The sequence below is a fragment of the Comamonas halotolerans genome (genome assembly GCF_030162935.1).
GTDB lineage: Bacteria > Pseudomonadota > Gammaproteobacteria > Burkholderiales > Burkholderiaceae_C > Comamonas > Comamonas halotolerans.
Map to the genome: position 1 here is coordinate 1 of NZ_JASAUZ010000002.1, position 54,991 is coordinate 54,991.

Annotated in this window: 61 protein-coding genes, 2 tRNA genes and 3 pseudogenes (1 of these 66 cut by a window edge); 24 read left to right on the top strand and 42 right to left on the bottom strand. The window is 53.8% G+C overall.

Annotation, left to right across the window (positions count from 1 at the left end; all coding sequences use genetic code 11):
- Positions 1-107: 107 nt before the first annotated feature.
- On the bottom strand, positions 108-848 hold the full coding sequence (locus QEP11_RS03430; protein WP_284335210.1) for an LPD38 domain-containing protein: 741 nt from the start codon (positions 846-848) through the stop codon (positions 108-110).
- 706 nt (positions 849-1,554) lie between these two features.
- Here QEP11_RS03430 and QEP11_RS03435 point away from each other — a divergent pair.
- The 3 genes from QEP11_RS03435 to QEP11_RS03445 all read left to right on the top strand — a co-directional run bounded on the left by QEP11_RS03435 (position 1,555) and on the right by QEP11_RS03445 (position 3,223).
- On the top strand, positions 1,555-1,863 hold the full coding sequence (locus tag QEP11_RS03435; protein WP_284335211.1) for a transposase: 309 nt from the start codon (positions 1,555-1,557) through the stop codon (positions 1,861-1,863).
- Entirely contained in the window at positions 1,860-2,681 is an 822-nt protein-coding gene (locus QEP11_RS03440; protein WP_284335212.1) for an IS3 family transposase, read from the top strand. Before QEP11_RS03435 ends, QEP11_RS03440 begins: the two co-directional genes overlap by 4 nt.
- A gap of 371 nt (positions 2,682-3,052) precedes the next feature.
- Complete coding sequence (locus tag QEP11_RS03445; RefSeq protein WP_284335213.1) at positions 3,053-3,223, top strand: hypothetical protein; 171 nt, start codon at positions 3,053-3,055, stop codon at positions 3,221-3,223.
- A 126-nt stretch (positions 3,224-3,349) separates the two neighbouring features.
- On the opposite strand, the gene QEP11_RS03450 is transcribed toward QEP11_RS03445, so the two are convergent.
- Positions 3,350-3,601 (bottom strand): hypothetical protein, encoded by a 252-nt coding sequence (locus QEP11_RS03450; RefSeq protein WP_284335214.1) that lies wholly within the window; start codon positions 3,599-3,601, stop codon positions 3,350-3,352.
- Positions 3,602-4,082: 481 nt separating this feature from the next.
- Between QEP11_RS03450 and QEP11_RS03455 the strand changes: the two genes are divergently transcribed.
- The 3 genes from QEP11_RS03455 to QEP11_RS03465 all read left to right on the top strand — a co-directional run bounded on the left by QEP11_RS03455 (position 4,083) and on the right by QEP11_RS03465 (position 4,731).
- Positions 4,083-4,337 carry a hypothetical protein gene (locus tag QEP11_RS03455; protein ID WP_284335215.1) on the top strand — a complete coding sequence of 85 codons (255 nt, stop codon included), beginning with the start codon at positions 4,083-4,085 and terminating at the stop codon, positions 4,335-4,337.
- 62 nt (positions 4,338-4,399) lie between these two features.
- Positions 4,400-4,579, top strand: coding sequence for a hypothetical protein (locus tag QEP11_RS03460; protein WP_284335216.1), 180 nt, complete (start codon positions 4,400-4,402; stop codon positions 4,577-4,579).
- Positions 4,576-4,731, top strand: a complete 156-nt coding sequence (locus QEP11_RS03465; protein WP_284335217.1) for a hypothetical protein — start codon at positions 4,576-4,578, stop codon at positions 4,729-4,731. Before QEP11_RS03460 ends, QEP11_RS03465 begins: the two co-directional genes overlap by 4 nt.
- Before the next feature lie 256 nt (positions 4,732-4,987).
- On the opposite strand, the gene QEP11_RS03470 is transcribed toward QEP11_RS03465, so the two are convergent.
- The 4 genes from QEP11_RS03470 to QEP11_RS03485 form a co-directional block, all read right to left on the bottom strand.
- Complete coding sequence (locus QEP11_RS03470) at positions 4,988-5,764, bottom strand: SAM-dependent methyltransferase (protein WP_284335218.1); 777 nt, start codon at positions 5,762-5,764, stop codon at positions 4,988-4,990.
- Positions 5,765-6,220: 456 nt separating this feature from the next.
- Positions 6,221-6,772 carry a Spy/CpxP family protein refolding chaperone gene (locus QEP11_RS03475; RefSeq protein ID WP_284335219.1) on the bottom strand — a complete coding sequence of 184 codons (552 nt, stop codon included), beginning with the start codon at positions 6,770-6,772 and terminating at the stop codon, positions 6,221-6,223.
- 67 nt (positions 6,773-6,839) lie between these two features.
- On the bottom strand, positions 6,840-7,298 hold the full coding sequence (locus QEP11_RS03480; RefSeq protein ID WP_284335220.1) for a DUF421 domain-containing protein: 459 nt from the start codon (positions 7,296-7,298) through the stop codon (positions 6,840-6,842).
- 10 nt (positions 7,299-7,308) lie between these two features.
- Positions 7,309-7,890: a cysteine hydrolase family protein gene (locus QEP11_RS03485; RefSeq protein WP_284335221.1), complete on the bottom strand. Its 582-nt coding sequence runs from the start codon at positions 7,888-7,890 to the stop codon at positions 7,309-7,311.
- Between the two features lie 447 nt (positions 7,891-8,337).
- Here QEP11_RS03485 and QEP11_RS03490 point away from each other — a divergent pair, with 447 nt between their 5' ends.
- On the top strand, positions 8,338-8,688 hold the full coding sequence (locus QEP11_RS03490) for a hypothetical protein (protein ID WP_284335222.1): 351 nt from the start codon (positions 8,338-8,340) through the stop codon (positions 8,686-8,688).
- Positions 8,689-8,775: 87 nt separating this feature from the next.
- On the opposite strand, the pseudogene QEP11_RS03495 reads toward QEP11_RS03490, so the two are convergent.
- Positions 8,776-9,521: pseudogene (locus QEP11_RS03495) on the bottom strand (DDE-type integrase/transposase/recombinase); the annotation flags it as partial.
- A gap of 175 nt (positions 9,522-9,696) precedes the next feature.
- Between QEP11_RS03495 and QEP11_RS03500 the strand changes: the two are divergent.
- The gene (locus QEP11_RS03500) at positions 9,697-10,146 is read left to right on the top strand and encodes a tyrosine-type recombinase/integrase (protein ID WP_284335331.1); all 450 of its coding nucleotides are present in this window, start codon (positions 9,697-9,699) and stop codon (positions 10,144-10,146) included.
- On the opposite strand, the gene QEP11_RS03505 is transcribed toward QEP11_RS03500, so the two are convergent.
- The 5 genes from QEP11_RS03505 to tolB form a co-directional block, all read right to left on the bottom strand.
- Positions 10,105-10,180 (bottom strand) — tRNA-Lys (locus QEP11_RS03505). The two genes, QEP11_RS03500 and QEP11_RS03505, sit on opposite strands and share 42 nt — an antisense overlap.
- 81 nt (positions 10,181-10,261) lie before the next feature.
- Positions 10,262-11,086, bottom strand: a complete 825-nt coding sequence (locus QEP11_RS03510; protein ID WP_284335223.1) for a tRNA threonylcarbamoyladenosine dehydratase — start codon at positions 11,084-11,086, stop codon at positions 10,262-10,264.
- Positions 11,086-11,838 (bottom strand): tol-pal system protein YbgF, encoded by a 753-nt coding sequence (gene ybgF, locus QEP11_RS03515; RefSeq protein WP_413788669.1) that lies wholly within the window; start codon positions 11,836-11,838, stop codon positions 11,086-11,088. Before ybgF ends, QEP11_RS03510 begins: the two co-directional genes overlap by 1 nt.
- Positions 11,839-11,841: 3 nt before the next feature.
- Positions 11,842-12,363, bottom strand: a complete 522-nt coding sequence (pal, locus tag QEP11_RS03520) for a peptidoglycan-associated lipoprotein Pal (RefSeq protein ID WP_284335224.1) — start codon at positions 12,361-12,363, stop codon at positions 11,842-11,844.
- Between the two features lie 71 nt (positions 12,364-12,434).
- Positions 12,435-13,757 (bottom strand): Tol-Pal system beta propeller repeat protein TolB, encoded by a 1,323-nt coding sequence (gene tolB / locus QEP11_RS03525; protein ID WP_413788670.1) that lies wholly within the window; start codon positions 13,755-13,757, stop codon positions 12,435-12,437.
- A 164-nt stretch (positions 13,758-13,921) separates the two neighbouring features.
- Between tolB and msbA the strand changes: the two genes are divergently transcribed.
- Positions 13,922-15,670 (top strand): lipid A export permease/ATP-binding protein MsbA, encoded by a 1,749-nt coding sequence (msbA, locus tag QEP11_RS03530; RefSeq protein WP_284335226.1) that lies wholly within the window; start codon positions 13,922-13,924, stop codon positions 15,668-15,670.
- 165 nt (positions 15,671-15,835) lie between these two features.
- Here the strand turns inward: msbA and QEP11_RS03535 are convergent, their stop codons facing one another.
- The 6 genes from QEP11_RS03535 to mltG form a co-directional block, all read right to left on the bottom strand.
- The gene (locus QEP11_RS03535) at positions 15,836-16,513 is read right to left on the bottom strand and encodes an ankyrin repeat domain-containing protein (protein WP_284335227.1); all 678 of its coding nucleotides are present in this window, start codon (positions 16,511-16,513) and stop codon (positions 15,836-15,838) included.
- Positions 16,510-17,319: a TatD family hydrolase gene (locus tag QEP11_RS03540; RefSeq protein ID WP_284335228.1), complete on the bottom strand. Its 810-nt coding sequence runs from the start codon at positions 17,317-17,319 to the stop codon at positions 16,510-16,512. The genes QEP11_RS03535 and QEP11_RS03540 overlap by 4 nt, the downstream gene beginning before the upstream one ends.
- A 74-nt stretch (positions 17,320-17,393) precedes the next feature.
- Positions 17,394-17,747, bottom strand: coding sequence for a PilZ domain-containing protein (locus tag QEP11_RS03545; RefSeq protein WP_284335334.1), 354 nt, complete (start codon positions 17,745-17,747; stop codon positions 17,394-17,396).
- A 28-nt stretch (positions 17,748-17,775) separates the two neighbouring features.
- Positions 17,776-18,792, bottom strand: coding sequence for a DNA polymerase III subunit delta' (locus QEP11_RS03550; RefSeq protein WP_284335335.1), 1,017 nt, complete (start codon positions 18,790-18,792; stop codon positions 17,776-17,778).
- Positions 18,783-19,460: a dTMP kinase gene (gene tmk, locus QEP11_RS03555; RefSeq protein ID WP_284335229.1), complete on the bottom strand. Its 678-nt coding sequence runs from the start codon at positions 19,458-19,460 to the stop codon at positions 18,783-18,785. The genes QEP11_RS03550 and tmk overlap by 10 nt, the downstream gene beginning before the upstream one ends.
- 69 nt (positions 19,461-19,529) lie before the next feature.
- Positions 19,530-20,561, bottom strand: coding sequence for an endolytic transglycosylase MltG (gene mltG, locus QEP11_RS03560; RefSeq protein WP_284335230.1), 1,032 nt, complete (start codon positions 20,559-20,561; stop codon positions 19,530-19,532).
- Between the two features lie 9 nt (positions 20,562-20,570).
- Between mltG and ygfZ the strand changes: the two genes are divergently transcribed.
- The gene (ygfZ, locus tag QEP11_RS03565) at positions 20,571-21,476 is read left to right on the top strand and encodes a CAF17-like 4Fe-4S cluster assembly/insertion protein YgfZ (RefSeq protein ID WP_284335231.1); all 906 of its coding nucleotides are present in this window, start codon (positions 20,571-20,573) and stop codon (positions 21,474-21,476) included.
- 79 nt (positions 21,477-21,555) lie between these two features.
- Here the strand turns inward: ygfZ and QEP11_RS03570 are convergent, their stop codons facing one another.
- On the bottom strand, positions 21,556-22,653 hold the full coding sequence (locus tag QEP11_RS03570) for an NAD(P)-dependent alcohol dehydrogenase (RefSeq protein WP_284335232.1): 1,098 nt from the start codon (positions 22,651-22,653) through the stop codon (positions 21,556-21,558).
- A 319-nt stretch (positions 22,654-22,972) separates the two neighbouring features.
- On the opposite strand from QEP11_RS03570, the gene QEP11_RS03575 reads away from it, so the two are divergent.
- The 4 genes from QEP11_RS03575 to QEP11_RS03590 all read left to right on the top strand — a co-directional run bounded on the left by QEP11_RS03575 (position 22,973) and on the right by QEP11_RS03590 (position 26,335).
- Positions 22,973-23,049 (top strand) — tRNA-Pro (locus tag QEP11_RS03575).
- Positions 23,050-23,147: 98 nt separating this feature from the next.
- The gene (locus QEP11_RS03580; RefSeq protein ID WP_284335233.1) at positions 23,148-23,498 is read left to right on the top strand and encodes a single-stranded DNA-binding protein; all 351 of its coding nucleotides are present in this window, start codon (positions 23,148-23,150) and stop codon (positions 23,496-23,498) included.
- 119 nt (positions 23,499-23,617) lie between these two features.
- Positions 23,618-24,409: a MetQ/NlpA family ABC transporter substrate-binding protein gene (locus tag QEP11_RS03585; protein ID WP_284335234.1), complete on the top strand. Its 792-nt coding sequence runs from the start codon at positions 23,618-23,620 to the stop codon at positions 24,407-24,409.
- A 531-nt stretch (positions 24,410-24,940) separates the two neighbouring features.
- Positions 24,941-26,335, top strand: a complete 1,395-nt coding sequence (locus QEP11_RS03590; RefSeq protein ID WP_284335235.1) for an APC family permease — start codon at positions 24,941-24,943, stop codon at positions 26,333-26,335.
- 335 nt (positions 26,336-26,670) lie between these two features.
- Here QEP11_RS03590 and QEP11_RS03595 read toward each other — a convergent pair whose 3' ends face one another.
- The 6 genes and pseudogenes from QEP11_RS03595 to QEP11_RS03620 all read right to left on the bottom strand — a co-directional run bounded on the left by QEP11_RS03595 (position 26,671) and on the right by QEP11_RS03620 (position 31,616).
- Entirely contained in the window at positions 26,671-27,336 is a 666-nt protein-coding gene (locus QEP11_RS03595; RefSeq protein ID WP_284335236.1) for a methionine ABC transporter permease, read from the bottom strand.
- Positions 27,337-27,339: 3 nt separating this feature from the next.
- On the bottom strand, positions 27,340-28,386 hold the full coding sequence (locus QEP11_RS03600; RefSeq protein ID WP_284335237.1) for a methionine ABC transporter ATP-binding protein: 1,047 nt from the start codon (positions 28,384-28,386) through the stop codon (positions 27,340-27,342).
- 8 nt (positions 28,387-28,394) lie between these two features.
- Entirely contained in the window at positions 28,395-28,592 is a 198-nt protein-coding gene (locus QEP11_RS03605; protein WP_284335238.1) for a hypothetical protein, read from the bottom strand.
- 133 nt (positions 28,593-28,725) lie between these two features.
- The gene (locus QEP11_RS03610; protein ID WP_284335239.1) at positions 28,726-29,310 is read right to left on the bottom strand and encodes a hypothetical protein; all 585 of its coding nucleotides are present in this window, start codon (positions 29,308-29,310) and stop codon (positions 28,726-28,728) included.
- A gap of 60 nt (positions 29,311-29,370) precedes the next feature.
- Positions 29,371-30,475, bottom strand: a pseudogene (locus tag QEP11_RS03615) (alkene reductase).
- Positions 30,476-30,608: 133 nt separating this feature from the next.
- On the bottom strand, positions 30,609-31,616 hold the full coding sequence (locus tag QEP11_RS03620) for an ion transporter (RefSeq protein WP_284335240.1): 1,008 nt from the start codon (positions 31,614-31,616) through the stop codon (positions 30,609-30,611).
- 279 nt (positions 31,617-31,895) lie between these two features.
- Between QEP11_RS03620 and QEP11_RS03625 the strand changes: the two genes are divergently transcribed.
- On the top strand, positions 31,896-32,783 hold the full coding sequence (locus tag QEP11_RS03625) for an SPFH domain-containing protein (protein ID WP_284335241.1): 888 nt from the start codon (positions 31,896-31,898) through the stop codon (positions 32,781-32,783).
- Complete coding sequence (locus QEP11_RS03630; RefSeq protein ID WP_284335242.1) at positions 32,780-33,070, top strand: hypothetical protein; 291 nt, start codon at positions 32,780-32,782, stop codon at positions 33,068-33,070. Before QEP11_RS03625 ends, QEP11_RS03630 begins: the two co-directional genes overlap by 4 nt.
- 240 nt (positions 33,071-33,310) lie before the next feature.
- On the opposite strand, the gene QEP11_RS03635 is transcribed toward QEP11_RS03630, so the two are convergent.
- The 4 genes from QEP11_RS03635 to QEP11_RS03650 all read right to left on the bottom strand — a co-directional run bounded on the left by QEP11_RS03635 (position 33,311) and on the right by QEP11_RS03650 (position 37,329).
- Positions 33,311-33,856 carry a RidA family protein gene (locus tag QEP11_RS03635; protein ID WP_284335243.1) on the bottom strand — a complete coding sequence of 182 codons (546 nt, stop codon included), beginning with the start codon at positions 33,854-33,856 and terminating at the stop codon, positions 33,311-33,313.
- Between the two features lie 86 nt (positions 33,857-33,942).
- Positions 33,943-35,538 carry a flavin monoamine oxidase family protein gene (locus QEP11_RS03640; RefSeq protein WP_413788674.1) on the bottom strand — a complete coding sequence of 532 codons (1,596 nt, stop codon included), beginning with the start codon at positions 35,536-35,538 and terminating at the stop codon, positions 33,943-33,945.
- 127 nt (positions 35,539-35,665) lie between these two features.
- Positions 35,666-35,866, bottom strand: a complete 201-nt coding sequence (locus QEP11_RS03645; protein WP_284335246.1) for a hypothetical protein — start codon at positions 35,864-35,866, stop codon at positions 35,666-35,668.
- Positions 35,867-36,390: 524 nt separating this feature from the next.
- Entirely contained in the window at positions 36,391-37,329 is a 939-nt protein-coding gene (locus tag QEP11_RS03650; protein ID WP_284335247.1) for a LysR family transcriptional regulator, read from the bottom strand.
- Between the two features lie 80 nt (positions 37,330-37,409).
- Between QEP11_RS03650 and QEP11_RS03655 the strand changes: the two genes are divergently transcribed.
- The 4 genes from QEP11_RS03655 to QEP11_RS03670 are packed head-to-tail and all read left to right on the top strand — an operon-like array spanning position 37,410 to position 39,719.
- Positions 37,410-38,048, top strand: coding sequence for a DsbA family protein (locus tag QEP11_RS03655; RefSeq protein WP_284335248.1), 639 nt, complete (start codon positions 37,410-37,412; stop codon positions 38,046-38,048).
- Positions 38,049-38,099: 51 nt separating this feature from the next.
- Entirely contained in the window at positions 38,100-38,996 is an 897-nt protein-coding gene (locus QEP11_RS03660) for an MBL fold metallo-hydrolase (protein WP_284335336.1), read from the top strand.
- Positions 38,997-39,013: 17 nt separating this feature from the next.
- Positions 39,014-39,406, top strand: a complete 393-nt coding sequence (locus QEP11_RS03665; protein WP_284335249.1) for a nuclear transport factor 2 family protein — start codon at positions 39,014-39,016, stop codon at positions 39,404-39,406.
- A gap of 19 nt (positions 39,407-39,425) precedes the next feature.
- Positions 39,426-39,719 (top strand): hypothetical protein, encoded by a 294-nt coding sequence (locus QEP11_RS03670; protein ID WP_284335250.1) that lies wholly within the window; start codon positions 39,426-39,428, stop codon positions 39,717-39,719.
- A 136-nt stretch (positions 39,720-39,855) separates the two neighbouring features.
- On the opposite strand, the pseudogene QEP11_RS18985 reads toward QEP11_RS03670, so the two are convergent.
- From QEP11_RS18985 to QEP11_RS03710, 7 genes and pseudogenes are all read right to left on the bottom strand, one after another.
- Positions 39,856-40,130, bottom strand: a pseudogene (locus tag QEP11_RS18985) (Bug family tripartite tricarboxylate transporter substrate binding protein); the annotation flags it as partial.
- A 173-nt stretch (positions 40,131-40,303) separates the two neighbouring features.
- On the bottom strand, positions 40,304-40,729 hold the full coding sequence (locus tag QEP11_RS03685) for a hypothetical protein (protein ID WP_284335253.1): 426 nt from the start codon (positions 40,727-40,729) through the stop codon (positions 40,304-40,306).
- Between the two features lie 38 nt (positions 40,730-40,767).
- Positions 40,768-41,976 carry an MFS transporter gene (locus tag QEP11_RS03690; RefSeq protein ID WP_284335254.1) on the bottom strand — a complete coding sequence of 403 codons (1,209 nt, stop codon included), beginning with the start codon at positions 41,974-41,976 and terminating at the stop codon, positions 40,768-40,770.
- Positions 41,977-41,986: 10 nt separating this feature from the next.
- On the bottom strand, positions 41,987-44,428 hold the full coding sequence (locus tag QEP11_RS03695; RefSeq protein WP_284335255.1) for a TonB-dependent siderophore receptor: 2,442 nt from the start codon (positions 44,426-44,428) through the stop codon (positions 41,987-41,989).
- A gap of 86 nt (positions 44,429-44,514) precedes the next feature.
- Positions 44,515-45,591: a FecR family protein gene (locus QEP11_RS03700; RefSeq protein ID WP_284335256.1), complete on the bottom strand. Its 1,077-nt coding sequence runs from the start codon at positions 45,589-45,591 to the stop codon at positions 44,515-44,517.
- 106 nt (positions 45,592-45,697) lie between these two features.
- Complete coding sequence (locus tag QEP11_RS03705) at positions 45,698-46,255, bottom strand: RNA polymerase sigma factor (protein ID WP_284335257.1); 558 nt, start codon at positions 46,253-46,255, stop codon at positions 45,698-45,700.
- Between the two features lie 264 nt (positions 46,256-46,519).
- Positions 46,520-46,918, bottom strand: coding sequence for a formyltransferase family protein (locus tag QEP11_RS03710; RefSeq protein ID WP_284335258.1), 399 nt, complete (start codon positions 46,916-46,918; stop codon positions 46,520-46,522).
- Between QEP11_RS03710 and QEP11_RS03715 the strand changes: the two genes are divergently transcribed.
- The 3 genes from QEP11_RS03715 to QEP11_RS03725 all read left to right on the top strand — a co-directional run bounded on the left by QEP11_RS03715 (position 46,909) and on the right by QEP11_RS03725 (position 49,159).
- A complete protein-coding gene (locus QEP11_RS03715) occupies positions 46,909-47,127 on the top strand; it encodes a hypothetical protein (RefSeq protein WP_284335259.1) in 219 nt (72 codons plus the stop codon). The two genes, QEP11_RS03710 and QEP11_RS03715, sit on opposite strands and share 10 nt — an antisense overlap.
- A gap of 242 nt (positions 47,128-47,369) precedes the next feature.
- Positions 47,370-47,681, top strand: coding sequence for a hypothetical protein (locus tag QEP11_RS03720; protein ID WP_284335260.1), 312 nt, complete (start codon positions 47,370-47,372; stop codon positions 47,679-47,681).
- 689 nt (positions 47,682-48,370) lie between these two features.
- Positions 48,371-49,159 carry an alpha/beta fold hydrolase gene (locus QEP11_RS03725; RefSeq protein WP_284335261.1) on the top strand — a complete coding sequence of 263 codons (789 nt, stop codon included), beginning with the start codon at positions 48,371-48,373 and terminating at the stop codon, positions 49,157-49,159.
- A 419-nt stretch (positions 49,160-49,578) separates the two neighbouring features.
- On the opposite strand, the gene guaA is transcribed toward QEP11_RS03725, so the two are convergent.
- The 5 genes from guaA to guaB all read right to left on the bottom strand — a co-directional run bounded on the left by guaA (position 49,579) and on the right by guaB (position 54,204).
- A complete protein-coding gene (gene guaA / locus QEP11_RS03730; RefSeq protein WP_284335262.1) occupies positions 49,579-51,195 on the bottom strand; it encodes a glutamine-hydrolyzing GMP synthase in 1,617 nt (538 codons plus the stop codon).
- Between the two features lie 36 nt (positions 51,196-51,231).
- On the bottom strand, positions 51,232-51,666 hold the full coding sequence (locus QEP11_RS03735; RefSeq protein ID WP_284335263.1) for a type II toxin-antitoxin system VapC family toxin: 435 nt from the start codon (positions 51,664-51,666) through the stop codon (positions 51,232-51,234).
- Entirely contained in the window at positions 51,663-51,923 is a 261-nt protein-coding gene (locus QEP11_RS03740) for a type II toxin-antitoxin system Phd/YefM family antitoxin (protein ID WP_284335264.1), read from the bottom strand. The genes QEP11_RS03735 and QEP11_RS03740 overlap by 4 nt, the downstream gene beginning before the upstream one ends.
- Before the next feature lie 275 nt (positions 51,924-52,198).
- Positions 52,199-52,441, bottom strand: a complete 243-nt coding sequence (locus tag QEP11_RS03745; protein WP_349816743.1) for a DIP1984 family protein — start codon at positions 52,439-52,441, stop codon at positions 52,199-52,201.
- Positions 52,442-52,728: 287 nt separating this feature from the next.
- Positions 52,729-54,204 carry an IMP dehydrogenase gene (guaB, locus tag QEP11_RS03750; RefSeq protein ID WP_284335266.1) on the bottom strand — a complete coding sequence of 492 codons (1,476 nt, stop codon included), beginning with the start codon at positions 54,202-54,204 and terminating at the stop codon, positions 52,729-52,731.
- A gap of 96 nt (positions 54,205-54,300) precedes the next feature.
- Between guaB and QEP11_RS03755 the strand changes: the two genes are divergently transcribed.
- On the top strand, positions 54,301-54,858 hold the full coding sequence (locus QEP11_RS03755; RefSeq protein WP_284335267.1) for a DUF4124 domain-containing protein: 558 nt from the start codon (positions 54,301-54,303) through the stop codon (positions 54,856-54,858).
- A gap of 51 nt (positions 54,859-54,909) precedes the next feature.
- On the opposite strand, the gene QEP11_RS03760 is transcribed toward QEP11_RS03755, so the two are convergent.
- Positions 54,910-54,991 carry the 3' portion of an RnfH family protein gene (locus QEP11_RS03760; protein WP_284335268.1) on the bottom strand. 248 nt of this gene lie beyond the right edge of the window, so 82 of the gene's 330 nt are visible here — the last part of the coding sequence; its start codon lies off the right edge, out of view — the gene reads right to left on this strand; the stop codon is at positions 54,910-54,912.

The window sequence follows — 54,991 nt, forward strand, 5'->3', positions numbered from 1 at the left end:
GTCAGCCTCGATACGCTTGTCCAAGGCGTTCCATTGAGAAAGCTGTTGGGTTTCTTGTGCAACTGAGGCTCGGCATCTAATCCAGTCTCTGTCGCTCTCCATGATCTCTACCGCCTTAGCAGAATTTCCTGGAGCAGCGCATCTCTATAAGATGCATACGTCTGCTCCACCTGACGTGACTGCGCATACAACGCCCTGACATATCGATTGCTTCCTATGGGCAGACTCTCCAAAAAATTGCCCGCCAGGAACATATCTTTCATACGCATCTCAGGCCGTGCCCTCCGGTCCGCAGCAATGCGCAACGGGTAATCCGACACTGTCGTTGCGGCAGTTGCCATCCAGGAAAAGTACCCACGCAGAAGATGATCAATCTGCTTGGGGCTTAGCTCCATGTCCCCCCCCTTCACCAACTGTGCTGGATCTGACAAACCCAGCTGCCCCAGCAAGCGTGCAAATTCGGAAGTTCGTTCATTCAAGCGATCTTTTGGACGCAGCCGCTGATCAGCCTGGCTCTCGATGGCACGACCTGTGAATCTGTCCTTGTTGGCATAGATATCGAGCAGGGACTTGACCGCCTGAGGAATGGGATGCAGAGCAAATGTCTGGTTGACCATATGCGCAATGCGCTCCATGTACCGCTGCCTACCCATTTCCTCGCAGAACATAGCTTCCGCCGTACGCTCAGCCAGCCTACGAATGGCGCCCACCTCGAACGGTTTGGGAATGCGATAAGCCGTCTCCTCGATCTTGATCTTGAACCACCAATAGCTGTCACGGTCCCAATGTTCGCGGCGCTTCCAATCCTCGTCATCAGCATAAGCGGCCAGCAAACCAAGCGATGCCATGCTCACAGCCACGGTCGCAAATCGCCGGGGATCATCCTTGGCAGCGCGTCCAAGTTTGTACAGCCCTTGCAGGCGGGCGTTGAGGAAAGGTACCACCCCGCATCGAATAGATGCAAGAGTAAGGTCTAGCTCTTAACGGGCGCAGCGTCAGGCGCAGTCGATGGGCAGCACTCGATCGACTGCCTATGCCCTGGGTCTTTAATAACCTTGTCAGAGAACAGATTGATTGGGGTGGTCGCTGCGAGAGCTAGAAAAGTTTAGTGGGAAGCCCGCCCCGCCCCACATGGTCACAACGTCAATACGAGGATGGCAAAGCCAATTTCATTGATGCAATTGGCCAAGTCAATGTTGACGTCCACCTTCGCTTGGCATTTCATTGGTCGCCCTTTGGAATGCCCCGTGGCCACGGGACGTTAATCCCGCTGACTACTTATTACGCACCGTTGCTACGCGACTTACCGCCTACCTAGGATGGGCAACAAGCGTACGGCTTCGCGGGTCTCCTTAGGCTAAGGCAGCTCGGGTGCATTCACATCCTACAAGCGGGCAAGGCTTCAAGAGCGGCTTACCTTTACCGATTTGGAGTCGCGCCATGAGCATTTCCAGTGCTCTCCGCAAGTATCTCAGAACGACCGCCCCATTCAATCTGTGTATTGACCCAGTAAAAACCTGCACAGGTCCTAAACTGCAAGAAAGGACCTGACAGATGAGAGATCAAGAAGAAGTCAAACGCTGGACCGCCAAGCGTAAAAGTGCCTTGGTGCTGGAGATCATCCAAGGCAAAACCACAGTCGCTGAAGCAAGTCGAGCCCATGACCTGCTTCCTTCTGAGATCGAGAACTGGGTCGATGAAGGCAAGCGTGGCATGGAGAACGCCTTGCGTGCCAAGCCCGAAGATGTGCGTGAGCAGTACGAGCGCCAACTGCGAGAGCTGCAAGAAGCCTATGGCGAAGCAATGCTGGAGCTGCGTGCCAGAAAAAAGCTGCAAGCCTTGCTGGACGAGGAAGGCAAATGATTCTTCGTCTTCAGCAAGGCCTACTCGACGAGGGCATCCGTGCCAGTCTGAGCCAGCTATGTCGTTGGTTTGAAGTACCACGGCGCACGGTGTACTACCAACCCACAAAGGCTGCACCTAAAGTGGATGAGCAGCTTGTAGTGCCGATCAAGGCCATGATTGAGGAGAACCCATCGTTTGGCTATCGCACGGTGGCGTATTTGCTTGGTATGAACAAGAACACGGTGCAACGCATCTTCCAAATTAAAGGCTGGCAGGTTCGTAAGCGCCCCGTTGGCATGCGCCCTCGCATACAAGCCTTGCCTTCGGTAGCCAAGGGGCCGAATCAACGCTGGGCAACGGATCTGTGCAGAATTTGGACTGGCCGAGATGGCTGGGCATCCTTGGCACTGGTGATCGATTGCTACACACGAGAGCTGCTGGGCTGGCAGTTGTCTCGTACAGGTAAGGCCAGTACGGCTGCCAGTGCCCTTGAACAAGCCTTGATTGCCAGGTTTGGCACTTTGGGGAAGGTTACAGCGCCATTCTTGCTGCGATCAGATAACGGACTGGTCTTCACCAGCCGCTACTTTACGGCCCTGGTCAAAAGTTATGGGATGCAGCAAGAGTTCATTACGCCGCACTGTCCGCAGCAAAATGGCATGCTCGAACGTGTGATTCGCAGTCTCAAGGAGCAATGCGTGCACCGTCACCGCTTTGAGAGCCTGCAGCATGCCAGCCGAGTCATCGGAGACTGGATTGGCTTTTACAACTACCAGCGCCCACATCAAGCGCTGAACATGAAAACTCCCGCTGAGGCATTTGCATTAGCGGCTTGACCTGTGCAGAAATCGCTGGGTCAATACATCTGCTCTTGTGGCTCTCCGAAGGATGAATAGGCCGAAGGCCCTGCCCCTGTGCACCACAGCAGAAGCAAAAGCGGGATGACCAAACCCGATGCGCAACACCTGAAACGAGGTCACACTCAAGGCGGCTGGAACCGCTACACGTGGGAGATGTCAGTCGCTCCCCTGGGGCCACAACCAGGGGAAGCAAACCAAAGACCTGTCACAGAGGGTTCAGTTTGCCCTACATAGCACTTGAAAGCTTTCGTAACGCGGTTGCTACCCTACGCAATAGTTAAATAATGTCAAAAGATACTCATAAAGAATAAAATCGAAAAAAGTAGAACAAACACCAACAATAGCGAATGATGCTTAACCTCGACCAGTACAAAGCAGCAATAGCAGAGCTGCAGAAATTTTTAGATGCCCCGAATCCCCCACCCGTTGGAAGCATGGAAGCAGAGTGGTTCTCCCTACTTTTGGATGATGTCGAAGCCTATGAAGATGCTTTGAGCAAAGCATCGTTAGCGCAATAACCTTGACATGCAATCGTCACCAATAACTTATGACTGCCCGCCGAGGCGTTTTTTCCATGCTTCCCAAACAAAAACAGCTTCCATAAGGAGGCTGTTTTTGTTTGGGCAAGGAAGGCTGACAACAGGTCAGTTGCGTGGATCCCAGCGTCCATCGGGACGGCGATCAGGTCGATTAGGTCTATCGTCACGGTCACGTTCCCAACGACCCTGGTTGTTTTCGTACCTTCCATCTCGATCATTGTCATAACGTCCGCCTCGATCATGCTCGTAGCGCCCATCGCGGTCATGATCGCGATGACCATTCGGCGGAGGTGCAACACAAGCACTCAACGATGCGGCTAATGCAGCAACTGCTGCAACAGTGAAAAGCTTTCTCATGGTGACTCCTTGTTAGTGGACGCCTTCAGTCTATCTCTCGCTTCCAAGCCTAAGTGTCAACAAATCTTCCCCAGGCCCGTCAGAAATGGCGTTTCCTTTATGGAAGTTTTCATGAACGCTCGAATACGGATGTGCATATGGGCAACGACTAGCCCAACAGCCAACTCTGCGCACTGGAAAGTGCTCACATTGGTGCTCGAGTGACTGGGCAGCATGCAACTGAACATAACAACAGATCCATCCACTTATCAGAAATAGAACTCTGATATGCCAAACAATTCAGACTTCGCACGTAAGCAAAGCTTTTCATGCTGAGGGCCTTCAGATTACACAAACTTCTGAAATGACTACAACATTGCAAATGATTGTCAGCATAGGGGTGTAATGTATTGACTACATGGATTTAACTATCTATGGCGCAAGCTAATAGTCAGGCAAGTCGCTCGGACGTGTCTTTCTTTTAACTAAAGGAGTATGTGCCATGAACCAGCAATTCAACCCACAGAACAACAACCAGCAGCAAGCAGGTCAGCCACAACAGCAAAACCCTAACCAAAACCAACCTGGTCAAAATAACCCCCAGCAACAGAATCCTGGTCAACAGCAACAAACCAACCCCAATCAAAACCAGCCAGGCCAACAACAGCCTGAACAGCAAAACCCAGGTCAGCAGCAGCAAAGCACCCCTAATCAAAGCCAGCCTGGGCAGCAGCAAAACAACCCGAATCAACGCTAATTAGTCTTAGCAGGAGCCCGCAAAAACAGCGGGCTTTTTCTTTACGGCAGAGGAGAATTGCAATGAAAGAAACGAACAAGCCGGAGCAAAAGACAATCGATCCAAAGGATGCAAAGCAAGGTGCGAACCCTGTGCTTCCCTCAGATCAATATGACGTCCGTAATCAAAACAGCAAACATCCTGATGAGCCGACTGCCCAGCAAAATCGAGTTATCAGGCAGCCAGGGAGGGACGGCAAATGATCACCAAGCCAAAGAGTCCGGACTCTCTTCAAGAAGACGAAGAGATGGATCCAGTTGGCAACCCCTACCCTGCACAAGGTGAGGTTGGAACGGATATCCCTGAAGACCCGGAGGCTGATCGAGTCCTGCAGCCTGAGCCACCAAACGACTGATAGCCATCAACTCAACCGCATAATAACGAAGAGGTTCTTATTTCCTAGATTCAAGCAGCTTCTTCGGAGGCTGCTTTAGTTTGTGCAATCAGCAATTCTTTACATTCATCAGCAGTGAAATAAGCTCGAATGAACCTTATACACCACTAAAGGCTCTACGGCTTGCATGTTTTTGAGCTGTTTCACCAAACTGGGCGGATTGGCAGAATTACGTCACTAGTAATTTGTGAAAACGCTAGAGGCCATGGGGTCGGTATTAATCGAAATTTGCGCTCTTTTTGCAATTGAGCCGAGGCATGAGCGCAAAGACGCCCCAGCCTAAATATTCGCGGGTGTAGGCAGCATGACGCTCAGGCTCTGTGGCAAGTTTGGAGCGAATCTCTTCTGCCATTTCATCGTCTGGATTTTTCTCAAGCCATCGGCGCATTGTGAGCCATCTGGTGCCTTCGTATCTGTCCCAACCGTCCTGGTTGGCTAGAACCATTTCAACTACGTCGTAACCCAGTTTACTGAAGGAGGCGAGCAGCTGAGCAAGACCGAGAAAGTCGGAGATTGAGTTCGCGCCACATTTTTGAGCGACATCTTCCGTTGGTGGTAAGAGTCGCCAGTAAGGCTCACCGATCAAGATGATGCCGCCCGGGCTTAGGCTTTTTTTCAGAAGCTCAATGCATCCAGCGACTCCACCGCCAATCCAGGTGGCGCCAACACAAGCTGTAACATAAGCTTTCTCTTCCGAGATATAGCCTGTGGCATCGTTGTGAATGAAGTTGACATGACGGTCAACACCTAGTTCTTTTGCGCGCTGTTTAGCCTGAGAAATAAATAGTGGGCTCATATCAATGCCGGTGCCGACAATCCCATAGTCGCGTGCCCAGGTGCATAGCATTTCACCCGAACCACAGCCAAGATCGAGAATACGAACGCCCGGCTCCAAGCGCAGCGCCGAGCCAAGTGTCTCGAACTTGTCTGGTGTGAAAGGATTGTGAATGCGGTGTGTACTTTCAGTGACGCTGTAGAAACGAGGGATATCCACGGTATAAATCTCCGGAAAATTTCGAACAGATCAGATCAATTGATAATCGATCGATGTATCTCATCAATTATCCTGGGCCTACCTTTAAGGCTGTCGGATATATACAACGCAAATCACTGCTATTTTAGAAAAAAATCAAATAAATATCTTATTTTTCTTTGGCTGTTGGTAAGCAACGAATTGTGCCTAGTGCCATTTTTTTTGATTGAGTTCTGTCGTTGAAATTAACGGATGATGTAGCCATGGAAGCAATTTTAGGAAAATGATCCAAGTCAGCATCTGTTTATTGATATGGATTCAACTGGTCGATGCAACACAATGGCCGCCACTGGCGTAAGGAGCGTTTGCATGAAGCAAAGACCGCGGATTTACTACACGAAGGCTCAGAAGGCACTGATGTTGGAGCCACCTCCAAAAAACGCTTCTGAATTATGCGGGGTGGCAAGCCCCACTTTTTTAGTATCCGCGCAGCTTGTTATACGCCGTGACCTGCTCAGGAGTCAGCACGTTCATCATCGCCAAGTGATAGCGAAGATGAGTTTCGCGTAGCTTTCCTTGCGCACTAGCAGCAGCGTTAACAGCGGAGGAGACAGACTCTGGGGTTGCCCTCTTCTGAGCGAACAATGCATTCAACTCGCGCTCAGCTTCAATGACTTTTTCACCTTGTGCCTTGGCTGCTTCAAGCATCTCTGTATATAGCTTCTTGGTTTCCGCTTCCTGCTCTGAAGTAAGGCCAAGCTTGGATGCCAGCTCCAGGACGTGCAACGGACCAGGGTAACCGTTGAGTTCCGCAGGCATTGCCATAGCCATGCCCTTGCCTGCCCTGAACCCCTCAATCTGTTGTTCAGACAGCGCCTTGATATCACGGTTTTGCATTCCCGAATACGGACTGTGCTGACCATGGGCAGCATGTAGTCCATGTCCGGAACCGTGCCCATGATGTTGCGCAAAAGCAGGGACGAGGCTAGCGGCAGTTAGCAGAGTTGAAGCAGTGAGGATTTTTTTCATTAGAAGGTACATGAATGGGTAGCTTCTGAGTGAGCAGAATCTTGTAACAAAGTTCCTGTCTAGCCATCTACTCCTTTACCACCGTAATATGACCACTAGCCTCTAGATAAAGCGCTCTGAATTCTTTAGCTTTACATTCAGCTTCCCTAAGTGCAGAGTCAATGTCATTAATAGAGACCCTATGCTTTACTCTTATTCTTTCATACACAGTTCCGTCTCTCCCTAGAAGAACAGCCTCACCTTCAATTATTTTTTCTGCTGATCTACTTTTTGCCACTATAAAACCCACCAGGGTATTTAGTAAAATTAATACAAAGCAAACTAGAAGCCCACCATAAAGAGACTCATCCCCTCCCGTCATTGATGGCTCTACTGCTGCACTTATTAGCATAACTACAAGGAGATCGAACGCAGTGAATTGACCCAGCGTACGTCTACCTGTAAGTCGCACCATAATTAAAAGGAAGAAATAGACAATAACTGCTCTATAAATTAATTCAAGAGGTTCTAATTGAAATTCAAACATGAATTCACCTTTACTTAAAAGTATTTGTAGTCGATTTTCTAATAGAACATTTGAAAGATTTCTTCAAATTATTGAGTACGCTGTTTTTACTTTCGAAGGATTCTGCTGCAGTGCAGTCATTAGGCACCCACACATCGTAGCCTAACATACATGCATCAGTTACAGAAACCATAATACACATATCTGTAGCAACTCCAGTTATTATTAGTGTTTTAGCTTTCATCTGCGTCAGTAAATGATGCAATGGCGTCGAATGGAAAGCTGAATGTTGAGGCTTGAGCACAATTAAATCATCTGGCTCTGGAGCTAAAAGCTCTGCAATTTCTCCACGCAAACCCTTAAGATTCTTACACTTCTGCAATATGACATCAAAATTGCTGTGCCAAGTTCCATAGTTATCATTAGCATATATTGTCGGAATTCCCTTACTAGAAAGACTTTTTTTAAGTCTCAAAGTAGCCTGTGCAGCCTGATAGGTCTCGGGAAGAATCTGATTCGCCTGTGGAAAGTCAAATGGATTTATGAAGTCAACCAGTATTAGTACCTTTTCACTTGTTGGTAAGCCTCTGCAAGAAAAAGAACCTTTTTGCATATAAATAGAATTTCGTAAATTAATCTAAAAAAGATAAGCTTCAAATACTTCCAGGGATAGCAAACATAAATAGACAATATCAAGAAGGCATTTCAGCCATGTAGGAGCAAGCCGCTTTCTTTTGTATATATAGTTCTTGCAGTATTTACTTAAAATCTATCTCGCATAGAAAACAATAAAAATATCCAATAACTTTTCTCTGATGAATAGTTTTGATTCGTTTGTTACAGACTGATTCTTTATTATGGTTTGAAAAAACTAAATTTTAAGGTACGCTGAAATTAATTGTTCAAAACTTCCATTACATCTAGAGTGGGATTTTCAATAGATTAGAGACAAAATCAGCAATCAGGTTATCTATCATTTGAATACCTTATTCGAGGTACCCGTTAATCCTTAACCATAAAGGCATTAATTGTGCGTAGAATATTCACCTTCATAACATGGATGGAACAATCACCACCATGCAAAACTCGAGAAAAGGCATTCGAACTGGTAAAAAAGCTTTGGATTGAAGCCAATTTGAGTATGGAGGCCACAGATGAGGCGATCCAGCCATTTCGCGAGTTAGAGCTATGTGAGAGGCACGGATGGAAGGATCTTGACCGTGATCCATGTTACCTGCCAAGTATTCAGAAAACGAATGTCAGGCTCTACATACACAACAACGGCACAATCGTTATTCAGCGCATGGAGCATGGTGTGCACCCTATTCTTTTGTTCAAACTGGGCTGCGGTCAGCCTATGAAAAAGAAATCTGCAGCCCATCTGGAAGCCACCATAGACGAATTAAGTTAGCTCGTTTCTCTCACGTAAACGATGCGAGCCAGAAACCGCAAAAGCAGTAGCAAAATCGGTATCAAAGGCATCGATCTAGAGATCTTGCTACTGCCGTCCTTGCATGAGCTCCACACATTGCATGGCATAGGTTTCAGGTCCCGGATGATTACGCGCGTTCTTGACGAATAAATCAGGTGCTTTCATCTTCCATCTTTTGAGTGCTTGTAACGGGGGCTTCATGCCCCAGCGCCTTTTGCGGCAAGTGATGGTTGTACAGCCATACAAAACCGATGCAGCATCTTCTCCAAGTCCTCTGCACTGTTGAAGTGGTGAGAGCGCAGTACTTGGCTGAGGCTGCCGTTGATCCGTTCGACCATGCCGTTGGTTTTTGGTGTTCTGAGCTTGGTCAGCCGGTGCTCAATACCCAGGCTCTGGCACAGTTGGTCCACCTCGTGCTCTGCCGTAGGCTGACGACTTTGACTTCCAAACAATCGATCCGTGAACTCCTTGCCATTGTCTGTGAGGATGCTATGAATCCTAAACGGTGCAGCCTTGCGCACAGCAGTTAGGAAGGCTGTGGCTGCGGCAACCGTTTTGTGCTGCTTGATGGCAATGAATACCCAGCGTGTCGCTCTGTCTATGGCTACAAACACATAGCGGCGCTTGTCTTCATCCTGCATCTGGGGCAGGTACTTCACTTCCACATGGACGTAGCCGGGTTCATACGTTTTAAAGGAATTGTGCTTGCCTTCAGGTGGTAGAGGCAGTCTGGAATGGCCTCGTCTGCGCAGCAATTGCTCCAGTGCCGAGCGACACATGCTCGGCTCTATGAACGCCCAAACCACCGCCAGTCAATCTTCACAACGAACCCGTCCCGCGTAAGCACGGCGGGTTTTCTTTTATCTGGAGGCTCACTAAGTTCATGACAGCCAACCCATGCGCGGACGCCGAGCGCTGGTAGGCCTAGCACAGGTCCACATCGGAGCCAACGTATTTGGGCTGGAGAGTCAGCACATGAAAAACGGTATGCCTCGCGCTGTTCCCATACACCCGCGAGTCGCCCATATCGTGCGCAACGCGGCACTGTGGCCGATTCGGCCAACAAAGTGGACAGTCAGCAAAGCGTTCAAGGCCGGAGCCCGAGCAGCTGGCTATGAACATGCCCGGCTTCACGACTTACGTCACAGCACAGCAAGTGAGATGATTAATGCCGGGGTCGATCTCTACACTGTGGGCGGTGTCCTGGGGCACAAGTCGGCGATCAGCACAAAGCGCTACAGGCACTTGGCAACCAAGACGCTGCAGAACGCAGTTGCGTTGGTTGGCAAAAAAACCGCACAACATCCAAAAGAAAAGCCACTTAAAAGCGGCTGCGACTATAAGAATGTGAGCAAAGAAAAAGCCCCGTGTATTGCTACACGGGGCTGTAATCTCTGGTGGGTCCTGAGGGATTCGAACCCTCGACCAACGGATTAAAAGTCCGCTGCTCTACCGACTGAGCTAAAGACCCAACCGACTAATCAAACAAGCTGTCTAACTAGCGAATGAATGAATTGTAGCATCACTTTTTTGGTGATTTTTGAAATGTGTGCTATTTTTTAAGATTGATCGAAATTTGATCAAGAACCCATCCTGCAGCACATTGGCCAAATGTCGCAGTCACCGCGACGACAGAGCCATAACCGCTGCAGTTCAAACTCCCGTCACTGCCTTGCAACTGGCACGATGCATCTGGCTGGGCTACAGTTTCCCTGCTGAATACCGTGGTAACACCCATCTTCTTGCCGTCCTTGGGGGCATTGAATTGTTTGCGCAGACGGTAGCGCAGTTGCGCAAGCAATGGATCGTGGGTGGTTTGTGACAAGTCATCGACTTCCACTTTGTGCGCCAGCCGCTTACCACCAGCTGCACCAACACTGATAAACAGACGTTTGTTGCGCCGGGCCCATTGGGCCATTGCCAATTTGGCTTTAACCTGGTCGCACGCATCAATCACGGCATCAACACCATGTGGAAGAATCTGAGGCCAGTTTTCTGGCTCTACAAAGTCTTCAACGCAATGCACCACACAAGCAGGATTGATCTGCGCAACCCGCTCACGCATAGCATCGACCTTGGCTTTGCCCACAGTACCTGTTAAGGCATGAATCTGGCGATTGATATTGGACTCAGCCACATTGTCCAGATCAATCAAGGTCAGTGTACCCACACCACTACGTGCCAAGGCCTCCGCTGTCCAGGATCCCACCCCACCCACGCCGACTACTGCAACGTGTGCTGAACGAATGCGGGCTGCGCCTTCAACTCCGTACAGACGCTCCAGCCCTCCAAAACGACGCTGTAAATCCGCATCGCCCAAAAAACCATCGCCGGCAGAGCCGGCGATGGTGATACTCACATTTTCAGCGGAAGTCATTACTTCAAACGTTGCAGGCGCTCGCTTGCAGTTGTTGCAGCCTCAGTGCCCGGGTAGTTATTCACCAAGTCTTGCAGCGTTTTCACTGCACCCTTGGTGTCCTTGAGTTCAAGTTGACAGTTTGCAATGGACAGAGATGCATCCGCAGCGCGCGCATGTTGCGGTGCTGCTTTGAGCATGGACCGGAAGTTGGCAATCGCCTCTTTGTAGTCACGACCCGCGTATTGCGTGTTACCCAGCCAAAAGCGTGCAGAAGGGATGTATCCGCTACTTGGATAGGTATTGACGAAGCTAGCAAAGCCTTTGCGGGCTTCTGCAAACTCACCCGCGCGGAATTTCTCCAACGCGGCATCAAAGTCACGTTTTTCTGCAGGATCGGCCACAAACTCCAATCCATCAATTTGCACCTGCGCAGGCTCAAACTTGCGAAGACGGTCATCCATACCCGACGCCAAATCCTTTTGGCGACGCTGCAATTCAGCCACTTCTCGCTCCAGCTGCTCTTTGGCTCCTGTCATCTGCGCAATTTCACGGCGCATGCTCTCGATCTGCGATTGCAGATCCAGCATGCTGCGGCGCATTTGCGCAGATTCCTCGGCGCTGCTATCAAAACGCTGGCGCAACTCAAGGATGGCACGACGCGCTTCCGCATCTTCCAAAAAGGCATACGCAGGATGAACAAAGGCCGTGCACAGACCGACGACGGCCAATGCACGACAGCTCATCCGCAAAAATCCATTGCGAACATTCATGCTTTAACGGTAGGAGATTTCAGCGCGACGGTTCTGCGAGTAAGCATCTTCATTGCTACCAGCAGACGCAGGCTTTTCTTCACCAAAGCTCACAGCTTCAACTTGGCTGTCGCTCACACCCAGCAGGGTCAGCGAACGACGAACGGCTTCAGCACGCTTTTGGCCCAAAGCCAGATTGTACTCACGGCCACCACGCTCGTCAGTGTGACCTTCAATAGTCACCTTGCGTGCAGCATCGGCCTTGATGAAGCGGGCATTGGCATCAACCAAGCCTTGTGCATCAGGCTTGACAACAAAGCTGTCGAAGTCGAAATACACAACACGGCCTACGCCCTTAGGGCCACCGTCTGCAGCGATTTGCGAACCGGTCAGATCCACACCTGCCACACCGCTGGTAGCACCAGAAGTGCTTGCGCCATTACTGGCGTTTGCGTTAGCGTTTTCATCCAGCTTCACGCCGGAAGAGCAGCCAGCCATCAAGGCAGCTACGGACAATGCGATGGAAACTCGCTTAAAAGTAATCATGAAATTCTCCTTGCCTAGGGGATGCTAGGTCACTAATAGAACGCAAGGCGTTCACAAAGGTTTACGCAATTTCAATATTTTTGATAAGGGCCCCAATCCGGCTCTCGGATTTCACCGCTTTGTCCTGCCAGACGAGCTTTGATCTTGCCATCCAGTGTGGTCGTCATCAGTGATTCGCGGCCACCTTGCTTGGTCGCATAAACAATCAGACGGCTGTTTGGAGCAAAGCTGGGACTCTCATCATTCGCGGTATCAGTGACAGCCGTAGCATTTCCTGTCTCCAATTCCATGACGTATAGCTTAAACCCACCACTCACCCGCGAAATGTAGGCCAACCACCGGCCATCAGGACTTACTGCGGGAGAAATGTTGTAGTTACCCGAGAAAGTGACGCGTTGGGCAGCACCACCAGATGCAGGCACTTTGTAGATTTGAGGTGAGCCTCCACGGTCACTCACAAAATAGATAGTCTTGCCATCTGCGGAAAATGCTGGCTCGGTATCAATACCGTTACTCTGCGTCAGACGAGTCGGTTGTCCACCGTGCGAGCTGATGCGGTACAGCTGCGAGAGTCCATCGCGTGTCAAAGTCACTGCCAGCGTGGCTCCATCAGGAGACCAGGCTGGAGCACTGTTGGAGCCCTTGAAATTGGCCACCAAGCGGCGACGGCCACTGGCCACCTCATGCACATAAACCACCGGCTTGCGCGCCTCGAACGACACATAGGCCAATTCACCGCCATTGGGTGACCAGGCTGGAGAAATAATAGGTTCTGTGCTCGACAGCGCAGACTGGGCATTCTCGCCGTCTGCATCCGCCACCCACAGCACATAGCGCTTGCCGGCCTTGGTCACGTAAGCGATGCGCGTGGAGAAGATGCCACGCTCACCCGTGAGTTTTTCATACACGAAGTCAGCGATACGGTGAGCGACCAGCCGCAAATCCGCTTGCGAGACCGCAAACCCCTGCCCTCCCAGGTCCTGGGTCTTCACCACATCCCACAAACGGAAGCGCACGTCATAACGGCCATCCGCCAATCGTGTGATGCTGCCGCTCACCAAGGCATCCGCTGCGCGCTGGCGCCAGAGCGACATATCGGGACGCGAGGTTTCATCCAACCGCTCGCCTGTGGCGTCTATGTTGCGAAACTGACCGCTGCGCTCCAAGTCCGCACGAATGATCTGCGAAATCTTTTGAGGCGCGCCTTCTTCGCCACGGAACATGGGCAAAGCAATAGGAAGCTGAGTCAGACCAACGCCAGTCACCTCCACACGAAACTGTGCCAACGCTGGCAAAGCAGGTGTGGCGGCCATGGCCGCGAGCAAGGTACGACGAGATGCAAGCGGAGCAGCCGCTTGAAGGGAAGAGAGTAAGGATTGGTGTTCAGTATTCATGCGCAGCCAATATGTGCCGAAGGATGCTCCGGGTACGCCCTTGGATGTTACACATAGTTGTGTCGCATTGGGGGCAATCTCACTGTGTCAATGTGTACAGCATGGAATGATTATGGACACTTAGAATTCACACCCACAATTAGTTCCCGCAACGACAGCCCTGAATGAAGCACGAACCCTCCACTTTGCCGCTAAAAACGCGTTTATTGCGTGTAGCTCCTTACTTTGGCAATCAAAAGCTTGCTTGGTTCGTTGCCATTGTGGCCACCCTGCTGGGAGCCGCAACAGAGCCCATGATTCCAGCCTTGCTCAAGCCGTTGTTAGATAGCGGTTTCACCAAGGGTACCTTGGAGCTGTGGATGGTGCCCACTGCCATTATTGGCGTCTTCCTGCTGCGTGGTATCGCACAGTTTCTGGCACAGTATGCGCTGTCTCAGATCGCCAACGATGCCATGTTGCGCTTGCGCGAGGTCTTGTTTCAACGCGTGCAGAATGCAGAAATGCAGCTGTTCCAGCACCAGTCTGCCAGCTCGCTGTCCAATACCGTGGTGTATGAAGTAGCCACAGGGGCGCGTCAATTGGTCAATGCCTTCATCACCTTGTCGCGTGACGGTTTCACCCTGATCGCCTTGCTGGGATACCTGCTTTATTTGAACTGGCAGCTGACATTGATCGTGGCCATAGTCGCACCTGGCGTGGGCTGGATCATGCGCACGCTCTCCAAACGTCTGTATCGCATCACCAAGAACAGCCAAAACGCAACTGACTCTTTAGCCTATGTGGTGGAGGAAAACTTTCTTGCACACCGCATGGTGCGACTGCATGGGGCGCAAGCTGAGCAAGAAAATCGCTTCCAGCGCATCAGCCGCCAGTTGCGCGGTCTGGCCATCAAATCCACTATTGCCTCTTCGGCCATGACGCCGCTCACCCAGATGTTTGCGGCAGTGGCGCTTTCCGCCGTGATTTGCATTGCACTGTGGCAAAGCCGCAGCGCTGCAAGCGGTGATGTCACGGTAGGCAGTTTTGTGGCATTTATCAGTGCCATGCTGATGCTGATTGCACCCATGCGCCGCCTTGCCAGCGTGGCCAACCCCATCACTCGTGGTGTGGCTGCCCTGGAGCGTGGCCTGAGCTTACTGGAAACCACCGAGCCAGAGCAAAGTGGCACAAAGCGCCCTGCCAACGCGCAAGGCGTCATCGAATTGCGTGACGTCAGCGTTTCCTTTGGTGACGACAAAGCCCCTGCCCTTCAGCACGTAAACCTGCAAGTGCAGCCGGGCGAGATTGTTGCTTTGGTTGGCCCATCCGGCGCGGGTAAGACCACATTGGTAAATTTGCTGCCTCGTTTCCTCAACCCCACGTCCGGTGAGGTGCGCATGGATGGCATCCCCCTGCAAGAGTGGGACTTGCACTATCTGCGCAAACAATTCGCCATGGTCAGCCAGGACGTGGTGATGTTCAACGACACTGTTGCCGCCAATGTTGCCTTGGGTGCAGAGATCGACGACGCTCGCGTGTGGTCGTGTCTGGAAGCGGCCAATTTGGCCAACCATATCCGCCAAATGCCCAACGGCATCCATTCCGAGGTGGGCCACAATGCCGCGCAGCTCTCAGGCGGTCAACGTCAACGTCTGGCCATTGCACGCGCGCTCTATAAAGATGCGCCCGTGCTCATTTTGGACGAAGCCACCTCGGCGCTGGACACCGAGTCTGAGCGTTTGGTACAGCAAGCCTTGCAGACTTTGATGCAAGGACGCACCACACTGGTGATCGCCCACCGTCTCTCGACCATTGAGCATGCGGACCGCGTGGTGGTCATGGAGCGTGGTCAGATCGCAGAGCAAGGCACACATGCGCAGCTTCTGGCGCTTAATGGCCTGTATGCCCGCTTGCAGGCACACACCAGCCACTAAGAGCCGCTGACACTACCCAGCAGACCGAGGGTTTGCGATCGAGACGAGGCGCGAAGCCGCAGGCAGTACTGGCGTACGACAAGGCGAAGCAACGACGTATCAATGCTAGTGTTAGCGGGTCTAAAAGAAAGAGCACCAAGTGCTCTTTTGTGTCCCTCGCCGGATTTACCAGCTTGCCTTGGATCTGCGAGTGGCCTGAAAGGCTTTCTCCAAAGTCTGCACCATGAATTCGCGCTCCGAACGCCGGGCAAAGTCCACCGCCGTCAACCCCTGCTGATTACGCAGCTGCACATCCGCCCCTGCGTCCAGCAACAGCTGCACCATGGCCTCAGAGCCATACTGCGCTGCCAGCATCAGCGGTGTGCTTTTATTGGGTGATTCGGCATCAATATAAGCATGGTGCTCCAGCAATAGCTTCGCAATCTCTACGCTGTTTTCGTGATCAGCACTGGCTGCGTAGTGCAGTGGCGTCCACCCTGGATGATTGATGCGCGCATCCAGTGCAATCAATTGCTTGACCACATCCAGATGTCCCTTGATGCAGGCATGCATCAAGGCTGTCTCCCCCGAAGGGCTGGCTGCATCAATATTCACACCGCGCGCCTTGATCAGCACTTGCGCTACGCGCATCGACTCCAGTTGCATGGCCTTAACCAAGGCAGGAAGCCCACGCTCATCTCGCGTATTCGGATCAACCCCCTGCTGCAGCAAATTGCGCACCGTCACAAAGTTATCGCGGATGATGGCAGTTTGGAAGTCTGAAGCCGTACCGGCTTGTGCCCATGGCGCCCATGCACTCAGTGCAAATACACCCAGGGATTGCAGCAGCTCACGTCGTTTCATCCCGTCACCACACCTTTAAACAAGCGATCAAAGTTCGCACTGGTCAGCTCCGCCACCTCTGGCACAGAGATGCCACGCACTTGCGCCACCTGCTTTGCCACAAAAGGCACGTAGGCAGGACTGTTTGTTTTGCCTCGAAATGGCACAGGAGCAAGGTAAGGGCTGTCCGTTTCAATCAAGAGACGATCCGCTGGTACGAAGGCTGCCACATCACGCAAATACTGTGCGCTCTTGAAAGTCACAATGCCGGAAAACGAGATGTAGAAGCCAAGATCCAAAGCCTGCTTGGCCACCTCCATGCTTTCAGTAAAGCAGTGGAACACACCGCCAGCACTGCCTGTTGAGCCATTTTCCCCTTCTTCCTTGAGGATGCGAATCGTATCTTCCTGCGCCGCACGGGTGTGAATCACCAGCGGCTTGCCACACTGCTGCGCAGCTCGGATATGGGTGCGAAAACGCTCGCGCTGCCATTCCATGTCAGCAACGGTGCGACCGCCCTTGCGATCTTCCATGCCGTAGTAATCCAAACCGGTTTCTCCAATGCCAACAACACGTGGCAAGGCCGCACGCTCCACCAAGTCCTGCACGCTGGGCTCTGTCATGTGCTCAGTATCAGGATGCACACCCACGGTGCACCACAGGTTGTCATGGCTGGTGGCCAGCGCGTGCACATCTGGGAATTCCTCCATGGTGCATGAGATCACCAACGCACGCGTGACTTGGGCCTCCGCCATGGCTGCCTGGATAACCGGCAGGTTGGCTGAGAGTTCGGGGAAATTCAGATGACAGTGAGAGTCGGTAAACATCAGGATCAATCGTACAAAAAACAATGCCGGCTCTGGGATCTCCCAAGCCGGCATGGCAATAAATCGGGATTCGCCTACAGCGTTTGCGTGGGACGCTCCGATGCCAGTGCAGAACCCAAGATTTGTTCAATCTTGGCTTTAAGCTGCGCAGATTTTTCATCTTTGGGAAACCGCACCCCGATACCTTGGGTGCGATTGCCGCCAGCGCCTGCGGGCGTCACCCAGCCTACTTTTCCAGCAATCGGGTAGCGCTGAGTATCGTCAGGCAAGGTCAGCAACACATACACATCGTCCCCTAACCCGAACTCACGCGTTGTAGCGACAAAGATACCGCCGTCCGCAAACAAGGGGATGTAGGCTGCATACAAAGCCCCTTTTTCTTTGAGGGCCAGTTGCAAAACACTGGGGCGAGGTGGCGGCGTCTGCATGCTCATAGTTAGGTGTTGTTGTTTCGCTTTAACTTTTCGAGTTTATGACTGTACTGGCCTGCGCCACAAGGGCTTCGGTCATCAAACCCGCATTAAAAGGATGCTCTGCAGTGCGCGCCTCTTGCGCCAGTGACTTGGCCCAGCGCGCCAGTACCATCGCTGAAGGAGCCCTGGGCAAGTCCTGCGCCGCAAAGTAACGTGGCTGCGCACCTTGGACGACACACATCAGGTCATGACACAACTTTTGTAGCCATTGCACAACTTCTGGCTGAGACATATCAGTGAAAATCGCCACTTCCCCTGCCGCCACGGCCTTGGGCAAACGCTGAAAAAGCGCCAAACCCTTACCCGCTTGCGCCATGCTCAAAGCATCAAAGGGCCGCCCTCCCGCTGCACGCAACCATGCCTGCGCATCATCCGCTGGCATACCTTGCGTCTGCAGCCACTGCAGCATTTGCGCTTCTTGCGGCCACTGCATGGTGTGCGCCAAACAACGGCTGCGAATGGTGGGCAGCAATTGATGTGCTGCCTCAGTGGCCAGAACAAAACGCACATCGCCAGGTGGCTCCTCCAGCGTTTTCAACAAGGCATTCGCTGTAATGGCGTTCATTTGCTCTGCAGGATAGACCAGCACCGCTTTACCTTTACCCCGAGCACTGGTGCGCTGCGTAAATTCCACAGCATCACGCATGGCATCCACGCGAATTTCCTTGCTTGGCTTGCGCTTCTTGTCATCAATATCGGACTGGGCCTTTTCGCTCAATGGCCAGCCCCGCGCCTGCATATCAACTTCAGGCATCAAGACACACAGATCGGCATGGGCATGCACATCAATGCTGTGGCAACTCACACAGTGACCACAAGCCCCTTGCGCAGAGGGCTGTTCGCACAGCCAGGCACGCACCATGGCCATACCCAATTCAAACTGCCCCATCCCGGATGGGCCTTGCAACAACCAGGCGTGACCGCGCTGCGTCAGCAAGGCCTGCCGCTGCTGTTCAAGCCATGGGGCCAAGAAGCCACCAGTAGTGCCACTCACGCTGATGCTCCCTCCAGCCGTTGCAGATAACCACGCGCTTGCAACACATCAGCCACTTGCTGCCAGACGGCATCACGGCTCTGGTGCGCATCAATCCGAGCGAAACGCAGAGGAGCCGCTTCACATCGGCGTGCGTAGCCCGAGGCCACTGCAGCAAAAAAATCCTGTGGTTGAGCTTCAAAGCGATCCGGCACCCGCGCTGAAGCCAAGCGTTCGGCGGCTACCGCTGCCGGCAAATCAAACCAGATGGTGAGATCGGGCTCGCGCATCAATCCAGCATCGGCGCCAACACCAGTCTGCGCCATGCGCTCCAGCACCGTAAGCTGCGCCCAGTCGAATCCACGGCCAGCGCCTTGGTAGGCAAAGGTGGCATCCGTAAAACGATCGCTGACCACCACATCTCCGCGGGCCAAGGCAGGCTCAATCACATTCACCAAATGATCGCGACGCGCGGCAAAAGCGATTAGAGCCTCTGTCAATGGATCCATGGAATCGTGCAGCAGCAGATCGCGCAGCTTCTCCGCCAAGGGAGTGCCACCCGGTTCACGCGTCAAGGTCACGGTACGGCCTGCATTTTGAAAGGCCTGCGCCAAAGCCGCGATATGTGAGGACTTGCCTGCACCATCAATACCTTCAAAGCTGATAAACAAGCCGGTTGCTGGGGTGTTGTTCAAAACAGTTCTCTATTTACTTCAAGTATTGCAGCGCCAATCCAGCAGTTGCGCCAACTGACACCGCCAATTTCAATTGCCACCGCGGATATAGCGATTGACGGCACGGTTGTGCTCATCAAGATTGGCGCTGAAGTGACTACTCCCATCACCACGGGACACAAAATAATAAGCCTTGGTGGGCTCGGGCAGCACAGCCGCCATCAAAGAAGCTTTACCGGGCAGTGCGATCGGCGTCGGGGGCAAGCCTGCACGCGTATAAGTATTCCACGGGGTATCAGTCTGCAGATCTTTGCGACGAATATTGCCATCAAAAGACTCCCCCATGCCATAAATCACGGAAGGGTCAGTTTGCAGCCGCATACCGATTCGCAGACGGTTCACAAAAACACCAGCAATCTGGCCACGGTCACTCGCACGCCCGGTTTCTTTTTCCACAATGCTGGCCAAAATCAAGGCTTCATAGGGTGTTTTGAGCGGTGTGTCCGCCGTACGCTGCGCCCATGCCTCATCCAAACGCCGCTCCATGGCATGCAAAGCGCGTCGCATCACGGCTAAATCACTGCTGCCCTTGGCAAAGGTGTACGTATCTGGGAAAAACATACCTTCGGCGGCCACACCGGGTTTGCCCAAGGCTGCCATGATGTCGCCCTCACTCATCTGCACTGAGTCCTGTTTGAGGAACACGTCCTTGGCCATTTGCGCACGCATCTGGCGGAAGGTCCAGCCTTCCACAAAAGTGATGGCACGCAAACTTTCCTCGCCTCGCACCAGCTTTTGCAAAAGGCTGCGCGGGGTCGTACCTGCAGTCAGCTCATAGTTGCCTGCTCGAATCTGCCGATCTTGCTGGGAGAGCCGAAACCAGTAATACAGCAAGCGTGCATCGGTTTGCACACCCGCTTTCACCACGGCCTGCGCCACTCCTCGGGGTGAAGTACCTGGCTCAATCTCCAGCTCCACACTCTGCGCGGACATTCGCAGCGGCTGCCCCAACCACCAAGCAGCAGCGCCACCCAACAAGGCGGTCACCCCAGCCAAGACCAACAGCACAATTAAAAAACGTCGCACAACCTTTTGCACCCCATGAAAAAGATCGGGGATCATAATTCACCCATGACCCAGACTCTCCAAGGCATTGCCCCCATTTCGCAACTGGGCGTCATCCGCGTACAGGGTGATGACGCAGCCAGCTTCTTACACGGTCAACTGACCAATGATTTTGCGTTGCTGGATTTGCAACATGCACGCTTGGCCGCTTTTTGTTCTGCCAAAGGTCGCATGCAAGCCAGTTTTATTGGCTTCAAACGCTCGTCTGACGAAATTTTGCTGATCTGCAGCCGCGACCTATTGGCTCAAACACTCAAGCGTTTGTCCATGTTTGTACTACGCGCCAAGGCCAAACTCACGGATGCCAGCAATGATTTTGTATTGTTAGGCTTGCTGGGCAATGCTGTCCCACATGCAGGAGCTGCTGCATGGACCTTGCACACAGAAGGTGATGCGCACATCGTGCACCTGTACCCAGCTGCAGGCCAAGCTCGCGCACTGTGGGTTGCACCTGCCGGCACCGCAGCCCCTCAAGGCAACGCATTGACTGCCGACCAATGGCTGTGGAGCGAAGTGGCCAGCGGCATTGCCACCGTTTCGCAGCCTGTGTTTGAACAGTTTGTGCCTCAGATGCTGAATTACGAATCTGTGGGTGGCGTGAACTTTAAAAAAGGCTGCTACCCCGGTCAGGAAGTAGTGGCGCGCAGCCAGTTCCGTGGCACGCTCAAGCGTCGTGCATACATCGTGCATGCGCCCGAGGAGCTACGCGCTGGTCAGGAAGTTTTTGCAGAAAGCGACGCTGAACAAGCCACCGGCACGGTGGTCCAAGCGGCACCAGCCCCCCAAGGCGGCTGGGATGCCATCATCAGCATGCAAATCAGTAGCGCCAACGAAGCATTGCATGCAGGTAGCGCCACAGGAACACCTTTAAACCTGCTCCCTCTTCCCTACACCTTGCTTGAAGATATTTAGTCTTTGAGTATCAATGTGCCGATACCACACCAAAGAAAGCCACCACAAGGTGGCTTTCTTTTTATCAGTACCTGAAGCTCTAAGGCTTGATCGCAATTTTCAGCACGCCGTCCCGCTGGTTCGCGAACAAATCATAGGCTTGCACAATGTCGTCGAGCTTGCGCTCGTGCGTCACCAGCAGGCCCAGATCCAGTCGGTTGCTTTCAATCACATTCATCAAGCGGCGCATGCGCTCCTTGCCACCGGGGCACAGGGCCGTACGGATGGTGTGATCACCCAGACCTGCCGCAAATGCTGACAAGGGAATCTTCAGATCTTCCGAATAGACGCCTAGACTCGACAAGGTTCCTCCTGGCTTGAGCACCTTCATGGCTTGCTCAAAGGTTGCTTGAGTTCCCAGCGCTTCAATGGAGCCATCCGCACCCTTGCCACCAGTGAGTTTGAGCACCTCGTCCACTACATCCACATTGCGAAAATTCAGCGTGACATCGGCCCCCAGCTTTTTGGCGATGCTCAGTCTATGGTCATTGCCGTCCACCGCAATGATGGTGGTTGCCCCCAGCAAGCGAGCGCCTGCTGTTGCACATAAACCGATGGGACCTTGGGCAAAAACCACCACCGTGTCACCAATCTTGATGCTTGCGTTTTCGGCCCCGGCGAACCCTGTCGACATGATGTCTGGGCACATCAGCACCTGCTCGTCCGTCAAGCCATCAGGAATAGGCGCCAAATTGGCTTGAGCATCCGGCACCAGCACATACTCCGCCTGAGTTCCATCAATCAAGTTGCCAAAACGCCAGCCCGCCGTAGCTTTATAGCCATGGCAGCCGCACAGACCACGCGCGGCCAGGTAGCTACCGTCCTGGCTGGGCGCGCCATCTTGCGCTGCATAGCTGTTGAAATTGGGGCAAATGGCACCAGCAATCACACGCTGCCCTTCGGTGTAGCCCTGTACGGCACTGCCTAGCTTTTCAATCACCCCCACCGGCTCATGCCCCACAGTCAAACCTTTTTCTACAGGGTACTCACCTTTCAAAATATGCACGTCGGTGCCACAAATTGTGGTGGTGGTAATGCGAATCAGCGCATCGTTGGGGCCAACATCCGGGATAGGTTTTTCAACAATCTCGATACGACCTTTTTCCAGGAAGGCCGCAGCTTTCATCATCATTGCCATCAGGTTTTCTCCTTGCAGGGTTGTCTGCGTTAAAGCAGCACTGCAACTTTGACATGCAGCAGTGCCGTACCTTCTGCCATGCTAGAAGTTACCCCTTTATAAATCCAAGCCTTAAGCGCCACCACCTTGACCCGCATCAATAGACAAAAAGATCATTGACCACTGATCAGCATGAGCCTTTAACTTCGCTAGAATCACCAGCTTGCCCATTCACTGGAAGCTGTTTCAGACAAAGGTGCATGGCATGTTGGCCGAATTCCGAAAAAAGATTGCCGAACTTTCCAAGAGGCATTTTTTCGGCATATAATCTAGGTCTTGTCGGCGTGTAGCGCAGCCTGGTAGCGCACTTGCATGGGGTGCAAGGGGTCGCGAGTTCGAATCCCGCCACGCCGACCATTGATATAGAGAAGGGCTAACAGTTCGCTGTTAGCCCTTTTTGTTTTTTATTTTTTTATTTTTCCCTGAACATACAGGTAGCAAAGAGCTCAAGAAAAATGATTGAAGGTTTGATTACCGGACGTTTGACAACAGACCCCAGTGAACGCACAGATCGATTTGGCAAGACATTCATGGTGGCCCGTATGCGTGCCACAGTAGGAGATGGAGGCTTGCGTGCCAATACTGGCGACGGCCCCAGTAGCCTTTTTGTAAACGTAGTTGCTTTTGACCCTGTGCCTTGCAGCCAATTGCGTGATTTACTTGAAGGTGATGTCGTGTCTTTGGTGGGCCCCATCACTCCCAAGGTATGGACGGATCGCCAAGACATCAGCTACCCTGCTTTGGATGTCGTCGCCTATCGCGTCATGGCACTACCCAAACACACCGCTCCTGAATACAGCATCTAAAAAGCTTCTGTACAGACGAAGCATCTCATATCGAAAAGTTATATAAAAATAAAAATATATTCTCCCAGAACATATGAGAGCCGCATTACAGTCAGGCATCTATTTTTTGTGAGATTGAGATGCTCAACAAACGTCTATTTATACAAGCTGCACTGGCTGTCGCTACAGCCGGTGCATTCAGCGTACATGCGCAAGACACTATCAAGGTAGGTGTTACCGCAGGCCCACACGCCCAAATTCTGGAACACGTCAAGCGGGTTGCCGCCAAAGACGGCCTGACCATCCAGATCATCGAATTCAGCGATTACGTACAGCCAAATGCAGCCTTGGCTTCCGGTGATCTGCAAGCCAACAGCTACCAACACGCCCCCTATCTGGAAGCACAGGTCAAGGATCGCGGATACAAGCTCGTCAAGCTGGCAAATACCGTCAACTTCCCTATCGGCCTGTACTCGAAGAAGGTCAAGCAGTTGAGCGAACTCAAGCCAGGCGCCAAATTCGGTATTCCCAACGATCCCACCAACGGTGGTCGCGTGCTGCTGCTGCTGCAGGAGCAAGGCCTGATCAAGCTCAAGCCCAACGCCGGCCTGAAAGCGACACCCTTGGATGTGGTAGAGAACCCCAAGAAGCTGCGTTTTGTAGAGCTGGATGCAGCGCAACTACCCCGCTCGCTGGATGACTTGGATGCATCGGCCATCAACACCAACTTTGCCATGTCTGCGGGCCTGAATCCCAAGAAGGATGCGATTGCACTGGAGCGAGCAGACGGTCCTTACGTCAACATCCTGGCTGTACGCGAGACTGATGTAAACCAGCCTTGGGCTGTCAAACTGACCAAGGCCTATCAATCCGAATCCACTCGCAACTTCGTGGCAAAGCAGTTCCAGGGATCGGTGCTCACAGGCTTCTAAGTACTCACAAATCAGGCACGAATCATGCAAGCCCTTGGTCACAGCCAAGGGCTTTTTTATGCGTAGTTGCTGCTTCTCGGGCACCGTCAAGCGCCCTGCTGCACCTGCTGCAGACGCCATCGTAAGCAATCATCGGCACGGCAATTCCTTGAGCGACAAATTAGGACTTTGAAGGACAGCTGCAGGGCCTAGCCATGATGCTAGAATCCGCCCCGAATCGCGCGCGCATGCGTCAGCACTCCAACGGAAGTGCATAGACCGTACACGCACGATAGCGACTTCAAAGCCCCGCTATGCGTCAATTCGTAGCGGGGCTTTTACATCGCTGCTTTGGTGTTCCATTGAACGATGGAGTGTGCAAAGCAGCGATACCGATGAAGAAAACAGGCCCTCAGAGGCCACTTTTTATGCCTGACAGAAGTACACACCGTTTTTCCAACCACGAGCTGCTTATGACACAGCGTCCTGATCGCCCCAAGGCGAAGCCACCCGAGTTCATCGCTCCTTGATCTTTAAAGAGGTAGAAGTAAATTGACCACCCATCATGATTCCCATGGAGTCGCCAAACTCCAAAAGACACTTGTCCTGTGGCAAGTCATCATCATCGGCCTGGCCTATATCCAGCCCATGACGCTGCTGGATACGTTCGGCATGGTGTCGCGAGACAGCCTGCAGCACGTACCCACGTCTTACATGATTGCGTTGATCGCCGTGCTGCTGACGTCTATCAGCTACGGTCACATGATCCGCAAACACCCTTCTTCGGGTTCTGCGTACACCTATGTGCAAAAGTCCATCCACCCCAATGCGGGATTTATGGTGGGCTGGTCTTCTTTGCTGGACTATCTGATGTCGCCAATGGTGAACATCCTGCTGGCCAATATCTACCTCAAAGAACTGTTCCCTGATGTGAATCATTGGGTATGGATCATCGGCCTGTCGCTACTGATGGTTGGCATCAACCTGCGAGGCGTGCGCTTCGTAGCCAACTTCAACAGCCTGATCGTGCTGTTGCAGATCCTGATCATTGGCTTCTTCACTTACCTCATTTACAGCAAACTGCATGCTGGTGAGAACGCACTGGGCAATATCACCGAGCAAGGCGCCGATGCGCTGTGGAGCTTTAACCCTTTCTGGAGTGCTTCCACCGAAATTGGCGCACTGATCACTGGCGCCACCATCTTGTGCTTCTCCTTCACCGGCTTTGACTCGCTGAGCTCGCTGGCGGAAGAAACCAAGGACACCAAGAAGACGTTGCCTCGCGCCATCTTCCTGACTGCCCTGATCTCTGGCTTGATCTTCATCGCTTCAACCTACTTCATGCAGCTGTACTTCCCAGGCAACCCCGAGCAGTACTTTGAGTTGGTCGATGAAACCCAGCCCGAAATCTTGCTGCTGGTTGGCGGTGCCTTTTTCCAATCCGTAGTGCTGAGCTTTGCCATCATTACTGTGATGGCTTCCGGCATCTCTGCCCATGCAGGTGTGTCGCGTCTGATGTATGTGATGGGCCGTGATGGCGTGCTGCCCAAGAAGTTCTTTGGCTATATCAGCCCCAAGAGCTTCACTCCGGCGTTCAACATCTGGCTGGCAGGTGTCATCTGTCTGACCGCAGGTTTCCTGAGCCTGGAGTTTGTGGTGGCCCTCATCTCTTTCGGCGCCTTGACAGCATTCAGCTTCGTGAACCTGTCGGTGATCTGCAGTTATGGCTTCCGTGATGGCCGCCTGAAGACACCCAAGGACTTTCTGAACTTCTTCGTCGTGCCGCTGCTGGGCTTCATCTCCATTGGTGCACTGTGGCTGGAGGTTGAAGATACATCGCTCAAGGCAGGGATCGCCTGGGCCGCCATTGGAATTGTGTACCTCGCATGGCTGACCAAGGGCTTCCGCAAGGCGGCTCCACAGCATCATCACTCTGACGATCTGTAGCCAACCCGACTTCATCCGCACAAGCCGCTTATACGGCGTTTGATGTGCAAGCTGTCACTCTTGGCCCGGGCCTTGACCCGGGTCTTTTTTTGCCATTTATGCAGCAGCGCATTCATGCGTTGCGGCCATTTTCGACCATCAGCACGTCGCCATCTTGGCACCCGCTCAGACCCAGCGGCAGCTAAGTCCCACTGAGGCGATGACATTGCGCTTGCTTGTGGCCAACGCAAGCAGTGCCAAACAACTGCTTGATACACAGCACTCCTTGGCAAGTGGCTACAAAAAAAGCCCGCTAGCTACGCGCCAGCGGGCTTGGCATCCACCTTCAGGGTCAATTACTTATGGCTGATGCGGCGCACAATCCAGTCGCCGAAACTTTGAATGGCTTGCACAAAGAAGATCAGGATGATCACTACGGCCAGCATGATGTCAGGCAGGAATCGCTGATAGCCATAACGGATACCCAAATCCCCCAGCCCACCACCACCAATAGCACCAGCCATGGCCGAGTAACCTGTCAGGCTCACGAAGCTGATGGTCAGCCCCGCCACAATGCCGGGCATGGCCTCAGGCAGCAGCACTTTCCAAACGATCTGGCTGGTGGTGGCCCCCATGGATTGGGCAGCTTCGACCAAACCGTTATCCACCTCGCGCAGCGATGTTTCCACCAAACGCGCAATAAATGGAGCGGCAGCAATGGTCAACGGCACCACAGCGGCCCATGTCCCGATCGAAGAGCCGGTGATCAAGCGGGTGAAAGGAATGATAGCCACCAGCAAGATGATGAATGGCGTGGAGCGCACCGCATTCACCACCCAGCCCACCGTATTGTTCAGTGGTGCATTCTCCAGCACACCGCCTTTATCGGTCAGACGCAAAAACACACCCAGCGGGATACCAATAATGCCACCCAGCAGGCCCGAGATGCCCACCATGATCAGCGTTTCCCAGAAAGAGTCGATGAACAACTCGATCATCATTTCGGAAAAATTCTCGAACATCGCTTAGCCCTTCACTTCAACCACTTGCACCACCACACCACTGCTCTTCAAGTGGGCAATTGCTTCTTCAATCTGGGCAGAATCACCGCTGGCATATACCGCCAAAGAACCAAATGTCTGCTCCTGAATCTCATCAATCTGCCCGTGCAGAATGGACAGATCCAACCCAAGTGTGCGGATGAGGTGCGACAAGATAGGCTCATAAGCGCTTTCGCCGGCATACGACAAACGCAGCAACTGACCACTTTGTCCCACTGGCAATTTACCGGCCAGGGCACGTACACGGTCCAGCACGCTGGTTGGCAGCTCTTGCGGAACGATCTCGTCGATCAAGCTCTTGGTAATGGCTTGCTTGGGTTGGGTAAACACCTCGATAACCGAACCCATTTCAGCAATCTGCCCGGCATCAATCACAGCCACGCGGTCCGCAATCTGCTTGATTACTTGCATCTGGTGCGTAATCAGCACCACCGTCACGCCCAGCTCTCGGTTAACCTTGCGCAGCAAATCCAAAATGGATCGTGTGGTTTCAGGGTCAAGAGCAGAAGTCGCTTCATCACTGAGCAGGACCTTGGGATTGGAAGCAAGAGCTCGCGCAATACCCACGCGCTGCTTTTGCCCGCCAGAAATCTGCGCTGGGTAACGGTCTGCCAAGTGTGCCAAACCTACCAGTTCCAACAGCGGGTCGATACGTTTTTTGATATCGGCCTTGGACATGCCAGCCAATTCCAGTGGCAGGGCTGCATTGTCATACACCGTACGCGACGACAACAGGTTGAAGTGCTGGAACACCATACCGATTTCGTGTCGGGCGGCACGCAACTGCGCATCGCTGAGCGTCATCAGGTCGCGTCCATCGACAATCATCTGCCCCGATGTAGGGCGATTGAGCAGGTTGATGCATCGCACCAGCGAGCTCTTGCCGGCTCCTGAGCGGCCAATGATGCCGAAGATTTCACCATTCTCAATACGCAGATTGATGTGCTTGAGCGCTTCGACCGGCCCTTTCGAGCCTTGGTAAGTCAGGGACAAATCCCGAATGTCGATCATGTAATTCGCTACAGCACGCGCAACGCTTTAAGGCTGGCAACGTGCTCTGAAAAAATAAGATGTTGAAATGTAAAGCGCAGATATAAAAAAACCAAAGATGCAATACTCAAGTAATAAGATGCTTTGGTTATATCGGCAGCCCTAGGGCTAACCCACAATGATGCCTGAAATAGCGATGCTTCCGCCAAAGCAACGGCTAAAACCATGCCGTTTTCTCATCTGGCATGACCGTGCAAGCTGTGTCCAGCCACGCGCCGCACCTCGACAAAAAACAAGGCTTTGCAGCAACTCAGCTGCAAAGCCTTTATGCATAAATGCCAGATTTGGCTACACGCATTCTCACTTTCCGAGGTTCGGCTCGTAGGGCTTATCGGCAAAGATCCCCGTCAGACCCAGAGAAAACTCTTTATCTGTGCCTTTGTAAGCTTCGTAGACAAGACGCTTGAACGCATGGGATGCTGGGCTGCTGCGCTCTCCGGTATACATGTTTTCTTCAATGTCTCCGCCATCCGTGCGTACACGCACCCAGGCAGAACGCCCCAGCGCCACACGCTCTATGGTGTCCATGGGCACCACAAAGGCGGTCACACCCGGCAAGTCCGTACCCTCTTTGGCCAAAGAGCTCACACGCAATGGTGCGTGTGGACGCGCATGGAACTCAATGGCTTGCACTTTGGCGGCACCACCCCATGTCCCAACCAACAACGTTGCACGATTAGGCGTTTCGCTGCTCCAGCGCGCACCCAGTGTGGGGCAATGCAGTGTACGGCCACAGTCCACCAGCTTGGGGGCAAATTCAATTGTGGTCACACGCTTGGCATTGTCCACGTGCACCTGAACACCCTCGGGGTTGCCGTTTTTGCCCGAACTGGCACACCCCGCCAGCACCAATGCTCCCGTCGCTGCCCACAGCCATTGCTTCATCTTGCTCTCCTGACCCAACTTGCAAAACGCCTATGTTGCCACGAATGCTTGCAACAGCCATCAAGCCTTTGCAAAAGGGTAGTCAGTCAGCCCCTTGGCTCCACCACCAAAAAAGGTGCTCGCATCCGGCTCATTCAGCACCAACTCCTGTTGCAGGCGCTCTGGCAAGTCTGGATTGGCGATGTATGTGCGGCCAAAACCAATCAGATCCGCCCACCCGGCATGCAAAGCCGCTTCCGCTTTATCCTTGGTGTATCTGCCTGCGTAAATTAGCGTTCCGCTGTAGATGATGCGCAGTGCCTGCTTGAAGGCCACGGGCATCTCGGGCGCATCATCCCAATCCACCTCTGCAATATGGATGTAGGCTACGCCCAAATCATCCAGCACTTTGGCTGCGGCCAGGTAGGTGGCCTGCGGTGTGTCATCCACTGCACCATTGAGCGTGGTTAAGGGAGCCAAGCGCACACCCACACGCTCCTTACCGCAGACAGCAATCACAGCTTCCACCACCTCTTGCAAAAAGCGCAAGCGTTTCTGGAGCGTGCCACCATAGGCATCTGTGCGCAGGTTCGCTTGTGAGTCAATGAACTGATTGATGAGATAGCCATTGGCTGCATGCAACTCGACTCCATCGAACCCAGCTGACAACGCGTTGCGTCCCACTTGCGCATATTGCTCCACGATGGCAGGAATTTCATCTGCGCGCAGAGCACGTGGCAGGCTGTGCTGCACCATGGTGCCCACACCTGCTTGCGGCCCTTTGCCCTGCGGATCAACAAATACTTTCACACCTTGCGCCAACAACGCTGACGAAGACACGGGCTGTGCACCATTGGGCTGCAAATCCACATGCGATATGCGCCCCACATGCCACAGCTGAGCAAACATGCGTCCGCCTTTGGCGTGGACTGCATCAGTGACTTTTTTCCAGCCTGCAATTTGATCAGCGCTGTAAATGCCAGGAGTCCAGGCATAGCCCTGCCCTTCAGGACTGATTTGGGTACCTTCGCTAATGATCAGACCTGCGCTGGCACGTTGCGCGTAATACTCCGCCATCAACTCCGTCGCCACATCACCTTGACCTGCACGCGAACGCGTCATCGGGGGGCAGAACCAGACGGTTCGGCAAATTCATTGCTCCCAAACAATATGCATCAAACAACATTTTTCACTCCATACAAGGTGTTCGGTATAAGTCTGAAAGACAGGCTAAGCAGCCCAAGTTAACCGAAATTATCGAAGCGCGAACGTTTGGCCGGCAGGTCTAGCAAAGACCTCCGCATCAATCCCAAAGACTGCTACGCTGTTTCAGGCTCAGGACTCGTTTTCACTTGGGATGCATCGGAGGCCACTGCAGTCTTAGGTTGCGTTGCAGAAGCAGCTTTGACATCTGCACCAGGCCGTGCAGCTCCACCCAAGACCAACCGCGATCCACAACGACGGCAGTAACGTGAGTCGTCTTCGTGCCGTCCCAGACCACAAACCTCGCAATCCACGCCTTTGAGTCGGGCTTTGGTGCCCGCATTGCGCGACAGCTCAGCCCCCACAATTCCTGTTGGCACCGCCAGCACTCCCCAGCCTAACAACATCATGATCGATGCAAAGATGCGGCCCACGGCTGTGGACGGTGTCACATCACCGTAGCCCACGGTTGTGACTGTAGAGATAGCCCAATAAATACCAGTTGGCACGCTGGTGAAACCATTTTCCGGCCCCTCAATCACGTACATGAGTGTTCCCATCACGAACACGATCAACGCCACCACACTCAGAAAAACAAATATCTTGCGTGCACTGGCCTTGAGCGCTTGCCCAAGCATCAAATACTCGTTCAGGAAATTGCGGAAAATGGGAAAGATATGGAAGGTGCGCACCAAGCGCAACGCCCGCACTGATGCCAGAAAATGCGCTTCCGGAAAAAAGATGCTGAGGTATGTGGGCACCACAGACAACAAATCTACCAGTCCATAAAAACTCAGGGCGTACCGCAAGGGATGGCGCACCGAAATCAAGCGCAGCACATACTCCACCGTAAAGCCCACTGTGAATATCCACTCCAGTGCTCGCAGCAGATAGTAAAGCTGCCAATGTCCCGCAATGGAGGGGATGCTGTGTGCAATCACCACGCACAAGCTCAACACAATGGCCAGCGTCAGACGGCGCTCAAAACGCTTGCCCATTTCGGTGTTCGTCTCAAACACCGTGCGATAAAGACTCTGCCGCCAGCGCGCCACGGGCACCCCCAGGCGTTCGGAGGACGGATAGTTATCTCGGAAAAAATCAGATACAGAAGCAAACAAGCGCATGGTGTTTAACGAGTGTGACAGCCCGGTTTCGTTCCCGTAGATCCGGTACCGCCTCAACACAAGCACTGCAATGCACCAGCAGTTCAATGAATGAGTTGAAACGAAATTGTAGAGAGTTAGCCCCTGCCGAATTGGCAATGTGCATAGTTGAGTTGCTAACGCGTGTGGCTATGCCATCGTCTGTCGCAATCCATCGTTTCCTTGCGTTACATCGCTTGCAAGCTGTGGCCTGCTTTGGTTGAATCGCCAGCTTGATGCTGCAGAGGGAGGCGGCAATTCGTGAATACAAAAGTAAATTACAAAAAAATGCTGGCACCATTGGCCTGCGCTTTGTTACTGGCTGCATGCGGCCAAAAAGTTGAGGTTCCGCCTGCCCATGTGGGCAAAATCATGACCAAGGATGGTTACCAGGAAAATTTGATTCCAACCTCCAAATTCCGTCTGCCCATGTGCTGGGCCTACTGTGATCGGCTGGTACTGCTGGATGTCTCGGACAAGGCCTACCAAGAAACACTGACGATCTTCATTCCCGAAGACAAACTCAACCTGGAAGTTGCCATCCGTGCAACATTGAGCATCAATCCGAAAAAGACCGGTGAACTCTTCACCGCCATATCACCGCAGGCTGATACAGACTACCTCTCCACCATCGCCAATGAGCAGGTATACCGAACGTATGCAAGCCAGATTATCCAGGCCGAAGTCCGTGAATATCTGAGCAAGTTCTCCATCAGTGAAATTGCATCGAGCAACGAAAGAATCAATGCGGATTTGCGCCTTCAACTGAGCAATGCCATTGAGGCACGCACCCCCTTTGCCGTGCGTTACGTAGGCATCACCAACTTCAAATACCCTGAAATCATTACCAAGGCACAGGAGGCTGCGGCAGAACGCCGGGAAGCCATCCAGCAAGAGGAAGCACAGCTCAATATTTCCAAAGCGCAACTGGAGCGGCAATTGCAAGAAGCCCGCCTGCAACGTGCGATTGAAAAGGAGAAGGCAGAGACTGAAGCGCTCTCCCAATCGGTGCTCGCCCAGTCAGTGGATGCACGCGTGCTGCAACTGCGCAAACTGGAAAACGAACGCGCCTGGATCGAAAAGTGGGACGGCCGACTGCCCACAACAACCTTGGGCGAGGCTACTCCAATGGTGAGTATTGGCAAATGACCCTGCTGCTCAACCTCTTGCCGTGGCTGATTGGTTTGCTGGGTTTCGGTTTGGCGTGGCAGCGCAAACAAGTATGGATTGCTGCAGCCACGGTCGCATTTTTGGCCGTTTACTTCATGGTACAGCCATCCTATCTGCCTAAAGGTGAGATCACGCGCACGCCGCTCCCCGCCTTCACTGCCTCTGATGCAAACATCGAAGACCGCGTCAGCAAACCCATGTCACCTGATGAGCGTGACCAACGCAGACGTGAGTCAGTGCAGCAGGGTTTGGACTTCAGCCACTGAGTCATTAGGGCATGAGTGATGCCGCTATATGCAGGACAAAGCATCCTCCTATGCTCACCACCTGCGCAAAATGCCTGGCAACTGTATGGCAGTTTCCAGGCATTCTGATAGGCGGGCCCAAAGCTGACAAATGCTTGTGTACGCATTACCACGCGTACGCAAGCCCTGCGCCCAATCAACTGCAGCGCAAACTCAGCCCCTCACTTTTGCTTCCCAACTGCAAGCTGTTTGCACACACTTTCAGTTATGCAGACTTTTCCGAACAGCCACCACTTCTATTTCCACCAACCAGCCGGGATTGGCCAGGCCCGCAACCTGAAAGACGGAGCGTACAGGTAGATTGGGCTGCTCCTGTGTTCCAAAGAACTGTGTGTAACCACGCATAAAACCTGCAAAGTCCATTTGTCCATTGTTCGCTGGATCTCCAACCAGATAGACCTGCATCTTGACCACATCACCCATGGTCAAACCCAGCCGTTGCAGGTTTTTCTGAATGCTAGACAGCACACCGGATGTTTGTGCTTCTGTATCAACGCCGTAGGCCTTCACGCTGTCCTTGGCCTGGGAAACATCTATGACTGGAGGCACAGTTCCCGAAAGATAAACCAGGCTGGCAGAAGCAGGTACTTCTACAGCTGCAGCAATGGGAAAGTTTGAATCAGGAATGGCGTGACGAATTACACCGGAGTCCAATGTCTGGGCCGGTATAGCTCCTGCCGACCAGGCAGTCGCTGCGTACACACCCAGCAAACCCGGCAAGACCAAACGCTTCAACATTCTTTTCATGACTGTCCCCGTCTCGTTGGTGGCATAAGAGAAAACTTCATCGGATGCCCGCCCTCTATATAAGGGCAGGCATCGCTCTCCCAGGTTTATGCGCTCGCCTTGGCATGCAGGCGTTCTATCGCATTAAGGCTCGACAGCACTGCCCCTTCCAGCCATGCCGGAATGTAGGAGGCATGCTCGCCGGCCAAGACAATGCGCCCATCAATTTCGCACAGGGTTTGATAATGCTTGGCGCGCAGATCGTTGCTCCAGTTGCCATAGCAGCCTTCAATCCACGGCAGATTTTTCCAACCCACAGCAACGCCACTTTGAAATTCATCCTTGTACTGCGGGTGGATCTTCGCTCCAAGCTCAACAGCTTCCTTGATCCGCTCTGTAGGAGCCATCTGCGCGTAACGATCGGCAAACTGTCCGAATGCATATGCACCCAGCAATACGCCAGGACCACTCGAACCGTAGCGCGTGGATGGATAGCTGATGCCACTCAAAGGCAGGTCGGTATAGGTGATACCGCCGTAGATCATGTCGTCTTGCTCCCAGAAACGGCGCTTGAACTGCAAGCCAGCCTTGTAGGAGCCCGCGTATGGCACTGCATTGATGGCAGCTTTCATGGGAGCACTGACCTGCACGTCGATCTTGCGCAGCATGCTCAGAGGAATCGTACAGACACACCAATCCGCTTTCTCCTGCATCGCCGCTCCGCCTTGCGCCTGGTCTTCGTAGGTGATGGTCACGCCAGACGCATTCTGGTCAATTTTTGTCACCTTCGCACCAAGCTGAATCACGCTCCCCAGACTCTTGGCAAAGGCCTTGGCGATCATATCCATGCCGCCCACGGGCTGGAAGATGCTTGATTGGTAATTGAATCCACTTGCTGTGGATAGATGTGCCCATAGCCCTGACTTCAACAGATCACTCATGCCAATGGGTTGCGAATGTTGCGCCAGAGGCATCAACCCACCACCAGGAGTCACGTCAAAGCCGCGCCGTTCACTGCTAGGCTGCCCTTTCACATATCGCATCTGAGCATCCAGAGCACCCCAGTTGCGCAGTGACTCCAGCAACTTCTCTTTATCTTCCTTTGTGAGCGCCGCATCCAGATTGCCTTGCATTGCAGCCTTGCCCAATAACTCTGCCACATAGCCATGGAAATCGGCTTGCACCTCACGGTAACGCTGTGGCTTGCCGCCAAAAGCGTTCTGTGAATGCACCAAAGCGTTGTAGTTGGTTTGAATGAATGGTTCCAGTTGAACACCAAGTCGTTTGCAATAGTCCAGAACTGCGTGGTGGTGATATGGAATACGCCAGGGGCCAGGATTGAAATATTCACCCTCCGAGAACGTGCAGTTCTGTCGCTCGTGTCCCAACTCTTCCACCACATCACCACCGCGCAGTGTCCAGCAGCGTCCACCCACACGCTGATTGTTTTCCAGCACCTTCACCTTATAGCCAGCCTGACGTAACTCGTAAGCTGCCACCATGCCTGCCACACCAGCCCCCAGCACTACCACCGTCGCCCCCGGCTTCGCCCCTTGCAGCTTTACTGGACCGCGATAGGAAGACTCCGCGGCGAAGCCCAAACTCCCCATGGCTTGGTACATGGCCGCACCTCCTGCGACCTTGCCAATCAACGAGAACATGTCACGACGGCTCAAGCAGCCCGTTTTGTCTGTAGCGAACATCATTTGAAATTCCCTTTCACTCAAGAATCGACGGTCTTTGACTCTTTTAGCATCTGCTTTGCATTCCTCCAATACCGTTCGCAACAACAAACGGAACACCCAAGCAAATCAATGGAACGCAATGACATTAATCAATAAATGAGCTGATAAAAGCCATCAAAGTGATCAGCGAAACTGCAGCTGTGGCGTACACACAGCAGAACGACACCCACATCCACAAACGGAACGTCATCAAGATTGCAAACACAGACTTTTCTCCCGCTTGCAAGTTCTTGATATCGGTGTCCCGCACTTCAAATTTCTGTGGATGAACATGACCTTGTGTCATCGTGTGCACTGCTTTAAACAAAAAAGCCCGCATTGACGCGGGCTTAGTGGCTTCTTAAGCTTTTAGGTGCCTGACCGTGCCAGACTTTGAATCACTCCCACTCAGGGATCTATAGCGTACGGTGCACCTTTGTTTATGCGGGTTATAGGCTAGGTTTACTTTCCCAGAAAGTCACGGTCCATTCTTGAGTGTTGAACAAGAAAGATCACTAAGAGCCACTAACACTACCCAGCAAACCGAAGGTTTGCCATTGAGACTAGGCGCGAAGCCGCAGGCAGTACTGGTGTACGACAAGGCGAAGCAACGACGTATCAATGCTTGTGTTAGCGGGTCCAAGGCAATCCGTTTACATGGCAGCACCCGAACAACGCCGTGTATCCGCGCTGAACTCCCATTTCATTGATACAAAAAATACCTCTTATCATTGTTTCTCCGAGCAGGTTGTGCATCAGAAAAGCCGCCCTGTCTGCATTCCACTAAGTCACTGACAGAGTCAGGTTATGCAGCTCAATGACACCAGCCCCCTAACAAACCTTGTTACGGATCTGTTCTTGGAGTAACTCCACGAATGCTCGAACCTTTGCGGGTCGAAACCTCGCAGTTGGAAACACTGCATGGATTCCACCAGATGGCAACCGCCACTGGGGGAGCACTTGTATGAGGACTCCTCTTTCCAAGTCTTCCGCAACAGCAAAGTCGGGTAGAACGGACAAGCCTATTCCATGGCGCACAGCTTCACGTACTGCTAGCGAAGCATCCAGGGATATCACCGGATGCACCTGAACACTCTGATACCCCAGTTCATTGTGCAAGAAGCTCCAATTCGTGGGATCTCGCAATGCGGTGTTAGCGACAAAGGGAAAGCTATCGATTTGCCTAGGTTCGTTCAGTTGCGGCATTTGTTGATGCAATGAGGGAGCAGCGACCAGCAACTGTCTGAAGGTTCCAATTTGGCGGGCCTGAACATTGAGTTCCGTCAACCAACCAACACGAATGGCAAGCTCAATCTGCTCTGACATCAGATCAAGCGATTGATCACTCAGTACCACGTCCACCTTACATTGTGGATAGCGTTGCGCGAAGCTGGTCACAGCGGGCACCACAGCGTGAATGCCGTAGTCCAGAGGTGCGGTCAACCGCAGCCTGCCTGATGGCTCTTCCACTGAATCTTCGAGCTCATCGAATGCATCACCAGCCTCCTTGAGAATCAACGCACACCGTCGATAGAAGCTTAAACCAGCATCGGTAGGCACCACTTTTCGAGTGGTGCGCGTTAAAAGCGTAGTTCTGAATTCACGCTCCAGTTTGGCGACCTGTTGACTGACGACCGCCTTGGTGATGCCAAGTCTGTCTGCAGCGGCCGTAAAACTACCTGTATCCACAACTGCAGCAAAGTAGACCATGCGATTGAGATTCGCAAAATTTCCCAGGCCAGATTCTTCTGAATTGTTTGCTTTTGGCATACGGTCTATCTATTTGGTCAGGCTTTATTTGTCAATGACTCGCTTCTACGATCACGGTATTGAATAAATTGAGCCCACACATGTCAAAGACCCTCTACTACGTGTTCGACCCTCTTTGCGGATGGTGCTATGGCGCAGGTGCAGCTGTAGCTGCTGTAGATAAGGAGGCGCAAATACAAATCCAATTGTTACCTAGTGGCTTGTTCTCCGGTAAGGGCGCACGCCCAATTGATGACAGCTTTGCCGCTTATGCCTGGAGCAATGACCAGCGCATAGAACGACTTACAGGCCAGCGCTTCACCGAGCGCTACCGCAACGAAGTTTTGGCCAAACACGGCCAGATGTTCGACAGTGGCCCAGCTACTATTGCACTGACTGCTGTCAGTATTACTTCGGCTGACCGTGAGTTTGAAGCCCTAAAGGCAATTCAACAAGCACGTTACATCCACGGCAAAGACATTACGCAATCCAGCACACTGATTGAGGTTCTGCAGTCCTTGGGTCTCCAACAAGCTGCCGCACGATTAGCTCGGCCCGATGACGAATTGCTGTCAGCAAATCAGCTCCGCGTGGCTAGCGCCCAGGCACTGCTGAACCAATTCGGTGCGCGTGGAGTACCTACCTTCATATTGGACACGAATGGGCAACGCCAATTGCTGCACCCCGGCACGGCTTTCTCCAACCCACAGGCCTTCGTCGAACAGCTCGCCGCAGCCTAAGCGCGTTTGCCATTCCATCTCAGTCATTGCGGTTTTTACCCAAGGATCACTATCATGAACCGTCGAAACTTTGTGCAAACTGCGACCATCGCTGTTGCTGCCACAACACTAGCGGGCTGCGCCACAGAGACTGGCAAATCCCATCTGCAATGGAAACACTTTTCCGCTGGTGACAAGGGCTTCTTCCGCGCCCCTGTGCTTCTCTCAGGTGATAAAGAAGCCATTCTCATCGATGGCGGCTTCTCGCTGTCTGATGGCCGCGCTGTGGCGCAGTTCATTCAAGCCACGGGCAAGCAACTGACAACTATCTACATCAGCCAAAGCGATCCTGATTACTACTTCAGCCTGGGACCTATCAAGGCCGCCTTCCCAGCTGCCAAGGTCATTGCAGCCACCGACACGATCACTGCCATCCACGCCAACGCACAAAAGAAAATCGACACTTGGTCTCCACAGCTCAAGGAAAACGGCCCACTGAAACTGGATGACATTGTCTTTCCTCAACCCTTCGATGGCCCATCACTGACGCTGGAAGGTAACGTGATTGAGATTGTCGCAGCGCAAGGCCTGAACAACCGTCGCTACCTTTGGGTACCTTCACTGAATGCCGTATTTGGTGGCGTACTGATTTTCTCAGGCCTGCACGTATGGACAGCCGACACCCCGACACCCGCATCGCGCGCTGCCTGGGTAAGGAACCTAGAAGCTATCACTGCACGCAAGCCTACTGTTGTAGTACCAGGCCACCTATCCGCCAATGGTGCGCTGGACATATCCGCGGTTAGCTACACCCGCGAATACCTGCTCGCTTTCGAGCAAGAACTGGCCACGGCAGCTAACGGAGATGCGTTAATCGCAGCCATGAGCAAGCGTTATCCCAATGCCGGTTTGACATCTGCGCTGCAAATCGGTGCGAAGGTGGCAAAGGGAGAAATGAAATGGGGCTGATCCAAGGAGACTGAGCAATGAGCACAAACCTCGACATCATTCGCGCGACTTACGAAGGCTCGTCAGAAGAAAACGGCCGGAACCTGCTAGCGGTACTGGCACCCAATGCTACTTGGACCGAGGCAGCCGGTTTTCCCTACGCGGGAACCTATGTTGGCCCCGAACAAATCATTTCAGGAGTGTTTCAGCGCCTGAGCACAGAGTGGGAGGACTACAGCGCCAAGGTTCACACCTATCTGGCCGATGGCGACAAGGTGGCTGCCTTCGGAGTGTACTCAGGCATGTATCGCAAAACCGGCAAGACTATGCGAGCGAGCTTTGCACATCTCTACCGCATCAAGGAAGGCAAGATCCTGAGCATGGAGCAATTCGTCGACAGCCACCTTGTGCAGCAGGCACTGCTTCCATAACCAGCCGGTTGCACCAGTCATGAATGAATCTCTCACCGATTTGCGGGACATTCTCGTTCTGATGCAGAAAGGCCAGTGGAACACTGCGCATGACCGCGTGCAACATCAACAAGGCCTGCTCGCAGCGTGGCTGCACGGTCTGCTGCACCTGCAAGAAGGCGATCTAGAAGATGCCGAAAACTGGTATGACCGCGGCGGACAAAGCTTCCGCCAAAGAGGCTCTTTACAAGAGGAATTGAAACGCTTCGAGGCCGTCTTGGACGAGCAATCCGACGACAGCCTATCAGCCCAACACATCTCCGATAGGCTGTAGACCGCCAGAAGCAGCTCTATCTGTTTTCAGACTGATTATGGTCGCTCGGATCTTTATAGCCAATGTCTGCCAATGATTTGATGGCAGACATTGGCATTGATACCTGAAGAGGATGCAATTGCACCGCAATGTGAAATCACTGTAATTTCAATCCAGTTTTTTCGACAACATTACGCCATCTCTTTACGTCATTCTTAATTGCTTGGGCGAAATCTTCCGGGGAATTAACCACCGGCTCTGCTCCCAGATCTCGCAACTGTGTTGCTACTTCAGGAGCCTTCACTGCTTGAGCGATAGTAGATTGAAGCTTATCCCAAACCCTTTGGGAGTTCCTGCAGGAGCCAGTAGCCCAAACCAACCAGAAACCTCATATCCAGGCACCCCACTTTCAGCAACTGTCGGAATATCTGGAGTTCGGTAATCCCCCCATAACTTATGGCTCTGAAAAATAAAGCTATGCGGTCATGACCAGCTGTTGTTCAGGGGGAACCGTCCAATATCGAGTTTAGACATTCATGGCGGGCCGTTCTGTTGAAGCACTCCACATGGGCAAGCAGTGCGCCAACTGCAATGCGCGGGCTGTCTCAGCCGCGCAAAAAGTTCTGTGTCTTCTCTGCGGCTTCGTTTTGGTCAGCAACGACAACCATCGGAAAGCCATACATCTTGCGCACTTGTTTCAAACGCCCTTCCAGCAGCTTCCGTAAGGCGGCGTCTTGCGTGATATAGAGATAGCCTTTGCAGTAGGCGCGCAGGTCCGCTTTGCGCTCTTTGATCCAGAGTACAGAGCGCTTTTCATCCTCATGTGGTTCATCGTCGTGGTCGTGGCTGGGCGGAATCCAGGCCATCACAAAGGGCTGCTTGAGCGCAAGGATGGCATCCAGCGAATCGAGAATACGCGAGACACGGTTGCTCTCGCTGAGTTCTGGAAAGCGCCCAAAAATCAACGGCCACTGGCTGGCATCGAAAAGAACGGGGTCTAGCCCGGGGATCGTCATTTCAGCTTGAGTCATAGGGTGTTTGTTCTTTGGATTCATGCGAGTGATGCTGTTTACCGCTCGCTTTGCAAACGCTTCAGCATCCAGAAGCTGGAGATAATGAGTGCCACCATGCCTGCGCCGTAGAACACAGGCCAGGACATAGTTGCGACGAGCTTGCCTGCAAGCACGGACATCACAATGCCGGACAGGCGTGTGCCGCAGAACAGCACTGCGTAATTGGTGGCCGCCTGCGGCCCTTCGGACCAGCGCAGAATCAGCGCCGAATACACCACCATCAGCCCGCCCACCACGGTGGACATGCCCACCGTGCCGACGATGGCGACGGTTTGCCAGCCTTGCAGATAACCGGCAATCAGTAATCCTGCACACAAGACACCCGTGAGGGTCAGCAGCGCCAACACAGCGCGATGGCCCAAGTTGCGAATCAAGGGCATTGCCAGCAGTGCGATCGCCATCAGTCCGATCGGTTGCAAGCTTCCTACCAGCCATGCGATGTGCTCCATCGGCACTTGAATATCCACCAGCATCACGCGGTTGAAGGCACTGAGAGGAAAGATCACACCCGCACACACGACCAGCAACAGCAGGTAGCGGCGCATATGCGCCTGGCGCAGGCAGGCAAACCAGTGCTTTTCTTGCGATTGCGAGCCCGCGCTATGGTGACCCTCCTGTTTCACAAGCCCGAGCATCGGCACTAGCGACAGCAGCATGAGCGCGGCCATGCACAGAAAGGTGAACTGCCAGCCCATTCGTCCCAGCACCGCCACAAAGACACCGCCGCCAAGCATCGACCCCAGGGCCAGGGCCGCCAGCTTGAGTGACGCGGCCATGGGTTTGCGCTGCGCATTCGTCAGCTCCACCGCGAGCGCATCGAGCGCCAGGTCCATGGTGGCTGCGGCCACCGCAACCAGCAAGCCCAGGCCAAACAACAGCGCCATTGGCGCATGCTCCAGCATTGCTACCGCTATCAGTCCGAGCACGGCGACCAGTTGCGCGAGCACGATCCAGCTGATGCGCGGTGATAGGAAGGGCAGCCGAATGCGATCAACCAAAGGGGCCCAAAGAAAGGACAAGGCAATCGGCAGGTACAGCGCAAAAGTCCAGCCGATTTGCGCCACCGACAGCCCCCGCGCGCGCAGCACCGGCGGCAATCCCCCTTGCAGTAGCGCGGCCAGCACACCAAAGCCGACGTAGAGCACGCCTATCGCCAGCATCACGCGGCGACTGCTGGAGTCGCCTGTGTGGTTCGATGCCTCCATCGTTGCGATCTCACCAGCCATATTTCAGCGTCGCCAGAAAGGTACGGCCAGGGCCGTAATTGCAGAAGTTCACGCCATTGCACGTAAAGAAAGTCTTATTGGCAAGGTTGGTGACATTGAGCGCCAGCGTGCCTCCCTTGAGTGATGAATCCAGATAGCGCAACTCATAGCGCAGCATGGCGTCCATCACGGTATAAGCCGGAATCTTCTGTTGGTTGGCAGCATCGGCAAACGCTGAACCCACATGGCGAATGCCGCCGCCAAACGTAAGCCCAGCCAGGGGGCCTTCGGCAAGTCGGTAATCAGCCCAGATTGATGCAGTTTGTTTGGCCACGGTGATAGGACGCTTGCCCAAATCCGCACCATTGCTGCGTGTCACCTCCGGGTCAATCCAGCTCAGGCCGCTGATGATGTTGAGGTTCTTCAGTGGTTTGAAGCGAGCTTCAAATTCCACGCCCTTGGAGTTCACTTCACCGGTCTGGACCTTGGCGTTGGGCTTGTTGGAGAGCGGGTCCTGCGTCAACACGTTTTGCTGCGTCAAATCGAACGCGGAAAGCGTGAACAGCGCGTCCTTCCCTGGCGGCTGGTACTTGACGCCCACTTCGTACTGCTTGCCGGTCGTAGGTTTGAACGGATCGCCATAAGGATTGGCCGTGACCGATGGATCGTACGACGTGGAGTAGCTCACATAGGGCGCAACACCGTTGCCGAAGTTGTGCATCAGGCCCGCGCGCCAGGTGAACTTGTGCAGTTTTTGGTCGGAATAAGTCTTGGCCAGGCGGTTGTCGTTCTTGGCGCGTGCGTCGTCGAAGCGGCCACCCAAGGTCAAGCCCCAGCCACTCCATTTCATCTGATCCTGCACATACAGGCCCATCAGGTTCTGCCTGCGGTCCGGGCTGGTATAGGCCGCGGGCATGGTGATAGCCTGCCCGTAGTTGGGGTTCAGATAATCAAGCCCCGGCGCACCGCCAAAGCCCTGGGTCTGCTGCCAGCGATCGTGCTGCAAATCCAGCCCCACCAACACCTGGTGCGCAACCTCTCCTGTTTGCAATTTGCCTTGCAAGTGGGTGTCTATGTTGATGGCGTTGAGCCTTTCCTTGGACCACTGGGCGTAGCGCGTAATAGTGTGCTTATCCGCCCCTAAGCCCGAGGTACCCACCTGGTTCTGCTCCAAATCCATGCGCCAGTAACGCATGTTCTGTGACAAGCTCCATTGGTCATTGAAGCGATGGCTGAGCGAGTAGCCGATGCTGGCCTGCGTGCGATCGAACTTGTTGTAATCGGGCGAGCCATCGAAGAAATTGCGCGGAATCTGTCCGTTCGGATTGGGCAGGATGGAACCTTCCGAGGGCAACACGCCATAAAAGCCGCCTTTTGGGTCGTGCTGATAAAGCGCGTGCAAGGTGAGCTGCGTGTCGGCATTGGGCTTCCAGGTCAGCGATGGGGCGACATAGATGCGTTCTTCCTTGCTGAATTGCACGGAGGTGTCCGATTTGCGCGCCAGCGCCGTCAAGCGGTACTGCAAGCTACCATCTTCGTTCAGTGTGCCGCCGCTGTCCCATGCCAATTGCCTGCGGTTATGGCTGCCGATTGAAAGGGATACATCCTTGAAACTCTCTTCTGTCGGGCGCTTGGTGACCATACTGACAATGCCGCCCAAAGGCGCCTGCCCGTACATCACTGAAGCAGGCCCTTTGATCACTTCAACGCGCTCCAGGCTGTGCGTGTCAACCTGCGGAACAAGGTAGGACGCACCACGCGGCAGACGCAGCCCATCGAGATACAAGAAAGTGTCCGACACACCGCCGATGCCGCGAAACGCCATCATGTCGAAGCGCGAGGTATCGCCGCGAATTTCTGCGGACAGGCCCGGGGTGTAGCGCAGGGTTTGGGTGAGCTGCTGCGCGCCCTGGTTTTCGATCTGCTCCTTGGAGACGACATGAATGGTTATCGGCGTTTCCATCAAAGCCGTGTCGGTCTTCGTTGCCGATTTGCTGCGCTTGGCGATATAGCCCAGTACGGGGCCGTTGGCTACTTCCTGGTCTGCGTGATCGGTCACTTGTACCGTGGGCAAAGTGGCTACGCCCAGCGTTGTTACGGAGCCCGGCTCAATGGTGACGAGATTGCCTTCAAAGCGCGCGCGCAGCCCGCTTCCTGCCAGCAACTGCCCCAGCGCTTCACGCGCCTTCAGCGCGCCCATGACAGCAGGTGCCTGCTTGCCCAACACCAGATTCTGCTGCACCAGCAACTGCATGCGTGTTTGCCGTGCCCAGTGGTTCAGCGCCTCGGCCAATGGCTGCGCCCGCAACTGAAACGACTGTGCCATGTCCGATGCGCTAGCGTCGGCCGCAGGTGCCGTTGCTGTTGCCGTTTGCGCCTGCAGCGCCGTGGCGCTCCATGCCAGACTCAAGGCCAATACGAGTGGCAGTGGCCGAAGGGGTTGGCTGTTCATAGATTCTTCTCCCAATAACAAAGTCCTATGAGAGAAGACGCAGCGGTTTCAGCAAACCCTGTAATGAATACGAAAAATTCTTATTTTTATTTAACAGGCAGCACTTCAGTGACCCCATGCCGAGCCTCCAGACGCACCGGCAACACACGCGGCAAGGCCTTGTGCAGAGCGCCCACCATCATCGGATCGAAGGTGCCGGACAAGCGCAACGCCGCCACCTTCGCATCGCGCACCACCAAGCCGGTAGGTCGGTAACGCTCCAGCTCCGCCAGCGCCTGCGACAACGGTACATCCACAAAGCTCACGCGCTGCTCGCGCCAAGGCGCAATGTCATCGGCAGACACGCTGACGACGTCGCCAGCACCGCCATGCCCATCCGTCTGCAATTGCTCGCCTGCCGTGAGCAACTGGCCAGCCATCAAGTCATAGGTGCCGCCATCCACTTCCGTGTCATGCAGTGCCGCCACGCGCACCTTGCCTTCTTCCACCGCCACCTGCACGCCATCGTTGCCCGGAATGTCCGGCGTGTAGCGCACCGAAAACCGCGTGCCCACCACCGTCACTCGGTGGCTGGCAGCCAGCACATGGAAGGGGCGGCCATCGTGCAGCACCGCGAACACAGCTTGCCCATCCAGCAAACGCACTTCGCGGCGCTGGCGGAACATGCGCACCTCAAGCCGCGTGGCGGTGTCCAGGCGCACACGCGATCCGTCCGCCAACACAATGCTTTGCTGCTGGCCGCGATCGGTGTGATACGCCTGTTCTGACAGCGGCTGCGCCTGTAAATGTTGCCAGGCCATATAGCCCACCCCACCCATTGCCGCCATCGTGAGTACAGAGGTTGCAGGCCAGAACAAAAAGTGTCTGCGCGATGCCTGCGCGCGATGAGGCGTTGTGTGCATCTCGCTGGCCTGCGCCTTGTCGGCCTCAAGCTTGCGGCGCAAGCCCGCCACCAGATCGGCAGGCATGGCATCCAGTTGCGCCCAGCGGCCATCGCACTGAGCGTACATCTGCACATGGCGCGGATCGGCACTCAACCAGTGTTGAAAAAGCGCTTCATCCTGGGCCGTCCAGCCCGCATCATTTCTGCGCACCATCCAGCCCAGCGCCTGTCGGCGCAGTTGTGGCGGGTCGCTGGAGGAAAAAGATGGGGTGATAGTCATACGGGCAGTCGGTTCATAAAAGAAGACGCACAGACCGCTCGCAACCCTTTAATGGATCTGGCACAGGGGAGCTGGGATGAAATCGTGGGATGGGCAAGCACGGCAATCATGTTTGAGAGCGTGTTGAAGAAGGCTTTGTGGGCGCACGCAAATCTGCAAAGTCTCCACCCCTGGCATCCAAATGGCTCCAGCAAGCCTCCAGTGCGATCTGAATCTGCATCTCCACGGTTTTAATAGCAATACCCATACGCGCCGCCGTTTCGGCATGAGTCAAACCTTCGAATTTGACCAAAATAAAGGCTTCCCGGCAACGCGGCGGTAGGCTATCCACTACTGACGCAATCATTTCAAAACGCTGGCGGGAAGCCAAGGCATATTCTGGCTCGAACTGCTGCGGCCCGGCGAAATTGTCCAACTCTACGGCGTCATCACCTGCGTCCGTCGCAACGCTCTGGCCGCCCGCTTGCCCGCGCCGAAACTGATCGGTGAGCAAATTGCGCGCCGTGGTGTAGAGCAAGGCCCGAGGATCGCGAACCACCGTGCCTGAGCGCTTGGCGGCATAGACGCGCGCAAAGCTCTCTTGCACCAGATCGGACGCAACATCGCGATCCCGCACCTTGTTGGCGAGAAATCCCAGCAGTTCTCGGTAGTAGCGCTCAAACACAGGATATCTTCAACGAGAGGTGTGGCAATGGCAAGAACACCAAGCGACGGCCCGCAATCAATAATGAGAATCGTTATCACTTTACATCAAACGGGAGCATCAAAGGGAGTTGTTGCAATACAGAGACTTCCCGTAAAAGCAAGCGCTGATGGGTTTTCTTTTGATAGACCTGTCTGCCGTGGTGATTGAAGCGTGGCGAGAAAATAAGCGCGGCGGAGTGTGATAACTCACGGCCGTTAGCATTTCAGATACAGTAAAAGAATTTCACTTCTGAGTACTCAGGCTCTTTGAGATGAATGCGGGCTCCCAGGTGGTCATGGCTTCCAATTGAGGGGTAGATTTGGAATCGCCCCAGTCAATATCGGCCTGCACTTGGCTGATCAAGCGCAGGCCCATGGGTGCCTGCTCCCTGGGCCAAAGTTCCGCAGGCTTGTCTCCCGGCTGTATCCAGCACCACTCATGGGCCGCAATGGGACCTGTGTCGGCATCATCATCCATCCAGTAGACGCTACTGCCAGTGATCTTGTCATACATGTGTATGGCCCAGCGCACAGCATCGCGGCCTCTGTGGCGTGGCGGCAAGCTGGGGTGGTAGCCCGGAGCCCCCAGGCGGGTCTTGGCCCTGGCTTCCGCCTCTATATATAGATATGAGCATGAGCACATATCAGCAGGTCGAGGCCATCGGGGATCCATTCGGCGGTCAGCCACCCCTTGACCTGGCAGACCGGTACGCCTTCAGCCGTGGCCAACTTGGCCAGCCGGTCATCAGTGCGTGGGGCGCAGACCGCTACGATATCGTCGCCTCGGGACTTGCAAAGGGCAAAAAACTCGGCAGCCAGCCGCTTCTGGCCAATGATCATCACACGCATTAGACCTTCCCGAGATAGCCGAAGCCCTGCACCACGGGGAAGTGCCCCCATAGCCAGCGCCGGTGGCCTTGGCTTGCCTACGGATGGTGCCGCAAGATCGAAGAGACCGAGCGTGTTTACCCCACGGCCAAGTTCACACGTTTGACGTTTCAGGTAGCGGATTCATTCGACAAGGTCGAGCGCCGCTTGGATTACCGCCGCCATTCAATGACTTCTTATTGATCAACACAAAGGAGAGATGCCCCATGTCCCGTACAGCAACCAAAGCACAAGATCCGGTGACAGACATTGTTCTGGACAAAGGCACAGTGGCCGTGATTGAAAATGCGCAGGATTCGCTGGCCATTGAAGAGCAGCAGATGCAGGCCCATGTGCGCGCCGTCGCACTGCGGGTGCGGGTGCGGGTGCGGGTGCGGGTGCGGGTGCGGGTGCGGGTGTGGCAGCCTGCGCATTTCTTCGAACGAGGAAAACCTACGTTGTGGCGTGAGCTTGTTGAATGCGAATTGCCCGTGCAACAGTGGAGTGTGCGACTGAAATATCCGGCCAGTGGCCGGTAAGCAGCCGACACCGTGAGTCCAGCGTCAGCGGGTGAAGGACTGGAAAAGCTGCAGAACAGTCCGTGCCTTCCATTTACAGAACCGCAGGACGCGGCGCAAATTGGCCCCTATTTACAGACTTCGGACAAATACCATGTCAGTCGCTTGATGTGTCCTTGGTATCAGCACCAACCAACTTGTGACACCTGACTCAATGCCATAAAAAATGCCATTGATAACGCAATACGCATCATCAATGGCAGATTAAATATTATTTAAAATCAAAAACTTATAAAAAATTCTCATTCCCACTCACTCATCAATAGTCAGCTTAATCTATTTTTTTACTTTGATTTTTCTTCCTCAAAGAACAAAATACCATCAGCAATACCATTGCTTGGACAGACTTTTCCCCTCCTTTCAAGCCTTGCTGAAGTACGAGTGAATGGACGATCACGGCCGATCTCTTGCAGACAGGCTCCCCAAGAGAAGATGGATAACAAGTTAGCTCATCGGACTGCTTTCGGCCAGAAGCAGTCCTTCGGACTTTGGATTTCAGCATCCATAAAAACTGATATCCGAATCTTTAGGTTTCTCTAAACATGACAGCAGCGAATTAACCCGTTGGTTTGCACACTCATACAACATTAGACTAACAAGACATACTCATCGCATGTCTTCTAAATCAAGTTATGCCTCAGGAACAGATTATGCTCAACCATCAAAGCGGCGAATTTCTTAATCTGGACGATGCACGCATCTACTACGAAACGGCTGGATCGCCGCAAGGACATCCCGTCATTCTTCTGCATGGTGGTCTCGGCAGCCTCGAAGATTTTCATCCCATCGTTGACCTGATCCCAGACACGTTCCATGTCATTGCAATAGACATGCGCGGACACGGCCGCTCAACCATTGGCACAAAACCCATCACGTACCAGCAGCATCAGGCGGATATCCATTCACTCATCAAGCACCTGGGCCTGAAAGAATATTCACTTCTGGGCTTCAGTGACGGCGGCATCGTCGCCTACCGGCTTGCAGCCGCCAACCCTATAGTCCGCGCACTCGTCACCATCGGCGCTCAGTGGCGAATCTCCCAGCAAGACCCATCATTCGAGATTCTGGGCGGAGTGACGCCTGCGGGATGGACAGAGATGTTCCCCGATGCGCCACAAAAATATGCCGCACTCAATCCGCAAGGGAGTTTCAGTGGACTGGTCGAAGCCTGCGTCAATCTCTGGACTGACCTGAGCACGACAGGCTACCCTAAAGACGCGATCTCTCGCATTGATTGCCCTACGCTCATTCTCCGGGGGGATAACGACTTTCTTCTTTCACTGTCAGAGGCAACAGAGGCTCAAACCATGATTTCTGGTGCGTCATTCGGCAACATCCCATTTGCTGGACACGCTGCGATGGAAGATTCACCAAAAATTACCGGAAAAATTATCCGAAGGTTCTTTCTCAATCCAATAAAGGTACAGGCTGAGGCATAAAAAATCATTCAAACCGACGCCGCTTCGCGGCGCGGCTTAATTCAGGCCTCAGTAATTTGACTGTCTGCTCAGGGTCGTTTTGCGACATTGCGCCATCGCTAGCTTTGACATGCTAAAAAGTAAAAAGGCAATCTTGGATGAAGTTTTCAGGACATTAGGCAAATGTCACGCGAGGGCACATGATGGTATAGAAAAAGACGTTTCAACCATCATTTCGATACCATCAAAGCACCTCTAACCCACTATCCAAAAACGTTTTTTTTGTTTTTCTCGCATGATGCCACAGATAGCACTTGATGGTCTCCATTCCGAAGCACTCGATTCGTCAATTACATACCAGCAAGAATGCCATTGATGATGCATAAAAAAGGAGAAAACAAATGTTTTCCCCTTTTATATCAATGACTTAATGAATCAAGTCACTCCCACTCAATCGTTGCTGGCGGCTTGGTCGATACATCGTAAGTGACGCGGTTGATGCCACGCACTTCGTTGATGATTCTTCCGGATACCTTCTTCAACAGACCATAAGGCAGCTCTGCCCATTCGGCGGTCATGAAGTCGCTTGTGATCACAGCACGCAGCGCTACAACGTAGTCGTAGGTGCGGCCATCACCCATCACACCCACACTCTTGACAGGCAGGAACACGGTAAATGCCTGGCTTGTCAGGTCGTACCAGCTCTTGCCGCTCTTTTCGTCGATCCAGTTGTTCAGCTCTTCGATGAAAATGGCATCGGCGCGGCGCAGCAAGTCGGCGTATTCCTTCTTCACTTCACCCAGGATACGCACCCCCAGACCAGGGCCTGGGAAGGGGTGGCGGTAGACCATGCCACGGGGCAGACCCAGGGCCACACCCAACTCACGCACCTCGTCCTTGAACAGATCACGCAGGGGCTCCAGCAGCTTCAGACCCAGTTGTTCGGGCAAGCCGCCCACGTTGTGGTGGCTCTTGATGGTGACAGCCTTCTTTGACTTGGCCCCACCGGACTCAATCACGTCGGGATAGATGGTGCCTTGAGCCAGGAAAGTAGCGCCCTTCGAGCCTGCGGTTGCAGCCTTGAGCTTGGCAGCCTCTGCCTTGAACACATCCACGAACAGACGGCCAATGATCTTGCGCTTTTGTTCGGGCTCCGACACGCCAGCCAGCTCACCCAGGAACATCTCGGAAGCATCCACTCGCACCACCTTGGCGTGCAACTTGCCTTCGAACATGTCCATGACCATATCGCCTTCATTCAGACGCAACAGACCATGGTCGACGAACACGCAAGTCAGCTGATCACCGATGGCACGATGAATCAACGCAGCGGCAACTGACGAATCCACACCACCGGACAAGCCAAGGATGACTTCTTCGTCACCTACTTGTTCACGGATCTTGGCCACCGCTTCTTCGATGTAGTCACCCATGATCCAGTCCGCCTTGGTGCCGCAGATGTCCAGAACAAAGCGGTTGAGCATGGCCTGACCCTGCACGGTGTGCGTGACTTCGGGGTGGAACTGAACGGCGTAGTAACGGCGCGACTCGTCCGCCATACCAGCAATGGGGCACGATGGAGTGGAACACATCACCTTGAAGCCTTCAGGCAACTGGGTAACCTTGTCTCCATGGCTCATCCACACCTTGAGCATGCCGTGGCCATCTGCAGTCACGAAATCTTCGATGCCCTTGAGCAGCTCGGTGTGACCGTGCGCGCGCACTTCTGCATAGCCAAATTCACGGCTGTCAGAACCCTCAACCTTGCCACCCAATTGGGTAGCCATGGTCTGCATGCCGTAGCAGATACCCAGCACGGGAATACCCAGCTCGAACACAGCGTCAGGTGCACGATCGTCCACTTCGTAGACCGAAGCGTGGCTGCCCGACAGAATGACGCCCTTGAGGCGGCCATCCGCGGCAAATTCGCGCACCCACTCGCTGCTGACATCGCAGGGGTGAACTTCACAGTACACATGGGCTTCGCGCACGCGGCGTGCGATCAGCTGTGTGACCTGGGAGCCAAAGTCAAGAATCAGAATCTTGTCATGTTGCATGGTGTTATCCAAAGGCAAGAGGAAGGAATATCCATTTCAAAAATCGCTGTCGGCCAGAAGCGGAATGCCCCGCTTTTGCGCCGCAGCCATCTGGGCAGGATCAAAAGTTGCCAGCGGCAGTTTGAGCGACTGCGCAAGCCATAAATAAGCTGCGTCATAAATGGGCAAAGCGGTGTCCAGCGCCACGTCCAGCACAGCTTTGTGCTGGGCTGGCGCCAGCTCGTGCAGCTCCACACGGTGGCGAATCGCTTCCAGAACACCCCATAGCCCTTCTACCGAGCTGTGCGGAATGCGTCCCTGATTGACACCTGAAGCGATCAGATTGCCACACTCCCATTGCCAGACGTTGGGAGCCTGGGGATCCACTTCATGCCGACGAATGCGCGCATACAAGCGCTGGGTATGTGCACTGGCATCATCAGGCAACAGCCATGCGGCGGTCACCGAAACATCAAGCACAAATGCGGTCATGCCTGGCTCCGCCCGCGCTTGCGCAAAAAGGCTGCGCTGTTATCCGCAGCCGGTGCAAGCACGGTCTGCTGCAGCGCTTTGATCTGCTCCAGCTCACGTGCAATCTGCTCATCGGTAATCACCGGGCGGCGTCGCACAGGCAGCATGCGCACCACTTCTTTGCCATGGCGCGTGATGCGCACTTCCTCGCCTTGCTCGACCAGCTCGATCAAGGCAGAAAAACGGGTTTTGGCTTCGTAGATACCGACAGATTGCATGGTGAAAAATAAAAAATCTGGACCAAACCAGAAGTTCAGACCAGATTTTAGCATTCAGACCAGAAATTCTGCATCTGGTCTGAATTCCCTTAAAAGCAAGTGCCACGCCAGTGCCAGATAGTCATGAGTCAGTGCTGAAAAGTACAAGGTAGTAGGTGATGGGCTGCTGCGTAAGCGTGCCGAAGCACCATGCACTGCCCACCACGCTAACGTGTTGGCACCAGCATGTTCCCCCCTTGGTGCTCAGACGGGGTCTTGGCACTCGTCCGTGACGCTCACAAAACAATATCAACTAGCCAATTTGCGGCTTGCACCGTCGCATTCGTTTCCCGAATTTTACGGGTCAGATCATCCGCTTGTTTTTGCAAGCTTGCGAGCTGAACCTGCGGCACCCATTGGATTTCTCGTTGGCTGTATCTATCCACATCTTTGTGGGTGGCTGCAATGGTAGACACCAGCAAGGCGTGATGTTCGATTAAGCGGTCGCAAGGCCAGCATATCTGACAGCACGCGACCATCGCTGATTTTTTGACGTTTCATTCGCCTTGTTGATGCAGCGTACCAATTGCTGCAGTTCCAGCAGCACCGAATGCGCTTTTGCCAGCAATGCCTCCACCTGCTCTTTCGACACTTCCCTTCTTGCACCATGGCGTTGCGCGCAATGGGCTCACGCAGCGACACCTGCTTTTGCTTCAGATCAGCGCGCAGCAGCAAAGCTTGTGCAAGTTTCACAAGGCACTGCGCATAAAAAAAGATCAGGGCAGAAAACTGCCCTGATCTTTATTGTGAAGCTTTACGCAGCCAATCAGTCAGCGCGGTAGTTTGGCGCTTCCTTGGTGATCTGCACATCGTGCACGTGCGACTCACGGATACCGGCGGCAGTGATCTCCACAAACTCGGCCTTCTCGTTCATCTCTTTGATGGTGGCGCAGCCGCAGTAACCCATGGAGGCACGTACACCGCCAGCCATTTGGTAGACGATGGAGACCATCGAGCCCTTGTAAGGCACTCGACCTTCGATACCTTCGGGCACCAGCTTGTCAGCAGTGGGGTTGCCTGTCGAAGACTCCTGGAAGTAACGGTCGGCCGAGCCTTGCTGCATTGCACCGATGGAGCCCATGCCGCGGTAGCTCTTGTAAGAGCGGCCTTGGTACAGAATCACTTCACCAGGCGCCTCTTCCGTACCGGCAAACATGCCACCCATCATGATGGTCGAAGCACCTGCAGCCAGCGCCTTGGAGATATCACCCGAGAAGCGGATACCACCGTCACCGATCAATGGCACACCGGTGCCCTTCAGGGCTTCGGCCACATTGGAGATCGCCATGATCTGGGGCACGCCCACACCAGCCACAATGCGTGTGGTGCAAATCGAGCCGGGGCCAATCCCCACCTTCACGGCATCCGCACCTGCTTCAACCAGCGCCAGCGCTGCAGCACCAGTGGCGATATTGCCGCCAATCACTTCGATCTGTGGATAGTTCTGCTTGACCCAACGTACGCGGTCAATCACACCCTTGGAGTGACCATGGGCGGTGTCGACCACAATCGCATCCACACCAGCTTTGGCCAACAATTCCACGCGCTCTTCAGTGCCTGCACCCACGCCCACTGCCGCTGCCACACGCAGGCGGCCTGCGGAGTCACGCGCAGCATTGGGGAAATTGGTTTGCTTGTTGATATCCTTAACGGTTATCAAGCCCTTAAGCTCAAAAGCATCATTGACCACCAGCAGACGCTCAAGCTTGTGCTTGTTCAGCAAAGCCTTGGCTTGCGCGGGCGTGGTGCCATCTTTTTCATTGACTGTGATCAGCTTTTCGCGTGGCGTCATGATCTCGCGAACCTTGACGTCATAACGCGTCTCAAAGCGCACATCACGGCTGGTCACAATGCCGACCACTTTGCCACCATCGCACACGGGAAAGCCAGAGATGCCACGCTCTTCCGACAACTGCAGAACTTGCAGCACGGTGTGCTCGGGGGTGATCACGATCGGATCGTGCACCACACCAGATTCATGGCGCTTGACCTTGGACACTTCAGCCGCTTGCTCCTCGGCTGTCATGTTCTTGTGGATCACGCCAATGCCGCCTTCCTGGGCAATGGCTATGGCCAAACGCGCTTCAGTCACCGTGTCCATGGCCGCAGAGACCAAAGGCAGGTTCAACGTGATGTTGCGCGTGAACTGGGTGGAAAGAGAAACGTCCTTGGGCAGGACTTCGGAGTAGGCGGGAACGAGCAGGACGTCGTCGAAGGTCAGTGCTTTTCCGAGAAGGCGCATGTGAAGGCTCCAAAAGAAAGATTGTATCGCTCTCTGCCCCAAAGCGTGCCAAACACGCAACAAGAAACCTTGCAAGCGGGCGCTAAACTCATAGCCATGAGCACCCAGAAACTCTTGATCGCCGCCGCGCTAAGCGCTTGTAGCTGCACTGTTTTCGCCCAGTGGCAATGGGTGGATGACAGTGGACGTAAAGTGTTCAGCGATCGCCCGCCGCCAGCAGATATATCGCCCACACAAATCATCAAGCAGCCCTACGCCAAGCCGTCGGCCAGCAACGAAGTACGCTATCCCAGCGCAGACGATAAGACGCCGGACAATGCGCACTCGCCTGCGGACCCTGCCCCCTCTCCAGTCAAGCAAGCACAGCAAGCCAGTACTGCGCAAGCCCAGGAAGATGCGGAGAAAGCTGCCAATGACAAAGCGGTAGAGGAAGCCAACCGCAAGGCACAGGAAGAGCAAAAAAAGCATGAAGCCCAGCAGGCCAAACTGCGCCAGGAAAATTGCCAGCGCGCACAGGCTGCGCAAGCTTCGCTGCAATCAGGCGCACTGCACTCGCACACCAACGAAAAGGGGGAGCGCGGCATCATGACAGAACCCCAACGTCAAGCAGCGCTGCAACGCACGCAGCGAATCATCAAAGAGAACTGTAAATAATCGCGCAGGTGGCTAAGCCGCTTTCCGACCACGCGCCAGATAGCTCGGTGCTTAGTAACCTGCCTTGCTGTTGGCGCGTCGGCTTGCAAAAAGCCCGGCACTGCGCGCCCCTTGCCTGGCGAACCGCTCCCGA

Excerpts from the sequence above, each read along its gene's own strand:
- QEP11_RS03430 (WP_284335210.1), bottom strand. The coding sequence starts at position 848 with ATGGCATCGCTTGGTTTGCTGGCCGCTTATGCTGATGACGAGGATTGG.
- QEP11_RS03435 (WP_284335211.1), top strand. The coding sequence starts at position 1,555 with ATGAGAGATCAAGAAGAAGTCAAACGCTGGACCGCCAAGCGTAAAAGT.
- QEP11_RS03440 (WP_284335212.1), top strand. The coding sequence starts at position 1,860 with ATGATTCTTCGTCTTCAGCAAGGCCTACTCGACGAGGGCATCCGTGCC.
- QEP11_RS03445 (WP_284335213.1), top strand. The coding sequence starts at position 3,053 with ATGATGCTTAACCTCGACCAGTACAAAGCAGCAATAGCAGAGCTGCAG.
- QEP11_RS03450 (WP_284335214.1), bottom strand. The coding sequence starts at position 3,601 with ATGAGAAAGCTTTTCACTGTTGCAGCAGTTGCTGCATTAGCCGCATCG.
- QEP11_RS03455 (WP_284335215.1), top strand. The coding sequence starts at position 4,083 with ATGAACCAGCAATTCAACCCACAGAACAACAACCAGCAGCAAGCAGGT.
- QEP11_RS03460 (WP_284335216.1), top strand. The coding sequence starts at position 4,400 with ATGAAAGAAACGAACAAGCCGGAGCAAAAGACAATCGATCCAAAGGAT.
- QEP11_RS03465 (WP_284335217.1), top strand. The coding sequence starts at position 4,576 with ATGATCACCAAGCCAAAGAGTCCGGACTCTCTTCAAGAAGACGAAGAG.
- QEP11_RS03475 (WP_284335219.1), bottom strand. The coding sequence starts at position 6,772 with ATGAAAAAAATCCTCACTGCTTCAACTCTGCTAACTGCCGCTAGCCTC.
- QEP11_RS03480 (WP_284335220.1), bottom strand. The coding sequence starts at position 7,298 with ATGTTTGAATTTCAATTAGAACCTCTTGAATTAATTTATAGAGCAGTT.
- QEP11_RS03485 (WP_284335221.1), bottom strand. The coding sequence starts at position 7,890 with ATGCAAAAAGGTTCTTTTTCTTGCAGAGGCTTACCAACAAGTGAAAAG.
- QEP11_RS03490 (WP_284335222.1), top strand. The coding sequence starts at position 8,338 with ATGGAACAATCACCACCATGCAAAACTCGAGAAAAGGCATTCGAACTG.
- QEP11_RS03500 (WP_284335331.1), top strand. The coding sequence starts at position 9,697 with ATGCCTCGCGCTGTTCCCATACACCCGCGAGTCGCCCATATCGTGCGC.
- QEP11_RS03510 (WP_284335223.1), bottom strand. The coding sequence starts at position 11,086 with ATGACTTCCGCTGAAAATGTGAGTATCACCATCGCCGGCTCTGCCGGC.
- ybgF (WP_413788669.1), bottom strand. The coding sequence starts at position 11,838 with ATGAATGTTCGCAATGGATTTTTGCGGATGAGCTGTCGTGCATTGGCC.
- pal (WP_284335224.1), bottom strand. The coding sequence starts at position 12,363 with ATGATTACTTTTAAGCGAGTTTCCATCGCATTGTCCGTAGCTGCCTTG.
- tolB (WP_413788670.1), bottom strand. The coding sequence starts at position 13,757 with ATGAATACTGAACACCAATCCTTACTCTCTTCCCTTCAAGCGGCTGCT.
- msbA (WP_284335226.1), top strand. The coding sequence starts at position 13,922 with ATGAAGCACGAACCCTCCACTTTGCCGCTAAAAACGCGTTTATTGCGT.
- QEP11_RS03535 (WP_284335227.1), bottom strand. The coding sequence starts at position 16,513 with ATGAAACGACGTGAGCTGCTGCAATCCCTGGGTGTATTTGCACTGAGT.
- QEP11_RS03540 (WP_284335228.1), bottom strand. The coding sequence starts at position 17,319 with ATGTTTACCGACTCTCACTGTCATCTGAATTTCCCCGAACTCTCAGCC.
- QEP11_RS03545 (WP_284335334.1), bottom strand. The coding sequence starts at position 17,747 with ATGCAGACGCCGCCACCTCGCCCCAGTGTTTTGCAACTGGCCCTCAAA.
- mltG (WP_284335230.1), bottom strand. The coding sequence starts at position 20,561 with ATGATCCCCGATCTTTTTCATGGGGTGCAAAAGGTTGTGCGACGTTTT.
- ygfZ (WP_284335231.1), top strand. The coding sequence starts at position 20,571 with ATGACCCAGACTCTCCAAGGCATTGCCCCCATTTCGCAACTGGGCGTC.
- QEP11_RS03570 (WP_284335232.1), bottom strand. The coding sequence starts at position 22,653 with ATGGCAATGATGATGAAAGCTGCGGCCTTCCTGGAAAAAGGTCGTATC.
- QEP11_RS03580 (WP_284335233.1), top strand. The coding sequence starts at position 23,148 with ATGATTGAAGGTTTGATTACCGGACGTTTGACAACAGACCCCAGTGAA.
- QEP11_RS03585 (WP_284335234.1), top strand. The coding sequence starts at position 23,618 with ATGCTCAACAAACGTCTATTTATACAAGCTGCACTGGCTGTCGCTACA.
- QEP11_RS03595 (WP_284335236.1), bottom strand. The coding sequence starts at position 27,336 with ATGTTCGAGAATTTTTCCGAAATGATGATCGAGTTGTTCATCGACTCT.
- QEP11_RS03600 (WP_284335237.1), bottom strand. The coding sequence starts at position 28,386 with ATGATCGACATTCGGGATTTGTCCCTGACTTACCAAGGCTCGAAAGGG.
- QEP11_RS03605 (WP_284335238.1), bottom strand. The coding sequence starts at position 28,592 with ATGGTTTTAGCCGTTGCTTTGGCGGAAGCATCGCTATTTCAGGCATCA.
- QEP11_RS03610 (WP_284335239.1), bottom strand. The coding sequence starts at position 29,310 with ATGAAGCAATGGCTGTGGGCAGCGACGGGAGCATTGGTGCTGGCGGGG.
- QEP11_RS03620 (WP_284335240.1), bottom strand. The coding sequence starts at position 31,616 with ATGCGCTTGTTTGCTTCTGTATCTGATTTTTTCCGAGATAACTATCCG.
- QEP11_RS03630 (WP_284335242.1), top strand. The coding sequence starts at position 32,780 with ATGACCCTGCTGCTCAACCTCTTGCCGTGGCTGATTGGTTTGCTGGGT.
- QEP11_RS03635 (WP_284335243.1), bottom strand. The coding sequence starts at position 33,856 with ATGAAAAGAATGTTGAAGCGTTTGGTCTTGCCGGGTTTGCTGGGTGTG.
- QEP11_RS03640 (WP_413788674.1), bottom strand. The coding sequence starts at position 35,538 with ATGTTCGCTACAGACAAAACGGGCTGCTTGAGCCGTCGTGACATGTTC.
- QEP11_RS03645 (WP_284335246.1), bottom strand. The coding sequence starts at position 35,866 with ATGACACAAGGTCATGTTCATCCACAGAAATTTGAAGTGCGGGACACC.
- QEP11_RS03650 (WP_284335247.1), bottom strand. The coding sequence starts at position 37,329 with ATGCCAAAAGCAAACAATTCAGAAGAATCTGGCCTGGGAAATTTTGCG.
- QEP11_RS03655 (WP_284335248.1), top strand. The coding sequence starts at position 37,410 with ATGTCAAAGACCCTCTACTACGTGTTCGACCCTCTTTGCGGATGGTGC.
- QEP11_RS03665 (WP_284335249.1), top strand. The coding sequence starts at position 39,014 with ATGAGCACAAACCTCGACATCATTCGCGCGACTTACGAAGGCTCGTCA.
- QEP11_RS03670 (WP_284335250.1), top strand. The coding sequence starts at position 39,426 with ATGAATGAATCTCTCACCGATTTGCGGGACATTCTCGTTCTGATGCAG.
- QEP11_RS03685 (WP_284335253.1), bottom strand. The coding sequence starts at position 40,729 with ATGACTCAAGCTGAAATGACGATCCCCGGGCTAGACCCCGTTCTTTTC.
- QEP11_RS03690 (WP_284335254.1), bottom strand. The coding sequence starts at position 41,976 with ATGGAGGCATCGAACCACACAGGCGACTCCAGCAGTCGCCGCGTGATG.
- QEP11_RS03695 (WP_284335255.1), bottom strand. The coding sequence starts at position 44,428 with ATGAACAGCCAACCCCTTCGGCCACTGCCACTCGTATTGGCCTTGAGT.
- QEP11_RS03700 (WP_284335256.1), bottom strand. The coding sequence starts at position 45,591 with ATGACTATCACCCCATCTTTTTCCTCCAGCGACCCGCCACAACTGCGC.
- QEP11_RS03715 (WP_284335259.1), top strand. The coding sequence starts at position 46,909 with ATGAGCACATATCAGCAGGTCGAGGCCATCGGGGATCCATTCGGCGGT.
- QEP11_RS03710 (WP_284335258.1), bottom strand. The coding sequence starts at position 46,918 with ATGTGCTCATGCTCATATCTATATATAGAGGCGGAAGCCAGGGCCAAG.
- QEP11_RS03720 (WP_284335260.1), top strand. The coding sequence starts at position 47,370 with ATGTCCCGTACAGCAACCAAAGCACAAGATCCGGTGACAGACATTGTT.
- QEP11_RS03725 (WP_284335261.1), top strand. The coding sequence starts at position 48,371 with ATGCTCAACCATCAAAGCGGCGAATTTCTTAATCTGGACGATGCACGC.
- guaA (WP_284335262.1), bottom strand. The coding sequence starts at position 51,195 with ATGCAACATGACAAGATTCTGATTCTTGACTTTGGCTCCCAGGTCACA.
- QEP11_RS03735 (WP_284335263.1), bottom strand. The coding sequence starts at position 51,666 with ATGACCGCATTTGTGCTTGATGTTTCGGTGACCGCCGCATGGCTGTTG.
- QEP11_RS03740 (WP_284335264.1), bottom strand. The coding sequence starts at position 51,923 with ATGCAATCTGTCGGTATCTACGAAGCCAAAACCCGTTTTTCTGCCTTG.
- QEP11_RS03745 (WP_349816743.1), bottom strand. The coding sequence starts at position 52,441 with ATGGTCGCGTGCTGTCAGATATGCTGGCCTTGCGACCGCTTAATCGAA.
- guaB (WP_284335266.1), bottom strand. The coding sequence starts at position 54,204 with ATGCGCCTTCTCGGAAAAGCACTGACCTTCGACGACGTCCTGCTCGTT.
- QEP11_RS03755 (WP_284335267.1), top strand. The coding sequence starts at position 54,301 with ATGAGCACCCAGAAACTCTTGATCGCCGCCGCGCTAAGCGCTTGTAGC.